Consider the following 57671-nt stretch of genomic DNA (forward strand, 5'->3'; position numbering starts at 1 on the left):
CAAAGCGGCGATTGTTCTAATGCTCATTGCCACGATGATCAGCCTGTTCAGCGGCCTGTTTTTTCTGGTTAAAGACGACAGCACGTCCAACCGAGTAGTGAAGGCGCTGACCGTGCGCGTCTGCCTCGCCGCGGCTACCGTTATCCTGATCGCCTGGGGCTTTTACAGCGGCCAACTGGTGTCCCATGTGAGCTGGTGAAACTCTGTATGAGCCAACGTGTTGGCGAGACTGCGTATCTGCTGCCACACCAGTGAAGCCCATCGCCAACACGTTGGCTCCTACAGACGTGGTTTAAAGCACGTAAACGAAGACAAACAAGCCGATCCACACCACGTCGACGAAGTGCCAATACCAGCTTGCCGCCTCGAATCCGAACTGATGTTCGTTATCAAAGTGCCCGCGCATCACCCGCATCAGCATCACAAACAGAATGATGGTGCCGATGGTGACGTGGGCACCGTGGAAGCCGGTGAGCATGAAGAAGGTTGCGCCGTAGATGCCTGAACCCAAGGTCAAACCCAGCTCGTGATACGCCTCCATGTATTCCGAGGCCTGCAACGTCAAAAAGCTCAAACCCAGTAATACGGTGATCGCCAGCCAAATCTTCAGTGCGCCGCGATGGCCCTTTTTCAGCGCATGGTGAGCGATGGTCACCGTCACACTGGAGCTGACCAACAAAATGGTGTTGATGAGCGGCAGGTGCCACGGGTTGATCACCTCTTTGGGGCCGGGAAAAAGTTTCGGATCAGGCGGGCTTAGCAGCGGCCAGGTGTAGTGGAAGTTCGGCCAGAGCATGTGCGCGACGCCCTTGGAGCCTTCACCGCCGAGCCACGGGCCAGCCCAAGTGCGCACGTAAAACAACGCGCCAAAGAAGGCGATAAAGAACATGACTTCGGAGAAGATAAACCAGCTCATGCCCCAGCGAAACGAACGGTCCATCTGCGCGCTGAACAATCCCGAGCGGCTTTCCTTGATCACCGTTCCAAACCAACCAAACAGCATGTAAGCCAACAGCAAGCCACCGACGAAAAAGATCAGCGGCCCGTGGGATTCGGGGCGCGCCGCCTTCAGGTCGTTGAACCAGGTGCCGAGGCCGAACATCGTGGTGAACATGCCCACCGTGGCAATAATCGGCCACTTGCTTTGCGCGGGAACGTAGTAATGCTCGTGAATTGCCATCTTCTTGTTCTCCTAATCGGGCACCCTGATTGCTAGGTCCTAGTTGCCATTGCTGGCGACCTTGGCAACCGGTGGCGAGCGAGCGGTGATGTCGAACAGCGTGTAAGCCAGCGTCAGTTGTTTCACGTCTTTGGGCAGTTCGCGGTCGAGGATGAAGCGCACTGGCATTTCGATTCGCTCGCCCGGCTGCAAGGTTTGTTGGGTGAAACAAAAGCATTCGGTCTTGTGGAAATACACCGCGACTTCTCCCGGCGAAATGCTCGGAATCGCCTGCGCTTTCATCACATGGTCGGTCGGGTTACGCGCCACGAACAGCATCTCGTTGACCGCGCCGGGGTGGACATCCAACACATCGCCCTTCGGGTAGAAATCCCAGACCATGTCGCTGTTATTGCTCGATAGAAATTGCACCCGCACTTGGCGGCTCTGATCGACCACTTGGGAGCCTTCGTATCTGTCGCCGGTCTTGCCGTTGATGCCGAGGGCTTTGCACATCACGTCGTACAGCGGCACCAGCGCGAAACCGAATGCAAACATCAGCACCACCAACATCAGCAGGCGAATGACCAAGCGTCTGATCGAGCGCTGTTCGTTCATGTCAGTCCACTTCCGGTGGCGTGGTGAAGGTGTGATATGGCGCAGGAGACGGAATGCTCCATTCCAATCCCTCTGCGCCGTCCCAAGGCTTGGCCGGCGCCGGTGGGCCGCCACGAATGGTCTTGATCACGATGAACAGGAAGAAAATCTGCGTCGCACCAAAGGTAAAGGCACCGATGGACGAGACCATGTTGAAGTTGGCGAACTGCAAGTTGTAGTCAGGAATTCGCCGTGGCATGCCGGCAAGCCCGAGAAAGTGCATCGGAAAAAACGCGACGTTCATGCCGATAAAGGACAGCCAGAAATGCAGCTTGCCCAGGGTCTCGTCGTACATGTGCCCGGTCCATTTCGGCAGCCAGTAGTAAGCCGAGGCGAAGATCCCGAAAATCGCGCCCGGCACCAACACGTAGTGGAAGTGCGCTACCACGAAATAAGTGTCCTGATACTGGAAGTCTGCCGGAGCGATGGCCAGCATTAGTCCAGAGAAGCCACCAATGCTGAACAAAATCACGAAGGCGACGGCGAACAGCATCGGCGTTTCGAAGCTCAGCGAGCCTTGCCACATGGTGCTGACCCAGTTGAACACCTTCACCCCGGTGGGTACGGCGATCAGCATGGTGGCGTACATGAAGAACAATTCGCCCACCAACGGAATGCCCACCACGAACATATGGTGCGCCCACACGATGAACGACAGAAACGCGATACTTGCCACCGCGTAGACCATTGAGGTGTAGCCGAACAGCGGTTTACGCGAGAACGTTGGGATGATCGAACTGACCGCGCCGAACGCTGGCAGGATCATGATGTACACCTCGGGATGGCCGAAGAACCAGAACACATGCTGGAACAACACCGGATCACCGCCGCCTGCCGCGCTGAAGAAACTGGTGCCGAAATGGATGTCCATCAACATCATGGTCACGCAGCCCGCCAACACCGGCATCACCGCGATCAGTAGAAACGCAGTGATTAGCCACGTCCAAACGAACAGCGGCATTTTCATCAAGGTCATGCCTGGGGCGCGCAGGTTGAGGATGGTTGCAATGACGTTGATCGCACCCATGATCGAACTGATGCCCATCATGTGGATGGCGAAGATGAAGAAGGTCACGCTTTCTGGCGCGTAGGTGGTGGACAGCGGCGCGTAGAAGGTCCAGCCAAAGTTCGGACCGCCACCGGGCATGAATAAGGTCGACACCAACAATAAAAACGCCGCTGGGAGTAGCCAGAAGCTGAAGTTGTTCATCCTCGGCAGCGCCATATCCGGCGCACCGATCATCAACGGGATCATCCAGTTGGCGAGACCGACAAACGCCGGCATCACCGCTCCGAAGACCATCACCAGACCGTGCATGGTGGTCATCTGGTTGAAGAACGCGGGCTCGACAATTTGCAGGCCGGGTTGAAACAGCTCGGCGCGGATCACCATGGCGAACGAGCCGCCGAGCAAGAACATGCAGAAGCTGAACCAGAGGTACAGCGTGCCAATGTCCTTGTGGTTAGTGGTCAGCACCCAGCGCATCAACCCCTTGGCGGGGCCATGCGCATGGTCATCCACATGACCGATATGGCCATGGTCATCGATCACTGCACTCATGATCTGTCTCCTGCAAAGCAGTCTGCGAAACAAAGGGAACACGCTATGGACGAAGTCATTTGGCGTCCGCCTGTTTCAGAGCCAACACGTCTTTAGGGGTGACCATGTCGCCTTTGTTGTTACCCCAGGCATTACGCTCGTAGGTAACCACTGCCGCGATATCCACCTCTGAAAGCTGTTTACCGAACGCCGCCATCGCCGTACCCGGCCGACCATGGAACACCGTGTTCAAGTGACCTTCTTTAGGTCCGGTGACGGTTTTCGAGCCTTTAAGCGCCGGGAACATCGGCGGCAAGCCTTGACCTTCTGCTTGGTGGCAGGCCACACAGGTGGTGTGATAAACCTTGTCGCCACGAGCCACCAACTCATCCATCGTCCAGTCCTTGCTGGTCAATTCCTTGAGTTTGGCGCTTTCAAGCTTGCGCCCGGCCAACCAGGTATCGAAGTCCGCCTGGCTCTTCGCTTCCACCACAATCGGCATGAAGCCATGGTCTTTGCCGCACAGTTCCGAACACTGGCCGCGGTAGATGCCTGGCTTGTCGACACGGGTCCAGGCTTCGTTGACGAACCCCGGAATGGCGTCACGCTTGACCGCAAACGCGGGGACCCACCACGAGTGAATAACGTCAGCAGCCGTCACCAGGAAACGTATTTTTTTCCCCACCGGAATCACCAGCGGTTCGTCGACCTCCAGCAGGTAGTTTTCTCCCTTCGCTTCTTTGTTGTGAATCTGGTCGGCGGGCGTCGCCAAGTTGCTGAAGAACTCGACGTCTTGCCCTAAATACTTGTAATGCCACTTCCACTGATAGCCGGTGATCTGAATATCGATGTCTGAGGCACCGGTGTCGTACATTTTGATCATGGTGCGGGTGGCTGGAATGACCATCACGATCAGGATCAACAGCGGCACTATCGTCCAAGCAATTTCGACGCGGGTACTCTCGTGAAACTTGGCGGCTACTTGCCCGGTAGAGCGCCGGTGAAGAATCATCGACCAAAACATCGCCCCAAAAACCACGATGCCGATGACCACACATATCCAGAAAATGGTCATGTGCAAATCGAATATCTCGTGACTGACTTCAGTCGCTCCCGGCGCCATATTCGTTGTCCAGGCGGCTTGCGCTTGGCTGAATATCGACCACAACAGGAGGCCCATCCAGACTCGTGGATGTCGCATCATTGCGGGTTCCCCTTATCGTTCTTGTTATCCCGCCGGCTTTCACGTTCACCTGCGGCCAAGGGAGCGACTGTCAAGAATGGTGGCTTGACGGTCGGGCCAAGGCTGCGAATGCAGTCGGGCGTCGCCAACTAATCTTCCTTTCAGACCCGAGTATAGACACCGCCTCGGACCTCGCAATGTGAGGAAGCAAAAACTCGTTAGCTGGCTAAATTGTCGATTCGCGGCTATGACGAGCGCACAATACAGCGGCAAAAGAAGGCCGCTTATATGGCTCACCCACAAATGTGTGAACCTGTTATGACAAATGCGTCTGAGGAAATTTTATAAGCAGGCTACCGTATGGCTTCGTTTTGCTTTTTGCCTTATTTCACTACGTTCAGGAGTTTTCATGAACACCGCCGCTTTGCGCGAGCAGATTCAACATGCGCTCAAACACGAGGCTGATACCGGCCAATTGTCGCGTCAGCTTGAAACTCAATTGCCACACCTGCACCCCGCTATTCATGTCCCGGAATTGGACGCGAAAGGCGTTTTGACACGTTTTGTAGCAGCTTATATCGAACTGGTTCCCGACTTGCTCGATGCAGCCAATGAGGTGGCCATCGAAGCGGGTATCGAAGCTCAGATCAAGCCGGTCTTGAGGATCGCCGAACAGTTTTTCCTCCAGCCGCCTGCAGTCCTGGCCGGCCATGAAGGGCTAGACAGTTTGCTAGACGAAGCCTACCTGGCCCATCGCTTGGTTGAAGAAGTGAATGACCTCTATATCACGCATTTTGGTCAGCCTCTGATTCCATCGAACACCACGGTGGCGAGCGTTATCGCCCACCAGTTGATCGGCGAAGCGTTTGCCAACCAACTGGACGAAGCCGTGCACCACGCGGTGGATGAAATGCTCGACGATGACAGCTTCGCGCTGGAATCGGTTGAAGCGTATCGCGAACGCCTTAAAAGCCCCGCCACCGAAGCTGCATGGAAGCGCTGGCCGAGCCTGTCGCGCCAGTTGGGCGTCGGGCTTGATTTGGACACGTCACACACGCGTTAACTGCAAGACGGCCTCGCGCACGACTAGGGCCGATCCAACGCCCGCTGTCGTGCGCAACCCCTTTCCAAACGCTAGAAACGCGACTTGGGCGTTGCCACCGGAATACGGTGTGCGCCATCAAGCGGAAGGAAACTATCCTGCTCGGCGTCATAGGCCAGAATGTCACTGGTTTCGATGCTGTAAACCCAACCGTGAATAAACAACTGACCGCTGGCCATCTTCGACGCTACTGACGGGTGCGTGCGCAAATGCTGCAACTGGGCGATCACGTTTTCCTGAGTCAGAACGTGCATGCTTTCCTGTTCATTGGCACAGTGACAATTGTCTTCCACCACCGTTTTCGCTACTTCGGCATGCCGCAGCCAGGCTTTGACCGTGGGCATTTTTTCGAGGGTTTGCGGGTTGAGAACGGCCCGCATCGCGCCGCAATCGGAGTGTCCGCAAATAATGATGTGCTGCACACCCAGCGCAACCACGGCGTATTCGATGGCCGTGGATACGCCGCCATTCATCTGCCCATAGGGCGGCACTACGTTGCCTACGTTACGGGTCACGAACAAATCGCCGGGTGAACTTTGGGTGATCAGCTCCGGCACAATCCGCGAGTCGGCGCAGGCAATAAACATCGCCCGCGGACGTTGGACGGTGGCCAAGCTCTTGAACAGCTCTTCCTGTTTCGGGAACACTTCGTGGCGAAAATGCATAAATCCATCAACGATATGCTTAAGCGCGACATCGGCGCTTTCCGCAGCCGGGGGCTGTTTGTCATTGTCACTCATGTTAATCGTCTCCAACGGAACGTGGCCGACTGGCCACTTTGACTGAACGGTAACCACATAAGCTTAATTGAAACTCAAACGCCAGGTCTGTCCGTGCGCAGTTAAGGTGGCTCGGGCGACCCACTAAACCGGTAGGGGCCAACTTGTACAGGGAGATCGCGGCACACTATAACAACGACATCTGCCCACCTGGCGGGCAAAACGCATCGCAATCCAGGCTGAAACTTTCCCGATGATTTAGCCCAAGACGCTTCAACGCGACGCTGTAACGCTGGGCCAGTAGATCGGCGAATGGCCCTTCACCTCGCATGCGCACACCAAAACGACTGTCGTATACCTCGCCACCGCGAACCTGCCTGATCAGGCTCATCACATGCGCTGCCCGTTGCGGGTAGTGAGCGTGCAGCCACTCCTCAAACAACGGCGCCACCTCCAGCGGCAAACGCAACATGACGTAGCTGGCACTTAATGCACCCGCAGCTTTGGCCTCGGTCATCAGATTTTCCAACTCACTGTCATTGATCATCGGGATCATCGGCGCGCACAACACACCGACAGGAATACCCGCTTGACGCATAACCCGAATCGCCCTTAGCCGTGCCTTAGGCGCCGCAGCGCGGGGTTCAAGAATGCGCTTTAGCTCGTCATCAAGGGTCGTCAGACTAATAAACACAGACACCAAACGCTGTTTGGCCAGCTCCGCCAGCAGGTCAAGGTCGCGCAAGATCAACGAACCTTTAGTGATGATCGTCACCGGATGCCGATAACGCAGCAGGACCTCAAGCGTCGCCCGGGTGATTTTGTATTCACGCTCAATGGGCTGATACGGATCCGTGTTGGAACCCAAGGTAATTGGCGCACAACGATAGCTTGCCTTGGACAACTGCTGCTCAAGCACCGCTGCAGCGTTGGTTTTGGCAATCAGTTTGGTTTCAAAATCCAACCCCGGCGACATATCCCAGTAGGCATGGCTAGGTCGTGCATAACAATAAATGCACCCATGCTCACATCCTCGATAGGGATTGATCGAACGGTCGAACGGGATATCCGGTGAAGTGTTGCGGGTGATGATCGTCTTCGCTGTTTCGCTGCGGACCTCAGTGCCTTGGGTCATCGGCACTTCTTGGTACCAACCATCGTCCTCGGCCACGGAACGATTGGGCGCAAAGCGGTTATGGGGGTTGCTGGCGGTGCCGCGACCTCGGAGGGGAAGGGCGTTGGACATGAGGATTTTCTCTGTACTGTTTATACATACAGTACAACCAAATAGGGGCTTTCTCCATCTGTCTGTCAGAAATGGCCTCTGAACCGATAGGCGGCAACCATAGCTTTCAAAGAAAACTGTGCAGTAAGTGTCCGATTAAATCGCATTGTTTGTAATTGATTTTACGTCACACATTGAAACTACCTAATTCCTACAATTATTGTAAATTCAACTATTGTTTTTTTGCGATGTGCAAAAAAACTGCTGTATCGCTGTACTAAAACCACACTATTAATTTTGAAAAGGATTTCAAATTGAATAACATCACCCCATTCAGCGCCCTGCTCGGCGGGTCGCTAATGTCCCTGGCATTAACAGCCCATGCGAATGTTCCGTTTGCGATCAACGACAAATCCTTTGATCAGTATTCTTGGGTAACCACGCATAACTCTTATGAGAAAATCAATCAAAACCTGGCTGAGCTGCCCCGGCAGTTGCGGGACGGCGTACGCGGTTTTATGTTGGACCTTTATGTTAATGACACGAATAAAGCGGCGGAAGTTATTAAAGTTTGCCACAAAACAATCGCCTGTTACGGCGCATGGTCAAATCAGCTTAAAAACGAATTCATCCCGTTCCTCAAGGATAATCCGTCGGAGGTGGTCACCCTCTTTTTGGAGACCTACGTCGAGCGCAAGCACCTGCAGACGGTGTTCGAAACCATTCCAGAGTTGGCACACTATTCCTTCAACCCCGACAATTTTTCCGGCAGCAACTGGCCTACGCTCAGCGAAATGGCGAAAAATAATAACCGGCTTATCCTCCTCACCGACCGGGCTCATGTCAGCGGCGACTACACCGTTAATGGGAAAACCATCACCGTTCTGTATGAAAGTGACTGGGTGGTATCCAACCACTGGTCAACGCTGGGGATGACGACGCTTAGCCATGACTGGTCCTGCCCTGCACGAAACCCTAACCTGCCAATCTCGACCGCGAAGGTCAATCAAGCCACAGGCAAAGGTTCTTGGAATCGCCTGTTCTTGATGAATCAATTTCATGGGGGCACATCGACCATTTTCGACTCGGCGGCCAAGGACAATAACCTGACCTACCTCGCTCGTCGCGTTGAGACCTGTGGAAAAACACCGAATTTTATCGGTATCAACAACTATCAAAACGGTGACACAACGCCGTATGCCAAAGCATTAAGTGAAGGCGGGATCTATTTTTGGGAAGAAAACAATGCGGACCGCAAACAGGATGCCGTGTGTGTCGTTCCTCGCGGCAAAACCACGCTGAGCCTCCCAACTCGGGGCTGCGAAAATGACGAAGCACGCTCGCTGTCGCTGTCGGGCATGGCCAAGGGTACTCGAATCACCGTTTCCGACAGCAAAGATGGCAATCAAAATGATGATTACACCGTCATTAATCTTAAACGTGACATTGGCATTAACGAACGCGTTGTAATTCCAACTTTTGACGCCGATTACAATAACAACACCTATTACGTGGTGAACTATCGCAACAATGGCTTAGACGGTAAGGTGTCCAGGATTGTCGTGGATGAGTCCACTTCCGATTCGCTGCGTCCGATCATGATGATGTATGAAGGCAATAATATTTCGCAGAATCGGGTGTGTACAGTACCTCTGAACGTAAGTGACAGTTTTAACATGAAGACCCATAAACATGGTTGCCGCAATGACGAAGTTCGGTCGCTGAAGCTGTTTAAAGCAACCAAGGGCTCATCACTGGTATTTGCCGGGAACCCTAATGGAAGTCATAACCAGGGCGTTACTGAAATTAGTATTCTGAAGGACATTGATTTCCCCGTTCGCATCAATTCGTTCGATACCTCGTTCACCAATGAATACGTTCGCGTGGTCCACAGGGGCAATAAAATCGACGGGAAAATTTCCCACACGCAGGTCCACTATAAAAACCCGCTGCTCAAATAACACGCTGCCTGCAGGCCGTTAGCTTTTAACATTAAGATGCGGCCCGCTGCTCGGGCCGCATTTTTACGTCAACGTCAGTTGTGTTGCGTCACCTGCCCCAAGTCATCGCTTGACGTCGTTTTCAGGTCATCCTGACGCAGCTTTTCGACATCCCCCGCTTTTACCAACCCAGCCTGATTCCCCCAACTGCTGCGAATAAAATTCACCACGTCCGCCACTTGTTGGTTGGACAATCGCCAGGCAAAAGCGGGCATCGTGAAGGTTGATGGTGCTGTGTGGGTGGCGGCCAAAGTGCCGCCTTTGAGGACGAGGTTAATCAACGACGCCGCGTCTTCTGATTGCAGTACCGGGTTGCCTGCCAATGCCGGAAACACTCGGGTGTAGCCTTGACCATCGGTACGGTGGCACGCCGAGCAATTGTCGACGTACACCGCAGCGCCGACTTTACTGTCGTCACCTTTCCATAGCGCCTTGGCGACGGCTTCGTCAGACGTCTGCGGCTTATCGTCGGCATCATTCGCGGGCAAGGATTTCAAGTAGCGGGCAATCGCCGTCAAATCCTCATCGCTCATGTACTGCATGCTGTGCACCACCACGTCGGTCATGCCGCCGAATACAGCGCTGTGGTCACTACGACCGGTCTTGAGAAACTGCACCAACTGGCCTTCCGACCAACTGCCCAAGCCGTCTTTGTGATCGCCGCGCAGGCTTTTGGCGATCCAGCCTTCCAGCGGTGCGCTGCCAGACAAATACGCTGAACCTTCGCTCGCGCTGAGGGCTTTCTCCTGCATGCTGATGGCGCGCGGGGTGTGACAGGCGCCGCAGTGCCCGAGGCCTTCGACCAAGTAAGCGCCGCGACTGACCACGGCATCCTGTGCGACGGAAGCCTGATAGTCCTCGACCTTCGGCGCGAACATCCAGCGCCAACCGGTCAACGGCCAGCGCATGCTCAACGGCCACGGGATATCCACGTCTTTGTTGTCTTGCACCACCGGTTTGACACCTTTCATGAAGTACGCGTAAAGCGCATGCATGTCGTCTTCTTTCACCCGCGCGTAGGACGGATAGGGCATTGCGGGGTAAAGCGAGGTGCCCGCTTTCGACACCCCTTGGCGTACTGCTTTGTCGAAATCCGCAAAGCTGTACTCACCGATGCCGGTTTTATCCGGGGTGATGTTGGTCGTGTAAATAGTGCCAATGGGCGTCTCCATGGGCAGGCCACCAGCGAACGGCTTGCCACCCTTGGCCGTGTGGCAGGCCACGCAGTCGCCGGCACGCGCCAGGTATTCACCTTGTTTGATCAGCGCTGCATCCGAGTCGTCAGCCGCAAAAACAGGTGCGCCGAAACAGAGCGCCAAGGTCGCGATAAGCAGATTTTTCATGATCATCGCTCCTTAAGCCTGAACCAGCGGGCCAGGGTTCTTCAGGTACTGTTCGCGTATCGCCTTGGCCGACCAATAGGTCAGCGCAGCCACCAGACCTGTGGGGTTGTATCCCAAGCCCTGTGGGAAAGCGGACGCGCCAGGCACAAACACGTTATGCACGTCCCAGCACTGCAAATAGCGATTGATCACGCTGGTTTTCGGGTCGGTGCCCATGATTGCGCCACCGTTGAGGTGGGTCGTCTGGTACGCCGCCGTATTAAAGTGCTCACCGACTTTTTTACCCAGCTGGGCAATGGCTTTAGGGTTCATGGCTTCGGCTACTTTGGTCAGTTTCGAGACCATGAACTGGTTCATCTTGATGTCGTTTTCTTGCCAGTCGAAGGTCATCCGCAACAACGGCTGGCCGTAGGAATCGCGATAGGTTGGATCAAGATCGAGGTAGTTTCCTCGGTACGATTGATGCGCGCCGTGGGCGTCCATCGACACTTGGTGCGAGTAAAAATCGGCAGTCGTACGCTTCCAGGCGCTGCCCCAGGTTGGAGTGCCCGGTGGGTTGGACGTACCGGCAATCGGCCGACTGCCAGCCTGGTTGACCCACATGGGTGAACCCCCGACAAAGCCGTGCGGCCCATGGTCAAAGTTATCGGCGTTAAAGTCGTCTATCGCTACGCCCGCGCCACCGGCACCAATGAAGTTATTGGTGTAGACGTCCTTGTCGAAGAACGCCTTGATGGTCGCCATGTTCTGGTAAGCAAAGTTTTTCCCGACCACACCTTCTCCGGTTATCGGGTCATACGGCTTGCCGATTCCGGATAACAGCAGCATCCGTACGTTGTTGAACTGGAAAGAGCCCAAGATGACCAGGTCCGCGGGTTGCTCCAGCTCTCGGCCTTGGGCGTCGACATAGGTCACGCCAGTGGCTTTGGTCTTGCTGCTGTCGAGGTTGATCCGCAGCACATGGGAGTTAGCGCGAAGTTCGAAAGCCGGCACCTGTTTTAGCGCCGGCAAGATGTTCACGTTGGGCGACGCTTTGGAATACATGTAGCAGACGTAGCCGCTGCAAAATCCGCAAAAATTGCACGGCCCCATCTGCGCGCCATACGGGTTGGTGTAAGGCCCAGACGTATTGGCAGACGGCAAATCGTACGGTTTGTAGCCAACCGCGCCGGCAGCGGTGTGAAACAGCTGCGCGGAGTAGGTTCTTTTCTGTGGCACCAGTGGGAAATGATCGGAGCGATCTGGCGCATAAGGGTTGCCCGGTCCGACATGCTGACCTTTGACCGTGAACGCCTGGCCCGAAGTGCCGAACACCTTTTCAGCGAAATCGAAATAAGGTTCCAGCTCTTCATAGCTGACCCCGAAATCCTGAATGGTCATGTCCTTGGGAATAAAGCTTTTGCCGTAACGCTCTTCGTAATGGCTGCGCATGCGCAACTCAATCGGGTCGACCCGGAAATGCACGCCGGACCAATGCAAGCCTGCGCCACCCACGCCGTTACCCGGAAGAAACGCGCCAAGCTGACGGTTGGGCAGGGCCACGTCATTGACGCTGTGCCGGATGGTCACGGTTTCTTTGGAGATGTCCTGAAACAGCTTTTTGCGCACGCTGTAGGTCAGCTCATCGATCACCTGTGGGTAATTGCCATCTGGGTAGGTGTCCTGCATCGGACCGCGCTCGAGCGCTACGACGTTTAGGCCCGCCTCGGTCAGTTCCTTGGCCATGATGGCGCCGGTCCAGCCGAAACCGATAATGACTGCATCGACCTTCTTCATTATGGTTGCCATGCTCAAGCTCTCTCGCCGCGAATCGAAACTGCCGGGAACGGATAAGGCTCGTTGCGCTCAACCCAGTCCATGAAGTCAGCGCGGGCGCCGGGAAATCCGACCATGGTCCAACCGACCAAGCCCTTATTGCCGCCATGGATGGGGTCGCAGAAAAAGCCTTCTTTAGTGTTTTGCACCAACAGGTTGAAAAACATAATCGGCGGTACGCTATCGAACGCGGCTTTGCCCGCTTCAAGCTGTTTGAGCGTTTCATCCTGAGCCGCCGTGCTCAGCTCAGCGAACGGCTTGCCTTTCTGCTGTTGGCACCAAGCGTCGCAGGCTGCGATGCCCAACCGGTAGATTTCCTTGGGCACCAACTTGCTCTGCCAACCCATTTCGGGCGGAGCGTCAGCCACAAACGGCCCCTGCATGAACCACAACGCACCGCTGGCATAGGGCGTGCTCATCTGGCGGTCGATATATTCCGGAGCGCCGGCTTCGAGGGCACCGGGACCTTGCTCGTCGGCAGGAATCAAACGGGCGACTGCCGCTTTGATGAAGGCCCACTCTTGGGCGGTGAAATACGTGGGTTCGTACACCACATTGCTCGGCGCAGTCGCCGGTGGCGGCGTGGCCGTAGACCCTGCGACGGGCTGCGCCATCACCACGCCGCTGCCTAAGCCAAACCCGGCACTGGCGACGGTCACGACCGGGATCAACGTCAGGGTTTTGCGCAGAAACTCACGCCGGGGGTTGTCTTGTTCAGACATGGGGAGACCTCATCTTGCGAGCACGGTTAAGGGGCCGCTCGGCGACGGCTTGATCTTCTTCTTTTGGGGGCTGTTCCGGTCGCGCAGACGAGGCATTACCGCCTCAGTTACTGATCACGCCAGCAAACATTAGTTACAAAGGTTAGCAGGCTATGATTAAGAAAAAACGATTCATCATCAAATAAGCAGATCTTTTCGACGAATGAAACCGGTATCAGGTCCTATTTCATCGTTTATAGGGTCGAAAAACCGATGCAACTGCACCGCTTAACCTGTAGGAGCTGCCGAAGGCTGCGAAGCCGGTACGGCTCTGGGTTTCATTGGCACGGTTGATAGCAAGCAGCCGTAGAGACGGTGGGAGTAGGCTTGCCTGCGAAGAGGCCCATCGTCACGCCGCTGATGTCGACCTGAACCTGGGTCGCCTGCAATGACGCTTTCGTTGGCAAGCCAACTTCCACAGGGACTTCGGTAGACAGGGATTAGTAGGCACTGAAAATCTGATCGCAGCCTTCGGCTCCAATTACAGAAATCGGTGAATCGTTTCCAAACTCTGATATCGCATCAACCCTTCGCCAACACGTTGGCTCTACAGGGCGATCAGACGGCAGGTGAATTCCCCCACAGATTCAGAAACATCTGTGGGGGGATTCATTCGCGGGAGGCGTGACGCGGAGGTTTTGACTAGCTCGGATCAACCGGCTTTTTCAGCTTTGGATTAGGGAAAAACTGCACGCCCTGCACCTTTGGATCAGCCACTTTAATCGGCGCCGTATTGACCCGCGTGCCCAGCTCCTTGGGCACCGACAAGCCTTGCTCGTTGAGTGTGTCGCAGTAGCCGCAGCTCACGCATTCGCGGTGAGGAACGTCGTTCTCGCTCCACATCATCAACTTGTCCGGCTCGCTGCACGCCGGGCAAACTGCCCCGGCGATGAAGCGTCTTTTGGTAATGGTAACGGGTGTATCAGTCATGCTGCCGCTTCCTCACTCAAGCCTGAATGGCGCAACAGTGCGTCGATCGACGGTTCACGTCCGCGGAAGTCGACAAACAGCACCATCGGCGCCTGTGAACCGCCACGCGCCAGGATGGCGTTACGGAACGCGCGGCCGGTTTCGGCGTTGAACACACCGTCTTCTTCGAACTTGGAAAAGGCATCGGCCGACAGCACTTCCGCCCATTTGTAGCTGTAATAACCCGCCGCATAACCGCCGGCGAAGATGTGCGCGAAGCTATTAGGGAAGCGGTTGTAAGCAGGCGGACGCATCACTGACACTTCGTCGCGAATGTTTTCCAATACCTGCGCCACGGTGCGGCCATCGCCGTGAGTTGCATGCAGTTCGAAGTCGAACAGCGAGAATTCCAGCTGACGAACCATCATCAGCCCGGACTGGAAGTTTTTCGCGGCGAGCATTTTTTCCAGCAAATCCTGGGGCAGTGCTTCGCCGGTCTGGTAATGCGCGGAAATCAGCGCCAAGCCTTCAGGCTCCCAGCACCAGTTCTCCATAAACTGGCTAGGCAACTCCACCGCATCCCACGCCACACCGTTAATACCGGACACGCCGGCGTGTTCAACGCGGGTCAGCAAATGGTGCAGGCCATGGCCAAATTCGTGGAACAGGGTGGTCACTTCATCGTGGGTCAACAACGCAGGCTTACCGCCGACGGCTGGGGTGAAGTTGCACACCAGATTCGCCACCGGGCTTTGCAGCCGGCCTTCGGCGGTGCGACGACGATCACGGGCGCCGTCCATCCAGGCGCCACCACGCTTGTTGGCACGTGCGTAGAGGTCGAAGAAGAACCGCCCGACGTGCTGGCCATTCTCTTTGATTTCGAACAGGCGAACATCTGGGTGCCAGGTGTCGAACCCTTTCTGTTCGGTGATTTCGATCCCGTACAGACGCTGCACAATCGCAAACAGGCCGCTCAGCACGTTGTCGATGGGGAAGTAGGCGCGCAGGGTTTCCTGGGAAACGCTGTAGCGCTGCTCACGGAGTTTTTCCCCGTAGAACCCGCTGTCCCAGCTTTGCAGGTCGTCGCAACCTTGCTCCGCCGCATAAGCCTTGAGCTGCTGCAGGTCCTGAATGGCAAACGGCTTGCTGCGTTTGGCCAGATCACGCAAGAAGCTCAGCACCTGATCGCTGGACTCGGCCATCTTGGTCGCCAGGCTCAGCTCGGAGAAACTGGCGAAACCCAACAGCTGAGCCAATTCACGACGCAGGTCGAGGATCTGTTCCATGACCGGACCGTTGTCGTTCTGACCGGCATTCGGGCCTTGGTCCGACGCACGGGTGCAGTACGCCGCGTAAAGCTCTTCGCGCAGGGCCCGGTCTTCGGCGTAGGTCATCACCGCGAAGTAGCTCGGGAATTCCAGAGTAATCAGGTAACCGTCGAGGTCTTTGGCGTTGGCTGCTGCAGCCATTTGCGCTTTGGCCGAGTCGGTCAAGCCGGCGAGGGCTGCTTCGTCGGTGACGTGTTTGGTCCAGGCCTGAGTCGCGTCGAGCAATTGGTTCGAAAAATGGCTGCCCAACTCGGACAACTTGGCCTGCACCTCGGCATACCGCAGCTGCTGTTCTGGCGGCAAATCGATACCCGACAAACGGAAATCGCGCAGCGAATGCTCAAGGATGGTCTTCTGCGCGACATCAAAGCCCGCCGCTTCAGGACCATTGGCCAACGACTCAAAGGCCTGAAACAATTCGCGGTTCTGGCCCATCTCGGTGGAATAGGCGCTCAATGCGGGCAGGCAAGACTCGTAAGCCTCGCGCAATTGGGCGCTGTTGCACACGGCATTGAGGTGGCTGACCGGGCTCCAGGCGGCGCCCAGACGGTCGTTGAGTTCGTCCATCGCCAGAATCAGCCCAGCCCAGGTCGGCTGTTTAGCTTGGGTGACGAGGAGCTCGGCAATCGCACTACGGTTGTCGGCAAGAATCTGATCAATCGCCGGTTTGACGTGCTCGGCACGAATCGCGGAGAACGGTGGCAGGTCATACGGTTGCAAAAGAGGGTTGTTCGCGCTCACGGTTAAGCACCTTGGCTTGAGGAAACATGGGCCCATCTTAATTACAATCGACGCCGACCGCAGCACTCAGACCCATCTATCACTCCTAAAGAAGGAAGCTATCGTGACTATTCGACCGTTTCAGGGCCACGCGCCGGCGCTTGCCGAACGTGCATTTGTCGACCGATCCGCCGTCGTGATAGGTGATGTCGAGATTGGCGCTGACAGCTCGGTCTGGCCGCTGACGGTGATTCGCGGTGACATGCACCGCATCCGCATCGGGGCGCGCACCAGTGTTCAAGACGGCTGCGTGCTGCACATTACCCACGCAGGTCCCTTCAACCCGGACGGCTTTCCATTGCTGATTGGCGACGAAGTGACCATCGCCCACAAGGTCATGCTGCACGGCTGCACAGTCGGTAATCGCATTTTGATTGGTATGGGCAGCATCGTGATGGACGGCGCGGTGGTTGAGGACGACGTGATCATCGGCGCAGGCAGCCTGGTGCCGCCGGGCAAGCGATTGGCCAGTGGTTTTTTGTACGTTGGCAGTCCGGTCAAACAGGTTCGCGCACTGACCGAAAAAGAACGTGCGTTCTTTAGTTACAGCGCTGGCAACTACGTGAAGCTCAAGGATCAACACTTGGCCGAAGGCTATGACCAGCCGAGTTAACATTCCGTACAGGCTACTTTTAGGATTTCCATGCACTACCAAACTATTTTGTTCGACCTCGACGGCACCTTGACCGACCCACGCTTGGGTATTACCCGCTCGATCCAGTTTGCTTTGGGCCGCCTGGGCATAGACGAACCTGACCTGAGCAAGCTTGAGCACTTCATCGGACCGCCGTTGTTGCAAGCGTTCATGCAGTTTTACGGGTTCGATGAGGCAAAGGCCTGGGAGGCGGTGGGGTTTTATCGCGAGCGGTTCAGGGTCACCGGGCTGTATGAGAATCGGGTGTTTGATGGCGTGGTGGAGCTGCTGGAAACCCTCGCCAGTCAAGATCGGCAGCTGTACATAGCGACCTCAAAACCGTCGGAGTTTGCCAGGGAAATCGCCCGGCATTTTGACTTCGCCAAACACTTCAAGGTGATTTACGGCAGCGAGTTCGACGGTACGCGTACTGACAAGGTTGAACTGATCGGTTATTTGATGAGCGAAGAACGGCTCGATCCCAAACAGACGTTGATGATTGGTGACCGTAAACACGATTTGATCGGCGGTAAACGTAATGGTTTGGATGTGGCGGCGGTGGGGTATGGGTTTGGCAGTCATGAAGAATTGACTGCGGAGCTACCGACGTACCACTTTGCGACGTTAGCGGAGTTGCACCGGGCATTTCTGTAGGAGCCTACTGGTTGGCAAGACTGAAATTGCCTCGCCAACAAGTTGGCTACAGAGGATTGCGAAAGCGTTCATGAGCGACCCATCAATTTCCGCAACGCCGCTTTACGCTGTTCTATCGGTAAACCCCCTAGCCTTTCGACCTCGCGGTAAAACGCTGGCCAATCACCGTTGACCTGCTTGTACAGCGCGGCAAAGGCGGGTACCCACTGGTCATACAATCCAAAGGGCAGCAGTTTGGCGTTGTTCATGGGCGCGTTGATCCAAGGGTCATAGCGGTGATCGCCGGCCCATTGACTGTCGCGCATCTGCCGATAGTCACTGCGCAGCCGTTCGAACTCCGCCGCTTTACGCTCGCGCATCACCTCGGCCAGCAACGGCTGGGCGTAGAGCTTTTTCAAGCGTTCCCGTGCGCCTAGAACCAGTTGGGTAAATTGCTCACGTTGCTCCGAGTCCGACTGTTTTTCCGGAGGCAGACCACGCGCCACGCGCCATTGGCGGCCACCTTCCTGCTCGACGAAGTTAGCGTAAGACTCGTTAAATTCAGAATCGTCCTTCACGTAAAACAGCTGATGCGCCAGCTCATGAAAGATCAGAGCTGCCAGTCGCTCATCACCCCAATGCAACATCGAACTGATGATCGGGTCGTCGAACCAGCCCAGCGTCGAGTAGGTTTCAACGCCGCTCATATAGACGTCTTTCCCTGCCAGCCGCTGCACCGCCGCCTCGCCCCGAGCGTCGTCAGGATTGTAATAGCCTCGATACGCCACGCAGCCCGCAATGGGGAAACACTGGCTCACCGCCTCCAGGGAAAACTCATCGGTGGCGAACACGTTCCACACCACGTAAGGCCGCCCGATATCCACATACAGCCGATAACTGCGGTTATCCGGTAGATGCAGCTGACGGCTGGCAAACACCCGCGCCTGTTGCGATTTGATCAAATGTTCGCGTAGCGTCGGGTCGCTGTGAGGATCGGCAATAATCGTCGCCACCGGTTCCCGCTCATGGAGCAAACGCAGCTGCCCGCTGGCCAGTTGACCGTAGTAATCAAGACTCACGCAGCCGCCGAGGAGCAACACAGCGAGCAGCGCAATGCCACGGCAAAGAAACAGCGGGACGTGTCGAATCATGCCTGGGCCTTAATGTCTTAATTGAACCAGCGTTATGCCGGACAGCGCACCCCGGACGCAACTATCATCGACACCTGTTCGATACGGAGCCTCTCATGCGTCAGCCATTATTGATTACTCTGTTGTTAGCCCTCTCTGGCTGCGCAATTCCGCCCGTGCCACCGGTCGATGCGCAACAGGCGTGGGTCGAGATGTTCACCTACACCGGCAATCTGGTGATGGCTGACAAGCTCGACGGCAAGCGTTGGGGGGATGGTCGTTACTTTCAGGTGCAGCCTGGCAGTCATGAATTGCAGGTGCGATTTGATTATGAAGCCAGCGGCGTTGGGTTCAGCGGTTTTGACGACGTAGCGGACCGCACCTGTTACATCGTCTTGCACTACGACCACTTTGCGCCAGGGCAACGTTATCGCTTCGAGGCACGTAATGCAGGCATCACCGTCAGTGGCCGTCTGTATGACGCGCAACACCAAACCGTGGCCCAAGATCGCGAAGTGACTTGTCTTTGATTACTTGTCGTTGCGCTGATAAATAATTTTTCGGCTACCGTTTTCGCAGGTGCCGACAACCATGTTTTGGTCGTGGACTTCCTCATTGGAGACAATTTCCAGCGTGTAGGAAGTTATGTTTTTGGCTTGAATCTGAGCTTCAATTTCATCCTTGAGTTCGTCGCACGGCTTGGGTGCCGCCATGGCAGTTGCGGCAGATGACGTGCAGATAATAGCTAAAACGATGCGTTTCATAGTCGACTCCTTCGATTTAACGCCCAGAGTACTGCGTTATCGCCCCATGGAAAGCGTGAAGTCGAATCAAGACCCCGCGCAGACGGCTGCGCGAGGTCGGGCATCCATCGGTTAGCTAACCAACGTTGCATCCAGCGTAATAGTCGCATTCAACACTTTGGAGACCGGGCAGCCTTCTTTGGCTTTCTTGGTCAGCTCGTCGAACTGCGCTTGAGTGGCGTTGGGGATTTTCGCCTTCAGGGTCAGGTGTATCGCGGTGATATCAAAGCCGCCTGCGGATTGCTCCAGGGTCACCGCAGCTTCGGTGTCGATGCTGTCGGCTTTCAGGCCAGCGCCTTCCAGAATCATCGACAGCGCCATAGAGAAGCAGCCGGCATGCGCCGCGCCAATCAGTTCTTCGGGGTTGGTGCCCTTGCCGCCTTCAAATCGGGCTTTGAAGCCGTAAGGTGCTTTGTTCAGTACGTTTGTTTCGGTGGAGATGCTGCCAATACCGCTTTTCAGATCGCCTTCCCAGTGGGCCGATGCTTTTTTAACGATGCTCATGGTTTCTCCTCATGAATGTCATGAACGCGTGCGAGACGGTTCGCACAGTGACTAGAGTTCTGAGGAGTGTAGGCTTTACAAAGTTCAACTGAAGGACAAGTCCTACTGTTTTAGTAGGATATCTATACGCCAGCTATTGAAACAAAAAAATACGCCCATATTTTCATACAGGTTATGGTGGGCTCTGATCGCCCTTGGACGTCATGGGCCAAACCTGCACGGCACACTCCAGAGGCTATTAGGGCTTATGAAACGTTTAGCAGATGTCAAAATCTCTACCCTCGACTTGGTGCCAGTGCGCCAGGACGCTGGCCCAGCGCAGTCGCTGCGCAATTCACTGGATTTGGCACAGCATGTCGAGAAGCTCGGCTATAACCGTTTTTGGGTAGCTGAGCACCACAACATGGACGGCATCGCCAGCTCCGCGACCTCAGTACTCATCGGCTATTTGGCCGGCGGCACTTCGACCATCCGCGTCGGCGCTGGGGGCGTCATGTTGCCCAATCACGCACCGCTGGTGATCGCAGAACAATTCGGCACCCTTGCCAGCTTGTATCCCGGTCGTATCGATTTAGGACTGGGCCGCGCGCCAGGTTCGGATCAAATGACCGCTCGCGCCTTGCGCCGCGAACGCTCTGGCAGCGCAGACGACTTCCCGGAAGACGTGACTGAATTGCTGCGTTATCTCGGTCCGCGTACACCGGATCAACGGGTCATCGCGGTGCCGGGTACTGGCACCAACGTGCCAGTCTGGTTGTTGGGTTCGAGCTTGTTCAGCGCACAACTGGCCGGCGAGCGCGGTTTGCCTTACGCCTTTGCATCGCATTTCGCACCGCGCTATATGCACGAAGCGATTCGGGTCTACCGCGCCCATTTCAAGCCGTCGATCTACTTGGACGAACCCTACGTGATGCTGGGCGTACCGTTGGTGGCCGCTGATACTGACGAGCACGCTGACTACTTGGCGACCTCGCTGTATCAGCGGATTCTTTCGCTGATGCGCGGCCAAAGCCTGGTTCAAAAAGCACCGGTGAAAAGTATGGAAGGCCTGTGGTTGCCCCACGAACGTGAAGCCGTGGCGGATTTTCTCGGGTTGGCGATGGTCGGCAGCGCATTGAAAATCCGCGCCAAGCTTGAAGTGTTGGTCGAACAGACCCAGGCCGATGAACTGATCTTTACCTGCGACATGTACGAACACGCCGATCGATTGCGTTCGTACGAGATTTTGGCGCAGACGGTACTTGGCTAACCGCTGCAAACCCCGTGGGACCGAATTCATTCGCGAATGCCGTAACGCGGTGTATCTGAAAAAAACCGCGCCGCCTGCTTCCCGAATGAATTCGGTCCCACAGATGTCCTTGTTTGTACATTTGGAGGAGCTGCCGAAGTCGCTGTGGGAGTTCGCTTGCCAACGAAAGCGTCAATGCAGGCAATCCAGGTTTCAAGTCGATATCAGCGGCGTGACTACGGGCCTCTTCGCAGGCAAGCCTACTCCCACAGTATCGGCTTCGCAGCTTCTACAGCTACACGGTGTTTGCTGCGACAACGCGTTGACGGACCACCTCAGGGCATGAATAAATTCGGTCCAACAGCCTGCACAGACCCATGAAAGTCCAAAAATATGTATAAAAAAACCGACGCCCTGGGCGTCGGTTTTTGTTAAGCCTTAAACATCAGCCGCGCTTGTACACAATTTCCTTGCTGCCCGCGTCACAGGTGCCCACGACTTTCGCATCCGTCGAGCTGCCTTTCGCAACGACATCCAGGCTGTAGGCAGAGGCGCCTTTAGCTTTGATTTTCGTGTCGATTTCCGACTTCAAATCATCGCAAGACTTACCAGCGGCCATCGCGGTGCCCGCAATGCTCAACAACGCTATCGCCAATACAAACTTCTTCATCGGTCACACTCCCTCGTTAGGTTAACCAGGTTGGAACGCAACCCAATTCATTAACCACGCCAACGATTTCGCGACAGCGGGTTCACTGTTTGTAGCGGAAATTATGGCAATCGGCCAGTGCAAAAGTTCAGTGCGATCAGCTATTGGCGATCCGGAAGCCTACATTGAGGGTGACTTGGTAGTGCGCGACCTTGCCACTTTCAATGTGGCCGCGAGTCTCCAAGACTTCGAACCACTCCAGGTGCTTGATGCTCTTGGCAGCTTCCGCGATGGCGTTGTCGATCGCGTCTTCGATGGTGGTGGACGACGAGCCAACCAGCTCTACTTTTTTGTACGTGTGGTGATCACTCATGGCAGTTCTCCCAAAGATGTCGTTAAGAGCGTAGCAGCGAATTCGCTCCTCACTCTGTGGGCAAAAACTTTTGAAAAGTTCAGGCGCCACCGCACTTTCCTGCAACCTCGGAGTCGGAAACAACACACGCCACTCATCACTGCAGGAGAGCCACCATGGCTAACACTTCTCTACGTAAAGCCTCGTTGCAAAGCATGGAAGCCGAGATCGAAAGCCTTCTCAAATCCCTTGAGAACCTTAAATCCGACGCCTCGGACGAGTCGCGCAAAACCCTGAAAAACCTCAAAGCCAACGCTGAAAGTGCGCTGAGTCACTCACGCAGCTTGCTCAGCGATGTGTACGCCGAGGTCAAAGACAAAACCCGCGAAACCAGCCTTGCGACTCGGGATTACGCGCAAGAACACCCATGGACAACTGCGGGCGTGGCGGTGGGTGCAATCGGCCTGCTGGCCGCCTACCTGTTGTTCAGACGCGACTGATTCAGCCTCTGACTCCTCGCTCAAGCTCGGCTTTTAGCCACTGCGCCAATTGCTGAGCGCGCCCATCGGCGGCGCGTTTCGGAACCCACAACGCCAGTCGCGCCGGTGTTTCACTGAAACCCCAGGGTGCGGCCAGGCGTCCGGCACGCAAGTCATCCGCCACCAGTGGTTCCGGCGCAATCGCGATACCTAACCCCGCGACGGCCGCCTCCAGCAAATAATACAAATGCTCGAAACCCTGACCGTAGTGCAGCGCGTCCGGCTCGATACCGTTTTGCTGCGCCCACATCGGCCAGGCTTGTAGCCGTGAAGTGGTTTGCAGTAGCGCTTGGTGTGTCAATGCGTGCGCCGGCGCATGACGCAGCTGTTCGAAATGGGCGAAACGTGGACTCATCACCGGGCCAATCCGCTCACTGGCCAGCTCGTACACCTGCATGTCCGACGGCCATGGCGGCTCGGCAAAAATCAGCAACGCATCCAGGCCGGGACGACGAGGATCAAGATCACCTTCACCCGCCGACAGATGCAGACGTAAATCTGGTAGCTCTGCGTTCAGCCGCCCAAGACGCGGGATAAACCAGCGCGCCAGCAGACTTCCTGAACAGCCCAGAACAAACGGTGCGTCGGCGCTGCTCTGGGTTAATTCAGCACAGACCGTGCGCAAGCGCTCGAAGGCGTCAGCGCTGGCATCGCGTAGTCGAATACCTGCATCTGTGAGTTTAAGGCCGCGTCCGTCTTTTACAAACAGCGCAAGGCCCAAGTGTTCTTCCAGCACTTTAAGCTGCCGACTGACGGCGCCGTGGGTTACGTGCAACTGCTCGGCGGCCTGACTGACGCTGTTCAAGCGGGCAGCCGCTTCAAAGGCACGTAAGGCATTGAGAGGAGGGAGGTCGTGGCTCATGGTATCTGTGAGTTTTCCTGACAGGTTGCGTCGATCTTATCGGTTTTCATCGGGGATGGCGCTGGTTAAAGTAGCGGCATTGCCTCAACGGCTAATCCTTTTCGATACATCACCTGGAGGTCCCATGACCCAGACCAATTTCCGCAAAGGCGCAGATGCCAACGGCCTGTTCGGCTCATTTGGTGGCCGCTACGTGGCTGAAACCCTGATGCCGCTGGTGCTCGACCTGGACCGCGAATACGAAGCGGCCAAGGTCGATCCTGAGTTTCTTGAGCAACTTGCCTATTTCCAGCGTGACTACGTGGGCCGTCCAAACCCGCTATATTTCGCCGAACGCCTGACCGAATACTGCGGCGGCGCGAAGATCTACTTCAAGCGCGAAGAGCTGAATCACACCGGCGCGCACAAGATTAACAACTGCATTGGCCAGGTGTTGCTGGCCAAGCGCATGGGTAAAAAACGCATAATCGCTGAAACTGGCGCGGGCATGCACGGTGTGGCCACTGCCACCGTCGCCGCCCGCTTCGGCTTGCCTTGCGTGATCTACATGGGCGCTACTGACATCGAACGCCAACAGGCCAACGTATTCCGTATGCGGCTGCTGGGCGCTGAAATCGTGCCGGTCATTTCCGGTACCGGCACGCTGAAAGATGCGATGAACGAAGCGTTGCGCGACTGGGTCACCAACGTCGACGACACCTTCTACATGATCGGTACCGTGGCTGGCCCACACCCGTATCCGTCCATGGTCCGCGACTTCCAATCGATCATCGGCAAAGAAACCAAAGAACAGCTGCAAGAAAAAGAAGGTCGTCTGCCGGACAGCCTGATTGCTTGCGTCGGTGGCGGCTCCAACGCCATGGGCCTGTTCCACCCGTTCCTCGATGACGCCAGCGTCGAAATCATCGGCGTTGAAGCCGGTGGTCACGGTGTTCATACCGACAAGCACGCCGCCAGCCTGAACGGCGGTGTTCCAGGTGTCCTGCACGGCAACCGTACCTACCTGCTGCAAGATGCCGACGGCCAGATCACTGACGCCCACTCGATTTCTGCTGGCCTCGACTACCCAGGCATTGGCCCGGAACACGCTTACCTGCACGAAATGAAGCGCGTCGAGTACGTCAGCATCACCGATGAAGAAGCCCTCGAAGCCTTCCACCATTGCTGCCTGCTGGAAGGCATCATCCCGGCGCTGGAAACCGCTCACGCCTTGGCTGAAGCCATGAAACGCGCCACCAACTTGCGCGATGACCACTTGATGGTGGTTTGCCTTTCCGGCCGTGGCGACAAAGACATGCAAACCGTGATGAGCCACATGGCCGCCGCCGACAAGACTCAGGAGCAACTGGTATGAGCCGTCTCGAACAACGTTTCGCCGAGCTGAAAACCGAAGGCCGCGCGGCACTGGTGACCTTCATCACCGCTGGCGATCCGGGCTATGACACCTCCCTGGCGATCCTCAAGGGCTTGCCGGCGGCCGGTGCTGACGTAATCGAGCTGGGCATGCCGTTCACTGATCCCATGGCCGACGGCGTGGCGATTCAGTTGGCAACGCTGCGCGCCTTGGACGCCGGACAAACCCTGGCAAAAACCTTGAACATGGTTCGCGAGTTTCGGGTCGACAACCAAAGCACGCCGATTGTGTTGATGGGTTACTACAACCCGATTCATCGCTTTGGCGTCGATGCGTTCGTTGCTGAAGCTAAGTCGGTTGGCGTGGACGGTTTGATCATCGTTGACCTGCCGCCAGAACATGACGCTGAACTGGCAACACCTGCCCAAGCTGCCGGTATCGACTTCATCCGCTTGACCACGCCAACCACCGACGACGGGCGCTTGCCAACGGTCCTGGAGCGCAGTTCGGGCTTCGTTTATTACGTGTCGGTTGCCGGTGTGACCGGTGCTGGCTCAGCGACTTCAGATCAGGTCAAAAACGCCATCGAGCGCTTGCGTCGTCACACCGACCTGCCAATCAGCGTTGGTTTTGGCATTCGTACTCCAGAGCAAGCAGCGGCAATTGCCAGGCTGGCAGATGGCGTCGTGGTGGGTTCGGCGCTGGTGGATAAGATCGCCACTGCCCACTCGCCAAGCCAAGCCATCGACGATGTGCTGAGCCTCTGTTCAGCGTTGGCCGACGGCGTTCGCAACGCCCGTGTCAGTAAAGGGTAAAGATTGCTTTAGCGAGGAATTTAAACCTCAGCAGATACACTAAGTTACAAGCAAAAGGGGTTCTTGGCCGACGGCTTAGAGCCCCTTTTTTGCTGACCGAATTCCGAGGATTAAGAAATGAAACTGCCAACCCGTTTAGTTGCAGGCTTGGGGATCATGATGATCATTAGTGCCAGTCCGTTGTTGCACGCCGATGACCGTGACCAGGGCCATGGCGGCGAATATCACCAAGGCGACGATCATGGTCATAACGATAATCATGACAATCATGACAATCACGATAACCGCGGTCCAGGGGGGCGCCCGCCGCAGAACTTCGACCATGAGCGCCAGACCTTCCATGATCGCCACGAGTACTTCACCCGTGGCCGTGACTTACCGCCTAACTATCACCTCGAACGTGGCCGCCCACTGCCACGCGGCTACGGCGACCGGATGGACCCTCGCGCACTTGAACAACTGCCGCGTTATGACGGCTACGAATGGCGCCGTGTAGGACCGGACGTGGTCCTGGTCGCAATTACTACAGGTGTTATCTACACCATTTTGGATAACGTGCTGAACTGATACCGGTCCTGCAGACACACTGTGGGAGCGAATTTATTCGCCAATGGCTTGATGCGATGTGCCTGATACACCGCATTGCGAATTAATTCGGTCCCACAGGTTCCGGCGTTACATGTCTTAACGCTTAAAAATCGACACATCCAATTCCCGCACGGCCCCCATCCAGATCGCATGCGCCGTGTGATCCGCCAAATCATTGCCCGTCAGCGGGTGCATCAGCACCACCAAGCCTTTACGATTCAGCGCCAGCCAGAGCGTCACGTCTGCCAACTGGGCATGCTCGAACGCCAGTTGACAACTCCACTCCGGGTGCGGGCCAACCGGTTTTTCATGTACCCGTCCCATTTTCAGCCCGAAACGCTCGGTGGCTTCCTCGCATAACGCGCGTGCCTGGCTGAGGGTGTCTGCGTTGAAATAAACGTGGGCGTGATAGCCCTGAATTTCCTGCATTGCTTGTCTCTCCAAAATGGTTCAAACCACTGTAGGAGCTAACTTGTTCGCGAGGCGCTAGATTTGATTCACGCGATTCACCGCTCGCCAACACGTTAGCTCCTACAGAGAGAATTGTGTTCACACCGCTATCGACGGCAGCGGTCTACCCACCAATAAATCCCCGCTTTGCGACTGTTCGGTGGCGAGCCAATCGACAAACTGCTGAACCAGTTGCACCCGGCGCTTGCGTTGCGGGAGAACCACGTAATAACCACAGGAAGAAATCGCGGTAGCGGCGATGGGCCGGCAGAGGAGGTTTTGCTCCAGCAGCGCATCGACCAGATGCCGCCAGCCGATGGCAACCCCCTGACCGGCAATCGCGGCCTGAATCAGCAGCGTGTAGTTATCGAAGCGCAGTTGGCCCGGCGCCGGAGCTTGTCGGAGATCGAGTGCCCGAAATACGCCGCTCCAGTCGAACCAGTTGCTGCTGCCCTCACCGCGCAGGTGCAGCAACGGAAGATCCAGCAGGACGTTGGTCGGCAGCGGTAAAGTCTTGCCTGCCAACAGTTGCGGGCTGCACACGGGGAACACCTCTTCGCTGAACAACCAGCGGCTCTCACCCTGTTTGAAACGCCCATCTCCAAACAGTACCGCGACATCGACATCAGCCCGCAGCATGTTATGGCTGCGCTCACTGGTAACCAAACTGACGTCCACGTCTGGGTTGGCTTTGTGGAAACGGTGCAAGCGCGGCATCAGCCAGTACGCGGCAAACGCAAAGTCGGTGGCCACCTGTAACACCTCGTGCTGACGTTGCGCCGTTACCGCATTCAATCCGCCGTCAATAGACTGCAAACCCGACTGCACATAGCTGAACAACACCTCGCCTGCTTCTGTCAGCTCGATGCCCCGGTAAATGCGGTCAAACAGTCGCGTCGCCAATTGCTCTTCAAGGCGCTTGATCTGCTGGCTTACTGCAGGCTGTGTCGTGCCAAGCTCCACCGCCGCAGCGGTAAAGCTGCGATGTCTGGCGGCGGCTTCAAACGCCCGCATCAAATCCAATGACAAACCGCCAAGGGCTTCATACATAAGCTGAACTTATCCTAGGTATTGTCTGGCATGGGCTTTACCGCTAAACCCATGGGTCGCATTCTCAGGCACAGCACTCTCGCATAAATCTTCACAATGGAATGCCGCGAATACATGAAGCGCAAGAACATTCTTTTTATCATGGCCGATCAAATGGCCGCGCCGATGTTGCCGTTTTACGCCTCATCTCCAGTCAAAATGCCCAATTTGAGCCGCCTCGCCGCTGAAGGCGTGGTGTTCGATGCCGCCTACTGCAACAGCCCGCTGTGCGCCCCATCGCGTTTTACCTTGGTCAGTGGTCAACTGCCGAGCAAGATCGGCGCCTACGACAACGCGGCTGATTTCCCCGCTGACATACCGACCTACGCCCACTACTTGCGGCGCCTGGGCTACAAAACCGCACTGTCCGGCAAGATGCACTTTTGCGGCCCGGACCAGTTGCACGGCTACGAAGAACGCCTCACCAGTGACATCTACCCTGCCGACTACGGTTGGGCGGTCAATTGGGATGAGCCGGATGTTCGACCAAGCTGGTACCACAACATGGCGTCCGTGTTGCAAGCCGGGCCGTGTGTGCGCACCAATCAGTTGGATTTCGACGAAGAAGTGGTGTTCAAGGCCCAACAGTATTTGTTCGATTACATTCGTGAAGACGGTGATGCACCGTTTTGCCTGACGGTGTCCATGACTCACCCGCACGACCCGTACACCATCCCGAAACCGTTCTGGGATTTGTACACCAACGAAGAAATCCCGATGCCACCCGCCCACGCCGACCAGGCCGCGCTGGACCCGCATTCGCAACGATTGCTCAAGGTTTATGACCTGTGGGACAAGCCGATGCCTGTGGATAAGATTCGCGATGCCCGCCGTGCGTACTTCGGCGCGTGCAGTTACATCGACAGCAATGTTGGCAAGCTGCTGCAAACCCTCGAAGACGCCGGGCTGGCCGACGACACGATCATCGTGTTCTCGGGTGATCACGGCGACATGCTGGGCGAACGCGGCCTCTGGTACAAAATGCATTGGTTCGAGATGGCCGCACGTGTGCCGTTGCTGGTCTACGCTCCAGGCCAATTCAAGGCCGGGCGCGTTGGCGCAGCCGTGTCCACCGCCGACCTGCTGCCAACCTTCGTGGCCTTGGCCGGCGGCGAGTTAGACCCCGGTTTACCGCTTGATGGTCGTTCGCTTTTACCGCATTTGAACGGCGAAGCCGGGCACGACGAGGTCTTCGGCGAATACATGGCAGAAGGTACGACCAGCCCGCTGATGATGATTCGGCGCGGCGCGTTTAAATTCATCTATTCAGAGCAAGACCCGTGCATGTTGTTCGATGTGCATAACGATCCGAAGGAACTGGAAGAACTGAGTCAATCGGCCGTTCATCAACAGCTGTTCTCTGCGTTTCTGGCCGAGGCACGGGCTAAGTGGAATATACCGGCGATACACCACCAGGTGCTCGCCAGCCAACGTCGCCGGCGTTTTGTCGCCGAATCGTTGGCAATCGGCAAGCTGAAGAGTTGGGATCACCAGCCGCTGGTAGACGCCAGTCAGCAATACATGCGCAACCATATCGACCTTGACGATTTGGAGCGCAAGGCACGTTATCCACAACCTTAACCCTGCCAAAATCAAAAAAACCAAAAAGGGGCACAACCGTATGAAGTTATCCACAACACTGGCAGTCGGTTTTATTGCGTTGACCAGCGTTTCGGCTTTCGCCGCCGATCAGAACTGCAGCACGGTTAAAATGGCCGATCCAGGCTGGAGCGACATTGCTGCGACCAACGCGATTACGGGCTTTTTGCTGGATGGCATGGGTTACAAAGCCAAGGTCGACACATTGGCCGTTCCGATCGCCTACGGTGGCCTCAAGGACGGGCAAGTGGATGTTTTCTTGGGTAACTGGATGCCGGCCCAGCAGGGTTTTTACGACAAATTCGTCGCCACGGGCGATGTAACGCAACTGGCCAAGAACCTTGATGGCACCGAGTTCACCCTCGCCGTGCCGGATTACGTCTGGGACGCGGGCGTGCATAACTTTGCCGACCTAAATAAATACGCCGATAAATTCGGCAAGAAGATCTACGGCATCGGCTCCGGCGCACCGGCGAATATTTCGCTGGCGACCATCATCAAGAAAAACGAATTCGACCTGGGTCAGTGGAAACTGGTTGAGTCCAGCGAACAGGCGATGCTGGCCGAAGTCGCTCGCAACGTGAAGAAAAACACCTTCGTGGTGTTCCTTGGCTGGACTCCGCACCCAATGAACGTGCAGATGAAAATGCACTACCTAAAAGGCGGTGAGGCGTACTTCGGCGACACCGGCAGTGTGTTCACCCTCACGCGCAAAGGCTACACCGACGCATGCCCGAACGTGGGCAAGCTGCTGACCAACCTGAGCTTCACCCAGGAAATGGAAAACAGCATCATGTCTGAGGTGGTGAACAAGAAAATCACCAACGCAGAAGCGGCTAAAGCCTGGATCAAGGCCAACCCGGCAGTCTTGGACAAATGGCTCGACGGCGTGAAAACCATCGATCAGAAAGACGCGTTGACTGCGGTAAAAGCAACGTTGTAATGGCAAAGCTTCGCAGGCAAGCCTGCTCCCACAGGTAGGGCGGTGTGCCCCCTATCAGGCAGGAGCGCGCTTGCCCGCGATTGACTGCGAAGCAGTCACCAACACACCGTAACCTTGCATCGTAACGGCTTAAACCCCACCCTCACACTTTTGCAAAACCACTGAGAGATTCATGGGTTGGTTCAACCGCCACACACTTTTTCCATTTCTAGATTGGCTCCCTCGACAAACCCGCGCCAGCGTTGGTAACGACGCGCTCGTGGGTTTGAGTGGGGCCATTCTGGCGCTGCCGCAATCCATCGCGTATGCCTTGATCGCAGGATTACCGCCTGAGTACGGCTTGTACGCGGCCATTGTTCCCGTGTTGATCGCCTGTTTGTGGGGCTCATCGTTCCATCTGATTTGCGGGCCCACGGCCGCGATTTCTATCGTGCTCTACGCGAGCATCAGCCCGTTGGCGGTGCCCGGCAGTAACGATTACGTCACCCTGATTCTGCTGCTGACGTTCATCGGCGGGCTGTTTCAATGGCTACTGGGGTTACTCCGTTTTGGGGCGCTAGTGAACTTCGTTTCCCACTCGGTGATTCTGGGATTTACCCTGGGCGCCGCCGTGGTAATCGCCTTGGGCCAGTTGCCAAGTTTCCTTGGGCTGGAGGTGAGTAGCCAATCCACCGCGCTGAAAAGCATCTCTGCCTTGCTTGAGCACCGGGGGGAGGTTGACTCGTCATCACTGATCCTTGGCGCCTTGACCCTGGTCGTCGGCGCAACCTTGAAATACTTTCTGCCACGCTGGCCGACCCTGTTGATAACTTTGCTAGGCGCAGGTTCGCTGGTCTGGCTATGGCCGGAGAAGTTCGGTCACGTGCAACTGGTTCGCGCGTTCGTCGGGCATCTGCCGCCGTTCAGTGCGCTGCCGCTGGACCCTGAATTAATTCTGAAACTGCTACCCAGCGCAGTCGCCGTGGGCATGCTCGGGCTGGTGACCAGCCTGTCGATTGCCCGCTCGTTGTCGGCGCGTTCGCAACAATTGCTCGATGCCAATCAGGAAGTCCGCGCCCAAGGCCTGTCGAATATGATTGGCTCGCTGTTTTCCGGCTATCTGTCCGCAGGCTCGTTCACCCGCGCGGCGTTGAGTTATGACGCCGGGGCCCGCTCGCCATTGGCCGGGGTGTTTTCTGCGCTATGGGTGGCATTGTTCGCGGTGTGTGGCGCGTCGCTGATCGCCCACATCCCGATTCCGAGCATGGCCGCGTCGATCCTGTTGATCTGCTGGGGCTTGGTGGACCGTCGCGGTATTCGAGCACTGTTTCGTGTGAGCCGAGCGGAGTTTGTGGTGATGGCGCTGACGTGTCTGGCGACGCTGCTACTGGAGCTACAGACCGCGATTTATGCCGGTGTGCTGGTCTCGCTGTTTTTCTATCTCAAGCGCACGTCGCAGCCGCGAGTCCAGCAATGGCGCGACGGCGACGACGATATTTTTCGGGTAGGCGGTTCGATTTTCTTTGGCGCCAGCCACTATTTGCAGGTCCGTTTGCAAAGCAGCGAAGGCCTGCACGTGGTGATCGAAGCGCAGCAGATCAACTTCATCGATTACTCGGGCGTTGAAATGCTTCATCAGGAGGCCCGGCGTTTAAGGGGCCTGAACCGTAGCTTGACGCTGAAAAACGCCCGGCCGCAGGTGATCGAAGAGCTACGCAGGCTGGAAGGGGCCGATAAGTGCCCCATTCTGTTCGTCGATTAACGTCTTCGGCAGATCAAGCGTTGGCCAACTGGCGACGCAATTCAGCCAATACTGGCGCGGTATCTGGACGCACGCCGCGCCACAAATAGAATGCTTCGCCAGCCTGTTCGGCGAGCATGCCCAAACCGTCTAACACGTGCGTCGCACCCTGTTCCGTGGCCCAGCGGCAGAATGGCGTAGGTTCTTTGCCGTACATCATGTCGTAGCAAACCGTATGGCCCGGCTGGATCAAGCTCGCGGCAATCGGTGGAACCTCGCCGGCAAGGCTGGCGGAGGTGGCGTTGATAATCACGTCAAACGACTCCTCCAGCCAATCAAAACCACTGGCAAACACCGGCCCTAAATCGGTGAACTCATGGGCAAGCTGCTCGGCCTTTTCAACGGTGCGGTTGGCGATCACCAGCACCGCTGGCTTCTCGGCCAACAGCGGCTCTAGCGCGCCCCGCACCGCACCGCCGGCACCGAGCAGCAGAATGCGTTTGCCGTTCAAGACCACGCCGGCATTCACGGTCAAATCCCGCACCAGCCCGGCACCATCAGTGTTATCGCCCAACAAACGACCGTCGGCACCTTTGCGTAACGTGTTCACGGCACCTGCGCGTTGGGCGCGTTCGGTCAAGCTGTCGGCGAAGCGAAAGGCCTGTTCCTTGAAGGGTACGGTGACGTTGGCGCCGCGTCCGTGTTCAAAGAATGTTTCCGCGAAACCAACGAAGTCGTCCAGCGGCGCCAGCAGGGTGCTGTAGTCCAGTTGCTCGCCGGTCTGCTCGGCAAACAAACGATGAATCAGCGGCGACTTGCTATGGCCGATGGGGTTACCGAAAACGACGTAATGGTCCATGGGACGGTTCCTGGTTCAATCGTGACAGATGACACCTATCTGGAGGAGCCAACTTGTTGGCGAGACGGCATCGCTGACAGACCGGTTAAACTTCGCCAACAAGTTTGGCTCCTACGGGGAGTGCGATCTTCTCACGCGATCTGTCAGGCCTGCGCCAACCAATCTCGGTCCTGCAAGAAATATTCAGTCAAGCGCGCTTCTGCGGTGCCTGGTTCAGCCTTCCAGTCGTAGCTCCAGCGAACTTGTGGCGGCAGCGACATAAGGATCGATTCGGTACGCCCCCCTGATTGCAAACCGAACAGCGTGCCCCGGTCGTAGACCAAGTTGAACTCCACATAACGCCCACGGCGGAATTCCTGAAACTCACGCTGTTTCTCTGTGTAGGCCATGTCTTTACGACGCTGAATGATAGGCAGATACGCGTCGATGTACGCATCGCCAATAGCGCGTATGAAAGCGAAGCTGGTGTCGAAGTCCCACTCGTTCAAGTCATCGAAAAACAGGCCGCCAATGCCGCGCGGCTCGTTCCGGTGCTTGATATGGAAATACGTGTCGCACCAGGCTTTGTAGCGCGGATAAACGTCGGACCCGAACGGTGCGCAGGCTTGTTCGGCAATGCGGTGCCAATGCACGCAGTCTTCTTCTACGGCGTAATACGGCGTCAGATCGAAGCCGCCACCAAACCACCAGACCGGTTCTTCGCCTTCTTTTTCAGCGATGAAAAATCGCACGTTAGCGTGGGACGTCGGTACATGGGGGTTGTGCGGGTGAATCACCAGCGACACGCCCAGCGCCTCAAACCCACGCCCAGCCAACTCAGGCCGATGGGCGCTGGCGGAGGGCGGTAAGCCAGTGCCAAAGACATGAGAAAAATTGACCCCACCTTTCTCGATTACGTCACCGTTTCCGATGACGCGAGTACGTCCACCTCCGCCTGCTGGCCGCTCCCAAGCGTCTTCGGCAAAGCGCGCGCTGCCATCTTCGCTTTCCAGCGCAGTGCAGATTCGGTCTTGCAGGTCGAACAGGTAAGCTTTTACAGCGTCGGTGCGGGTTGTCATCGGATCACCTTGAAACGTCGCTGGGCCATGAGGGTCAGCGGGGCTGGCAAATTGGCGCGTAGCATACCATTGGCCATACGGCTGACGCTGTTGACTGGGATCAAGGGATCGGGTCCGATAGCTACCTGCATTTCTTGTTTCAATTCATCACCGGAGAGAACAGATGGCAAAGCGTATCCAGTTCAGCACCATTGGCGGCCCCGAAGTGCTTGAGTACGTGGATTTCGAACCCGCCGAACCGGGTCCCCAGCAGGTCCGTGTGCGTACCAAGGCGATTGGCCTGAATTTCATCGACACGTATTTTCGCAGCGGTCTGTATCCAGCACCTTCGATGCCATCTGGTCTGGGCACTGAAGGTGCGGGCGTAGTGGAAGCGGTGGGCAGCGACGTCAACCAGTTCAAGGTTGGCGACCGTGTGGCTTACGGAAGTGGGCCCTTGGGCGCTTACAGCGAAGTGCATGTGCTTGCGGCCGCGAACCTGGTGAAACTGCCGGACTCGATCAGCTTCGAGCAAGCCGCAGCGGTGATGCTCAAGGGCCTCACCGTGCAGTATCTGTTTCACCAGACGTATGCACTCAAGAGCGGCGAAACCATTCTGTTTCATGCAGCCGCTGGCGGCGTAGGTTCGCTGGCGTGTCAGTGGGCCAAGGCCTTGGGCGTGAAGCTGATTGGTACGGTCAGTTCCGCTGAGAAAGCGGCGCATGCCAAAGCGTTGGGTGCCTGGGAAACCATCGATTACAGCAAAGAAGACGTGGTCAAGCGGGTTCTCGATTTGACTGACGGCAAGAAATGCCCGGTGGTGTACGACGGCGTCGGCCAGGATACCTGGCTGACGTCGTTGGACAGCCTGGCGCCGCGTGGCCTGTTGGTCAGTTTCGGTAATGCGTCCGGGCCAGTGGCGGGGGTCAATCTGGGGATTCTTGCGCAAAAAGGATCGCTGTACGTCACGCGCCCGACGCTGACGACCTATGCCAACAATGCGGAAAACCTGCAAACCATGGCCAATGACGTGTTCGCCCTACTGGCCGACGGCAAGCTCAAGGTAGATGACATTCAACGTTACGCATTGAAAGATGCCGCCAAGGCGCACATCGAACTGAGCGCCCGGCGCACCACCGGATCGACCATTTTGATTCCTTGATCGTACGACCTAGCCCGGGCGAACGATTTCGCCCGTCACCAGGTCACGAATCAGGCTCGGGTGCTTGCGACCGCCTAGTAGGCCGCCAAGCACCAGATCGATGTCACCGCGAAAATATTGCTCTACACGAAGGCGCGTCCGGGCAGCCGGTCGCCCAGCTGGATTGGCGGAAGTCGAAATCAATGGTCCGACCAACGCGCACAATTCGCGCACCTGCGGATGATCACTGACGCGCAATGCTACGGTGTCATGGAGGCCTGTGACCCATTCGGGAAGCAGGTCTTGATGCGGCACCAGCCACGTATTGGGGCCGGGCCAGGTCGCCGACATGCGGTCGAGCCACGTTTCCGGAAAGTCTTCGAGCAGAAAATCGAACTGGCGGATGTTGTCGGCCACCAGAATCAGGCCCTTTTCCACCGGCCGCGATTTGATCGCTAACAACCTATACACCGCGTCTTCATTCCACGGATCACAGCCCAAACCCCATACCGCTTCGGTCGGATAGGCGATTACCGCTCCAGCTCGAATTTCTCGTGCGGCTTGCTGCACACGCCAACTGCTGACCATTTGCGCTATCTCCGGTAACCACTGCGCGCAGTTTAACCTTAGCAGGCACGCGCAAACCATCGTCCCGCCTCAGCACTAATACGCCCTTCAAGCTCTAACTCGGTCAATGCAGCCAATACCTTCGGTAATGGCCAGCCAATCGAGAGCGCCAACGCCTCGCTGGTATGGGGTGCGGCATGCAGCAAGTCGAGCAAAGGATGACTGACGCGTTCGGGAGAAACGGCGGTGGGTGCGGGGAGGCAACGGCTAATGGTTTGCCAACCGCGCAGGGCTTCAAGGATGTGCTCGACGGTTTCCACCAACACTGCGCCGTCACGAATCAGTTGATGGCAACCGCGAGCGCCGGGGTGATGAATCGAGCCCGGAATGGCATACACCTCGCGCCCTTGCTCGGCGGCTAAACGCGCGGTTATCAACGATCCGCTGCGCACACTGGCCTCGACCACCAGCACCCCGACCGACAAACCGCTGATAATTCGATTGCGTCTCGGAAAGTTGCCGGGTTGCGGCCCAGCGTCCAGGGGAAACTCGGAAACCACCGCGCTGCCTTGCGCACACATGGTGGCGGCAAGCTGCCGATGGCGCTGTGGATAAAAATTTTCGATGCCCGTACCGAGCACGCCAATCGTTTGTCCACCAACGTCCAACGCGCCTTGGTGGGCGGCGCCGTCAATGCCCAGCGCCAAGCCGCTGGTAATGACAAAACCAGCTCCGGCCAAACTCCGCGCGAACGCGGTGGCGGTGTCCAGGCCCGGCTTGGAAGCACGCCGACTGCCCACCATACCCAGTTGCGGCCGTTCAAGAATTCGGGGGTCACCGGCCACGAACAGCAGCGGCGGCGCATCGGGAATTTCAGCCAGCAAAGCGGGGTAGTGAGGGTCGTCCCACATCAACAAATGCTGGGCGGGACGCTCAAGCCAAGCCATTGCAGCGCTGGCGCCATCTCGTACATTGGGACAACGGCGGGCTTCGGCGCAGGCGCTGGGGAAACCCAAAGCACGCCACGCACTGGCCGGCGCACTGATCGCCGCAGAGGCCGACCCAAAGGCGCTCATCAGGCGATGAAAGCGTTTGGGTCCGACCTCAGGCAGCCGGTGGATGCGCAGGCGCGCTTCGAGTTCAGCGGGTGGCACAGCAGCGGTATCGAACAACGGCATAGATCTTCCTTGATCTGTTGCGCTTCATTTTTGGAACGGACAACCTGTGGATAACTCTGTTAGTAACTATTTGATAAGTTCATGCTCTGTGGAAAAAACATGTCCTGATTCTGAAACATAGCTCTACGGGTTTCGCACCTTGTCCATGACCGTCAACGAGCGCGTGGCGTGGAGTACCAAACCATAGCTCAGCTTTTCATAAGTGCGAAAAACCATGAGTAACCCCGAGCGTTCGTCCGGGATTTTTATCCGTTCGCCGGACACGTCATCGCGCACTTGCTCGCCCGTTTTGTAGATCGCCAGCACGTTCCCTTCGACCAAACCATCGCGTCTACCTTTGTTTAACGTCACCACGTCGAACACACCAATCTGGGTCACCCCGCGTGGGACGTCAATGATCAAGCCGTCAATCTGGGTGTCTGGCGCACTTGGGAAGAAAGTTGAGTTGATCGGGCGTTCTTCGCTGGTGAACAGGCGGTCGGCCAGCCTTACTTCCTGAGTCGAACGCCGCAGTATCAGGGTTGCGACATCACCCTCATGGGCGACGACTTCACCGCTGCCAATGTTATCGGCGTTGATCCCGAGGACGGTCCCGGTAACAGGGTCGGTGTAGGTTTTACCTTGGCGGAAGATCCCATAGACCGTCTGCGCCGGGTCGAACTTGCCGCGGGCATAAACCCGATCGCCTACGCCGCTGAGGACGCTTTCTGCGTTACCGGCAACGATGTAAGGGGCGTTCTTAAAGGTAGCCGGATCGTCGACGATTCGGTTGCTCAACAAATAGCTGTTGATGGCGCCCAGAGGAATGCTCGGAATCGCTTCGGCCATCGGCGTTGTGCGCACGCGCGGCGACAGCTTGATGGTTGCGTGCGACTCACCGCGATTGACCACCAGACGCGGCTGGCCGCCGACGTAAATTAACGTCAACCTGTCGCCGGGGTAGATCAAATCAGGGTTGGCAATCTGTGGGTTTTGCTTCCAGATTTCCTTCCACTTCCAAGGCTCGCTAAGAAACTTCCCGGAAATGTCCCAAAGTGTGTCGCCTTTGGAGACCGTGTAATTCTCAGGGTGACCGTCCCGCAATTGCACTTGCGCCTGACAAAGGCCAGCGGAGGCCAACAGCAACAGGGCGAGTAGTGATTTCCTCATGCGGTGAATCCCTTTATCATGTGGCTTCCCGTGAAACAGTCAGAGTCCCAGAGGCTTGGGTTTTGCGAGATTGCCAGTTTCGACCTTTCGTCCGATGTCTGGCCGCCGACTTTCGACTTTACCCTACAAGTGCAGCTCTAACGTATATGGCTATTCTAAACATCCTCGAATTTCCCGATTCGCGCCTGCGCACCATCGCCAAACCCGTGGCTGAGGTCGACGACGGCATTCGCCAGTTGGTCGATGACATGTTCGAAACCATGTACGAAGCGCCCGGCATCGGATTGGCAGCGACTCAAGTCAACGTCCACAAACGCATCGTGGTCATGGACCTTAGCGAAGACCGCAGCGAACCACGGGTTTTTATTAATCCGCAGTTCGAAACCCTGACCGACGAGATGGAGCAGTATCAAGAAGGCTGCCTCTCGGTGCCAGGATTCTATGAAAACGTCGACCGTCCGAACAAGGTAAAAGTTACCGCCCTCGACCGCGACGGCAAGCCTTTCGAGCTAGTTGCCGAAGGTCTGCTGGCTGTGTGCGTTCAACACGAGTGCGATCACCTTAACGGCAAATTATTCGTCGATTACCTGTCAAACCTCAAGCGCGATCGAATCAAAAAGAAGTTGGAAAAACTGCACAAGCAGGCTTGATCCAACTTAACCCTATAGGGTCCGCATTTATTTAAGAGAAAACCATGACCGAGCCACTGCGCATCGTCTTCGCCGGCACTCCGGAATTTGCCGCCGAGCACCTCCAGGCTTTGCTCGACAGCCCCCATCAGGTAATCGCGGTTTATACCCAGCCTGATCGCCCGGCTGGCCGTGGTCAGAAACTGATGCCGAGCCCGGTCAAACAGCTCGCGGAGCAACACGGCATCGTCGTTCTGCAACCGCCGACGCTGCGCAATGCCCAGGCTCAGGCCGAAATGGCGGCACTCACACCTGATCTACTGGTGGTGGTCGCTTACGGACTGATCCTGCCGCAAACCGTGCTGGATATCCCGCGCCTGGGTTGCATCAACAGTCATGCGTCGCTACTGCCGCGTTGGCGTGGTGCTGCGCCGATTCAGCGCGCGGTCGAAGCCGGCGATGCCGAAAGCGGCGTGACGGTGATGCGTATGGAAGCGGGCCTGGATACCGGGCCGATGCTGCTAAAAGTCACCACCCCGATCACGACTGAAGACACTGGCGGCAGTCTGCATGACCGTCTTGCCACACTCGGCCCTCCGGCAGTGCTTCAAGCCATTACCGGTCTGGCCAATGGGACGTTGCTCGGCGAGGTTCAAGACGACGCGCTGGCGACTTACGCCCATAAGCTGAACAAAGACGAAGCGCGCATCGACTGGAGTCGTCCGGCCATCGAGCTTGAACGTCTGATTCGTGCCTTTAATCCATGGCCGGTCAGCCATAGCACCCTTAATGGCGAAGCACTGAAAGTGCTGGCCGCCAGCCTAGACGAAGGGCAGGGCATACCGGGGGAAATTCTGTCGACGAGTAAAGACGGTTTGATTGTGGCCTGTGGGCAAAACGCTTTGCGCCTGACGCGTTTGCAACTGCCGGGGGGTAAAGCGCTGAATTTCGCCGACCTGTTCAACAGCCGTCGTGAGAAATTCGCCGAAGGCATCGTCCTTGGCGCTGCGGTGGCCGCTCAATGAACCCGCGTCTCGCCGCCGCAAAAGCACTGGCTGTGGTCCTCAGCGGCAAAGCTTCACTGAACAGCTCGCTGCCGAAACAACTGGATAACGTTGAAGCCCGTGACCGTGGGTTAACCCAGGATCTGGCCTTCGGCACGGCGCGTTGGCAACCAAGGCTGTCTGCGTTGGCGGCAAAATTGCTGCAAAAACCGTTCAAAAGCGTCGATGCCGATGTGGAAGCGCTGCTGCTGGTGGGGCTCTATCAATTGCTCTACACGCGTATTCCACCCCATGCAGCCATTGGTGAAACCGTTGGCTGCGCCGACAAGCTGAAAAAGCCTTGGGCCAAAGCGCTTATTAACGCCGTACTGCGCCGCGCCCAACGGGAAAGCGAAGCGCTGTTCGTCGAACTGGAACACGACCCAGTGGTTCGCACCGCACACCCACGCTGGTTGCAAAAAGCGCTGAAGGCGTATTGGCCAGAACAGTGGGAAGCCATTTGCGCGGCCAACAATGCTCATCCGCCGATGATTCTGCGGGTCAACCGCCGTCACCACGGCCGTGACGCGTATCTGCAATTGTTGGGGGACGCGAGCATTGAAGCTCATGCCTGCGCGTTCAGCCAAGATGGCATCGTGCTAAGCGAGCCGTGCGATGTGCGTAACTTGCCGGGCTTTGCTGACGGCTGGATCAGCGTTCAGGACGAAGCGGCGCAGTTGGCGGCCGATCTGCTTGAGTTAGCCCCTGGCCAGCGGGTACTTGATGCTTGCTGCGCACCGGGCGGCAAGACCTGCCACCTGCTTGAAGTCCAGCCGCAATTGGCCGGCGTGGTCGCGGTGGACCTTGAAGCCAAGCGTCTGATACGGGTGAAGGAAAATCTTGAGCGTCTAGGCCTAAGCGCCGAATTGATTGCCGCAGATGCCCGCGAGACTCAGCAGTGGTGGGATGGCAAACCGTTCCAACGCATCCTGCTTGATGCGCCATGTTCTGCCACGGGAGTGATTCGTCGCCACCCCGATATCAAGCTCGCCCGTCAAGCTGATGACATCCCGGCACTCGCCACGCTACAAGGTGAGCTGCTCGATGCGTTGTGGCCGACCCTCGACGTCGGTGGCATTCTGCTCTACGCCACCTGTTCAACGTTGCCAATGGAAAACACTGAAGTGGTCGACGCGTTTCTTGCCCGGACATCGAGTGCACGGGAGTTGGACATCGCTGGGCAGCTCGGCCAACAACCACCCGGCTTGAAGCAGCCGCATGGTCGTCAGTTACTGCCACAAGAGGGTGGCCACGACGGGTTTTACTACGCCAAGTTGATCAAGATCGCAGCGGTTTAAATAATCCTTCTGTTGATCCACGGCCCGGCGGTTACCTTGTCTTTCAATACCAACGCTCTTCCCCTGCCGGACGCCTTCTGAAGCGCTTCATGGTCCACATGTACTGGCTCGGATAAGCTCGCACGTATTTCTCAACGACCTTGCTCATGGCCGCCACTGAGGTTGCCGTGTCAGTGCTGTACATCGCTTCCGGTGCGGCTTCCAAGACGACTTTGTAGCCGGAACCATCGGGCAGGCGCATGGCGTGCAGGAACACACCGACCGCTTTACCGCCGGCCAACATGTTCGGCACAAACTTGCTGGTTAACGCCTGAACCGCAAAAAACGGCACAAAGATCCCCGCAGACTCAGCCGGCTCCGGGTCAGCCGGAATACCCACCGAGCCGCCTTTGCGCACCTCTTTGATGACGCTCAGAATTCCTTCCTTGGTCGACGCCGCGACGCGGTTGCCCAGTTGCACGCGCTGTTTTCGAAGCAGGTCATCCACCGCCTTGAGCTTCGGCGGACGATAAAAAATGATCGGTTTGCACTGGTTGCAGTAGAAGTGGTTCAACACCTCCCAGTTGCCCAAGTGGCTGGTGATGCCGACCACACCTTTACCGGACGCCAGGGCCGCTTCCAACACCTCGAGCCCTTCGACTTCACGCACCAAATCAATCGACTTCTGAGCAGGCCAAATCCAGGCGCAGGCGCTTTCAGTCAATGTCTTACCGATGTCCATCAGGCTGCGGCCAACCAGTTGCTCACGTTCCACCGCATCCATTTCCGGAAAGCATTTGGAAAGATTAATGCGGACGATTTCACGCGAGCGATTAGGCGTTTTCCACATCAGCCAGCCAATAGCCCCGCCAACCCACTGCACAACATTCCATGGCAACAAGGCAAACAGCCGCAAAAGCCCAACCAGAAGGGCACCTTTAAACTTATCCACAAATCACTCCTGAATTCGCAAGGCCGCCATTGTAACCATCAGCGGCTGAGGACGGCGTATCGATCACAGTCCAAGGTGTGATCCATGACCATGCCCGAGGATTGCATGAAGGCGTAACAAATGGTCGGACCCACAAAAGTGAAGCCCGCCTTCTTCATTGCTTTGCTCATCACCTCAGCCTCGGGGGTAATCGCCGGGACTTCGTTGCGGTCCTTAAAATGGTTGGTCTTGGACTCGCCGCCAACAAAAGACCACAGCCACTTCACTGGGTCATCTTGCGCCAACCAGGCACGCGCATTACGCCGCGCTGCATTGAGCTTCAGACGATTGCGAATAATGCCCGGGTCGAGCATCAATGTTTCCAGGTATTCATCGCTCATCTGCGCAATCTTGTGCACGTCAAAGCCGAACATGACTTCGCGATAACGGGCGCGTTTCTTCAAAATCGTGATCCATGAGAGCCCCGCCTGGAACCCTTCTAGCAATAACAACTCGAAGAGCTTCTGCGCATCGCGCAGCGGCACGCCCCACTCTTGATCGTGATAATCGATATACAGCGGGTCTTCGTTGCACCAAAAGCAGCGTGGCATAGGCCTCCAAGGGTCGAGGCGCGGCCGAATCGGGTATACTCCCGCTCTTTAAATCGCAGCCCCAGTACAGGTGAATTTCGTGAGCCAGCCTACGCCAGCCGTGCGTACCTTCCAAGACTTGATCCTCGCCCTCCAACAATACTGGGCCGAGCAAGGTTGCGTGGTACTTCAGCCCTACGATATGGAAGTCGGCGCCGGCACATTCCATACCGCCACCTTTCTGCGCGCCATCGGCCCGGAAACCTGGAACGCTGCTTATGTGCAGCCCAGCCGTCGTCCTACGGACGGTCGTTATGGCGAAAACCCGAACCGCTTGCAGCACTATTATCAATTCCAGGTGGTATTGAAGCCCAACCCGGACAATTTCCAGGAGCTGTACCTCGGCTCCCTGAAGCACGTCGGCCTCGATCCATTGGTGCATGACATTCGTTTCGTCGAAGACAACTGGGAGTCGCCAACACTGGGCGCCTGGGGTCTGGGATGGGAAGTTTGGCTCAACGGCATGGAAGTCACGCAATTCACCTATTTCCAGCAAGCCGGCGGCATTGAGTGCTACCCGGTCACCGGCGAAATCACCTACGGCCTAGAGCGCCTGGCGATGTACCTGCAAGGCGTCGATTCGGTCTACGACTTGGTGTGGACCGACGGTCCGTTCGGCAAAGTGACCTATGGCGATGTGTTCCACCAGAACGAAGTGGAGCAGTCGACCTATAACTTCGAACACGCCAACGTCGAAAAACTGTTTGAGCTGTTCGACTTCTATGAAAGCGAAGCCGCGCGCCTGATCGAGCTTGAGCTGCCATTGCCAAGCTATGAAATGGTGCTCAAGGCATCGCACACGTTCAACTTGCTGGATGCGCGCCGGGCAATCTCGGTCACGGCACGTCAGCAATACATTTTGCGCGTCCGCACGCTGGCTCGTTCCGTTGCCCAGGCTTACTTGCTGGCCCGCGCCAAACTGGGCTTTCCGATGGCGCCGCCCGGTATACGTGACGAAGTGTTGGCTAAGCTGGAGGCTGCACAATGAGTGCTCAAGATTTCCTGGTTGAATTGGGCACCGAAGAACTGCCTCCAAAAGCCCTGAGCATTCTGGGTGACGCGTTCTTGGCCGGTATCGAAAAAGGCTTGCAAGCTGCTGGCCTGAGCTTCACCGCCACGCATGTTTACGCTGCACCGCGTCGTCTGGCCGTGTTGATCACGCAACTGACGACCCAGCAGGAAGACCGTAGCGTTAACCTGGACGGTCCGCCGCGGCAGGCTGCTTTCGACGCCGACGGCAATCCAACCCAGGCCGCGCTGGGCTTCGCCAAGAAGTGCGGCGTCGAGCTGAGCGAAATCGATCAGAGCGGCCCGAAGCTGCGCTTTAGCCAGAACATCGTTGGCAAACCAACGATCAGCCTGTTGCCAACCATCGTTGAAGACTCGCTGAATGATCTGCCGATTCCAAAACGCATGCGTTGGGGTGCGCGCAAAGAAGAGTTCGTTCGTCCAACCCAATGGCTGGTGATGTTGTTCGGCGATCACGTGATCGACTGCACGATCCTCGCTCAAAAATCCGGACGAGATTCCCGTGGTCACCGTTTCCATCACCCGGAAAACGTGCGCATCACCTCGCCGGCCAATTACTTGCAAGACCTGCGTGCCGCCTATGTATTGGCTGACTTCACTGAGCGCCGTGAGCTGATCAGCAAGCGCGTTGCTGAACTGGCCACCCAGCACGAAGGCACTGCCATCGTGCCGCCAAGCCTACTCGACGAAGTCACCGGGCTTGTCGAATGGCCGGTGCCGCTGGTGTGTTCGTTCGAAGAGCGCTTTCTTGAAGTGCCGCAAGAAGCCTTGATCATCACCATGCAGGACAACCAGAAGTATTTCTGCCTGCTGGATTCCGAGGGCAAGTTGCTGCCGCGTTTCATTACCGTGGCCAACATCGAAAGCAAAGACCCGGCGCAAATCGTGTCGGGTAACGAGAAAGTGGTTCGCCCACGCCTCACCGATGCCGAGTTCTTCTTCAAACAAGACAAAAAGCAGAAGCTGGAGACCTTCAACCAGCGCCTGCAAAACGTCGTATTCCAGGCACAGCTGGGCAGCGTGTTCGATAAAGCCGAACGTGTGTCGAAGCTGGCGGCTTTCATTGCTTCGCGTATCGGCGGTGATGCACTGCGCGCTGGCCGTGCAGGTCTGCTCTCGAAGTGTGATTTGGCGACTGAGATGGTCGGCGAATTCCCGGAGATGCAAGGCGTTGCCGGTTATTACTACGCAATGGCAGACGGCGAGCCTGAAGACGTTGCGCTGGCTTTGAACGAGCAGTACATGCCGCGCGGTGCTGGCGCTGAATTGCCAACCACCCTGACCGGTGCAGCCGTGGCAATTGCCGACAAACTCGACACCTTGGTCGGCATTTTCGGTATTGGCATGCTGCCTACCGGTAGCAAAGACCCGTACGCACTGCGTCGCGCTGCATTGGGCGTACTGCGAATTCTGATCGACAAGAAACTGGACCTTGATCTGGTGCAGACCGTTGCTTTTGCTGTCGGCCAATTCGGCACCAAGATCAAACCGGCTGGCTTGGCCGATCAAGTGCTGGAATTCATCTTCGACCGCCTGCGTGCGCGCTATGAAGATGAAGGGGTTGAGGTTGCGGTCTACCTGTCGGTACGCGCACTGAAACCAGCGTCAGCCCTTGATTTCGATCAGCGGGTTCAAGCCGTTCAAGCGTTCCGCACATTGCCTGAAGCCGCAGCGCTCGCTGCCGTGAACAAACGTGTGTCGAACCTGCTGAGCAAAGCCCAAGGCGGAATCTCCAGCGCTGTTGAACCTAAGTACTTCGATAACGCCAACGAGTTCTCGCTGTACTCGGCCATCCAGCAGGCTGACCAGGCCGTGCAACCGATGGCGGCTTCCCGTCAGTACACCGAAGCCTTGGGGCGTCTGGCGGCACTGCGTGAACCGGTTGATGCGTTCTTCGAAGCGGTGATGGTCAACGCAGAAGACGCCAGCGTTCGCGCGAACCGTTATGCGTTACTGGCTCGCTTGCGCGGTTTGTTCCTCGGCGTTGCCGATATATCGCTGCTGGGCTAACGGAAGGGGCAAAGCGTGAAGCTGCTGATTCTCGATCGGGACGGGGTGATCAACTATGACTCCGACGCTTACATCAAATCGGTGGAGCAATGGCTGCCCATTCCCGGCTCGATCGAGGCTATCGCGCAACTGAGTAAAGCCGGCTGGACCGTGGCCGTCGCCACCAACCAGTCGGGAATAGCCCGCGGGTTTTACGACATCGCTACCCTTGATGCCATGCACGTGCGGTTGCGTGAATTGGTGGCGGAGCAGGGCGGCGAAGTGGGTTTGATCGTGTATTGCCCACATGGGCCGGACGACGGCTGCGATTGCCGTAAGCCAAAACCGGGCATGCTCAATACGATCGCCAAGCATTATTCGGCTAATCTGGCGGGTGTGTGGTTTGTTGGCGACACCAAGGGTGACCTGGCTGCGGCAATAGCCGCCGATTGTCAGCCCGTATTGGTGAAGACCGGTAAAGGTTCGAGAACGATGAATTCTCCTCTGCCTACCGGCACATTGATTTTTGACGATCTTGCGGCAGTTGCCGCAGGTCTTATTCAACAGCATTAATAGACGGGCGATGCCCGCAACGGTAAAAGCACTTATGTCGATCATGCAGGCAATCAGAACCTTCTTCTTTTACCTGCTGCTGGGCACCAGTTCACTGATGTGGTGCACGCTGAGTTTCTTCATCGCCCCGTTTTTACCGTTCCGCATGCGTTATCGGTTTATCAACGTGTACTGGTGCCGCTGCGCGTTATGGCTAACCCGGGTATTTCTCAATATCCATGTGGAAGTGAAGGGCCAGGAAAATGTCCCGCAGCAGCCGTGCGTAATTCTTTCCAATCACCAGAGCACGTGGGAAACATTCTTCCTCTCTGCGCATTTCGAACCGCTTAGCCAAGTGCTCAAGCGTGAGTTGCTGTATGTCCCTTTCTTTGGTTGGGCCATGGCCATGTTGCGGCCCATCGCGATCAACCGTGACAACCCAAAAGCGGCGCTCAAGCACGTCGCCAAACGCGGGGACGAGCTGCTTAAGGATGGAGTCTGGGTACTGATCTTTCCGGAAGGGACCCGAGTCCCGTTTGGCCAAGTGGGTAAATTCTCACGGGGCGGTACCGCACTGGCGGTAAACGCAAACCTTCCCGTGCTACCTATTGCCCACAACGCGGGTAAATATTGGCCGAAGGAAGGTTGGGCTAAAAAGGCCGGTACCATCGAAGTTGTCATTGGCGAACCGATGTATGCAGAGGGCACTGGTCCTCGAGCCATTGCAGCGCTCAACGACCGCGTTCAGGCCTGGAACGAAGCCACTCAACGCGCCTTGGGCTCCGTGGTTGCACCCGCGGTGAGCGGAGAAAATGCAGTTGTCTGATTTGTGGATAACCTGTGCACCAATTTTATGATTTTATTGAAAGGGTGCTCTAAGCCACTAATTTATCTGCTTATTTCTAAAGTTCATTAGCGAGCCAAAAACGTGCATAAGTTTTTCTAGCCACGCTTGTTGACTACTTTCGTTACCGGCTATTTTTGCAGCAGCAATGCCACCAATGCGCTCCAGCCGGTTTGATGAGAGGCACCGAGGCCACGCCCAGTTTCGCCGTTGAAGTACTCGTGAAACAACACCAGATCCTTGCTTACCGGATCAGCCTGCAGCTGTGGATAAGCTGCCATGCTCGGGCGTCTTCCATTTTCATCGAGTAAAAAAAGACGCGTCAGACGCTGGCTTAGGCCGTCAGTGACTTCGTCCAATGATGAGAGAAATCCCGAACCCGTCGGGAATTCGACCAGGAAGTTGTCATCGTAATAACGATGAAACTCTCGCAGGGATTCGATCAGCATGTAGTTCACTGGCATCCACACCGGCCCCCGCCAGTTAGAATTTCCGCCGTACAGCCGCGAGTTTGACTCCGCCGGCTGATAATCAGCGCACAGGGTATTGCCGTTGATCTGCATGCCGAATGGCTTTTCCGCGTAAGCCTTCGATAGCGAACGAATGCCGAACTCAGACAAGAACTCGCTTTCGTCGAGCATCCGTGACAGCAGATCTTTAGTCCGCTGACCACGCAGCAGCGCCAGTAGAAGCCGGTTGCCTTTACCTGGCTCCGTCCAACGGGAGATTAATCGAGCAAGGTCCGGGCGATGCCGAAGAAAGCCGAGCATCCGTTCACGCAAACCCGGCAAGCCTTCATGCTCGCGCTGCTCCAACACTTGAACCGCAAACAGTGGCATCAACCCTACGAGTGAGCGCAGCCGCACGGGCTCGATGCTGCCATCAGGACGGTGCAGTACGTCATAGAAAAACTTGTCCTGTTCATCCCAAAGACCTCCTGAGCTGTCATCACCCCGATTGATCGCGCCGGCAATGTACAAAAAATGCTCAAAGAATTTAACCGCGATATCGACATACACGGAATTACGTTTGGCTAACTCCAAAGCGATGCGCATCAGGTCGACGGCATACGCCGCGACCCAAGCGGTGCCGTCGGCCTGATCCAATTCGTATCCTGGCGCCATGGCTGCGGATCTGTCGAACAGCGCGATGTTATCCAGTCCCAAGAAGCCACCTTGAAACACGTTGCGACCTTCGGCGTCTTTACGGTTGACCCACCAGGAAAAATTCAGCAAAAGCTTATGGAATATTCGCTCAAGGAAATCCAGATCGCCAACGCCTGTCAGCTCCTTTTCCTTTTGATAAACCCGCCATGACGCCCAAGCGTGGACGGGTGGGTTGGCATCATCGAAGCGCCATTCGTACGCCGGCAATTGTCCGTTCGGGTGCATAAACCGGTCTTTCACCAGCAGCAACAATTGCTCCTTGGCGAACACCGGATCGATCAATGCAAACGCGACAGCCTGAAAGGCCAAATCCCAGGAGGCATACCAGGGGTATTCCCACTTATCGGGCATGGAAACGATGTCAAAATTGGAAAGATGGCGCCAGTGAGTATTACGAATACTGGCCCGCTCGGGTGGAGGTGGCGGCTGTGTCGAATCACCGTCCAGCCAGCGATTGACGTCGAAATAATACAACTGCTTCGACCACAGTAAACCGGCCAAAGCTTGGCGCTGAACGTTACGGGCATCGGCGTCATTTTGGTTGTGCTGCAGCGCGGCGTAATAATCGTCGGCTTGCTTGCGGCATAGATCCACGAGCTTCCTGCCGTTAACGGCCTCGGCACCTGGGGGAGCAAAGCGCAGGTAAATAACCTCTGTTTCGCGGCCTTTGAGTTCGAGCACGAAATGCGCCGCAGCGCGGGTCCCATTGTCGCGATGTACAGCGTTGGCGTTTGCGCCGGCTACGCAGTCATTGATCCCATCCTTGAACGGTCCACTCGCCCATTGACCGCTTAAGCGGGGAGTATTGGTATCGTTTTCACAGAACAGCCATTCACAGGTTTGGGGACCCCACGCGGTAGCAACTCTGTCAGGCTGCTGGGGATAACTTGCGAGGACTTGCTGGTCTTGCAGAACCAAGGCGGGGCGTTCGGCTGAATCACCCCAACTCCAGGTATTACGCGCCCAGACATGCGGCAGAACATGCAAGCGGGCGGATTTCTCCGAACGATTTTCCACCGTAATACGCATGAAAATATCGTCGGGCGTGTGCTTGGCGTATTCGATGGTTACGTCGAAATAATTGTTGTCGTCGAATACGCCGGTATCCAGCACCTCGTACTCCGAATCGTTTAGGCCGCGCCGGCCGTTTTCTTGAACCAAATCATCGTAGGGAAACGCCGCGTGCGGGTATTTGTAGAGCATGCGCATATAGGCGTGGCTGGGAATTCCATCAACGTGGAAATACAGCTCTTTGACGTCCTCACCGTGATTACCTTCCGAGTTATTCAGACCGAACAACCGCTCCTTTATAATCGGATCACGCTCGTTCCACAGCCCAAGCCCCAGGCACCAGCGTTGCGCTTTGTCAGAAAACCCCGCGAGCCCATCCTCCCCCCATCGATACGCACGACTGCGTGCATGGTCATGGGGGAAATAACGCCAGGCATCCCCATCAGCACTGTAGTCCTCACGCACCGTACCCCACTGACGGTCACTGAGATATGGTCCCCACTCACGCCAACGATCAGCATCATCACCCGACAGGCGCTGGCTTTCGACGGTTTTAAGAAGTGGGTTTGGATGGGTCTCAGCAGTCATCGATACGTCCAGGGAGGTTGGATGTTCCCCAGTGTAAAGCGCTGGGGACTGTTGAGGCAGCGTTCGGTGGGAATCGTTCAGGTGGGATTCAGCGATGTTCTAAAGCAGCTCCATTGAGCCGATTCCGTCTAAAACTCGATATCCCATTGCCTTGTAACCTACTTGGCGTTTCTCCCACATCCTCAGTAGAGCTGCATGACCAAGATCTACATAGTCGATTACTTGTACGTCAGTTTTATCCGCATGCTCTCGATGCAACCGACCTGCATATTGCTGGAGAATCCCCTTCCAAGAAATTGGCATTGCCAGCACCAATGTGTCCAGCGGGGGGTGATCGAAGCCTTCGCCTACCAATTTTCCAGTAGCCAGCAATACACGAGGGGCATCAGGAGGAAGTGCTTCAAGTTCACTCAACCGCGTAATTCGCTGTTTTTTCGGAACACGTCCGTGGAGGGTAAACACGTTATCTATACGCCCACGCAGTTCTGCCTCAAGAATATCCACGTGATCCGTTCTTTCGGTTAGCACCAAGACTTTCCTACCTTGGTTAAACGCCAATTCAATGTCCGCAACTATCTTGGAAGTTCGCTCTGCATCGCTGGATAAATGTCGGAACACGTCCTGAATGCCTGACCCCTCGGCCACTGATATCGGCTTGGACAGTAATCGAGGCATTACAGACAGATCGCGCGGAGCGCTTTGTGGTCTGGCCGCTGTATGCCGGATAGGTCCGCACTGCATAAATATGATCGGCTGTTGACCGTCCCGGCGAACCGGCGTGGCCGTTAGACCCACCACATACTTAGCGCTGGCATTTTTTAGTAAGGTTTCGAAGGAAATGGCGGAAAGGTGATGACATTCGTCGACGATGATTTGGCCATAGTCTTTTATTTTTTCACTGATCACACCTTTTCTCGATAACGACTGCATCACGGCAACATCAATAATGCCGGTAGGTTTAGCTTTTCCGCCTCCGATTGTTCCGATTACACCTTTGCCTACATCCAGAAATGCCTGGAGGCGCTCTTGCCACTGACGCAATAAATCGGTTCGATGCACGAGTATCAACGTGTTTACCCCACGCTTCGCTATCAATGCCGCAGCACTTACGGTTTTCCCGAACGCAGTTGGCGCGCTCAGAATTCCTGCATCATGCTTAAGCATCGCAGCCACCGCGACTTCCTGATCACCTCGTAACGTACCGGAAAAACTTACATCAATTGACTTACCTACGAAGCGCTCATCGTTGAAAACAGGGGTAATCCCATTCTCACCAAAAAGCTCTAACACTGAGTCAAGGCACCCGCGTGGCAACGCAATATGGCTCGGAAAGTTTTCCGCGCAGCCAATAATCCTTGGCTTATTCCATACCGACATCCGCATGGCCTGAGCCTTATAAAATTCGAGATTTTGAAACGCGGCCAGTCTGATTAATTTATTGGCTAACGGCTGCGGCAGCTCTGACTTCTCGAAATAGATAAGATTAGCGAGCGTAATTCTCAGGGTTTCGGGCAGTGGGCAAGCCAACTTTCGAGATTCAGACTCCCGACCCTTCCACGGCGCCACATAGTTTTCATCGTCAACATAGGTGACGTCCAACGGATCACGATGACCAGTAGCCCGCACAATAGTCGGCTCTACATCCGTCGGGAGCATTCGCTGAATAGTAGCGAGGAACGCCCACTGATCTGATTGGGGCTCCAAGAAATCATCAACAAACACACTATTGTTGTTGGCTCTGGCTCGCTTTTGTAAAGGGAGTGCAATCAGATTTCCAAAGCCACCTTTCGGCATGGTGTCCTGATTTGGAAACAGTCGATCATATGAGGAAAGCGCCAATTGGCGGGTACGCTCACATGCATGACTGATGATCGCCGCACCGAGACGGCGAGCGTCGTAGGCAGGGATATTTCGCTCAAAAAAGATCCATCCGTGCGCACCATTCCCTGATCTCGATACTTCCAGTGCTACGGGAATATCCAGCTCGCGACAGGACTGGACAAAGGCCCGGGCGTCATTACGCCATTCGGCCTCATCAAAGTCGACTGCGAGAAAATAGCAGGTGTCGTCAGGTAGTAAGGGGTAGATACCGACGACCACGTCACCGGCCAGATGGCGGTAAATCACTTCATTGGTAAGCGGTAGTAACTGACGGTTGCTGCAATCGCCGCATTTGGTTCGCGGTTTATCACAAACACCTGCTCGCCATTCGTTGGCGCAGGCCGGGGAGTATCCAGACTTTCCGGTTTTGCTCTCCCATCGAATGGGGTAGACATCGGTGCGTCCACGGAATAACCGTCTGAAAAGATCAATTTTTTCGTTGGTGCTGAGGGTTAAAGAGTGTTCGATAGGGATGACGACAATTTTTATTGAGTCCTTTGCAGGACGCCAATCGATAGAGTGAGCGTCAAGCAGAGCAATCAACCGAGTGTTCTCAGCTTGCAGTTTCGCCAACATGTCGGCGTCCGTCACAGCGTGCTTCCTCTACCATTCAAAATTTGCTAGCTGTCAAATTCAAATGGTTCGCTGGCAAGCGGCGCTTGAAGCTATCCACTCTAATCCAGCTGGGGTTGTTTTATATGCTTGATTTGGGTGATTTATAACCTCAGGGTGTAAATATGTCAAAAGACCAAGTTCACGCATTACTCTTAAATGATTGGTCTTTAACGTGTCTTCATTTCGAGACAAATACCCAGCTAATTGCTCAGCGGTACAGATAGCACCGGAACACAACTCCAGAATAATTGGCCATAACTTATCTTTTCTTGCCTTAGCAGTGAGGCCTAAAATCTTCACCTTAATAGCTTCGGATACCACGCAACCGCCAACCGTCTGATCTCCGCTTGAGCCGAGGTCACTAGCATTTGATTGTAGGTCACTAGCATTTGCTTGTAGGTCACTAGCATTTGCTTGCAAGTCACTAGCATTCACGGCGAAGTCAGCAGATACCTGGGTAAAGCTGCACACATCCTCATCGTCGACGGCTTCCTGACCAACGGCTAACTCCATCTGGAAGGACTGACGCGCTGGTTCATTTCCTAAAAGAAGAATGGGAGAGGGCACATAATAAGAAGACCGTCCGCTGCCACCTTTCTCAATTAAACCTAGGTGCTGCCAAAGCTTACGCAACAAATGACTGGCTTGTAAGGTATCCAGCCCCGTTATAGCCCTCAACGCTGAATTATCGATTGCCCCTATTTCTTTAACCAATATCAGGGCCTTAGCCTCGTTATCCGTCAGGCCATAATGCTGAAAATGCTGAAAATGCTTAAGCCATTGCAATTGATCCTCGCCAAGAAGCTGGTGAAGAAGATAGGTTGCGCCAAATTGATTTGACTCCCGGTTAGATGAAAATACAGGAGCCGTTAGGCCCGCCGCATCCAGCAGTTTTTTCATCGTGCGAATCCCGGAACCCTTTGTCTCAGCAAAATTCAATTCGTACAAAACTGCAGCTATCACAGGGTTGCGTTGACGAGAACCCATTTCTCCCAGTTCAACATCAGGCTTTAGCGAATAGCCTGGATTGCGAATTTCAAGACGATTACTGTAACGAACGACTAACACAGGTTGATTAATTTGATAGTCGCGGTGCATTACAGCATTCACTACGGCCTCACGTACCACGTTATGCGGCAAAAGAGGCTGATCGGCTCTCTGAGTTTGGCTTTCACTTAATCGAAAGTGACTTGGCATGTCGTCCAAAATCGTCGCTTCTAATCGTGGTATTAATCGTAACAGAGACTCTCGGAGATCCAATGTAGTAGAGAAACGCTGTTCGGCGTCTGCCACCCATTCGTTTCCTTGAACTCGGACATAGTCCACCCTCATAGCGGGCAAAAGACGTCGTAAAGCAATAGCCTTCCCTAAAAGCAAAAGCCCAGCTAGGTTTGGTCTATAAATCCCATTACTTTTATTAACCAGATTTAATGCACGAAGCATTTCCTCATCACCCTCCTGCAACTCGGGTGCGTGAGACCTAACCTTGCTACGAAGATCTCTATAGAGCTGTATTGCTGAAGGATCTAAATCAGTCCATTCCGCATCGAGGGGTAATGTTTGCTCGAAGCCTATTCCTGATTTGGCCAACAAAATTGGCTCAAGCTCCGCTTCCGTACATTCATAATCACCATTCGCACCACGCCGCCAGACGCCTGTCTTTTTTTTATTTTTCTTATCGAGCTTGCCAGAAAACCGGCATGGTTTAGCTGCTAGCTCTAACTCAGGAACGTGAACAGCAACCACCAATTTTCCGTCAATCAGCGCGTGCTTGCTTTGGATCTGAACTGATTGCTCAAATTGATTACGGCAATTTGTTTGTAGATCGCCAAGCAATTTATCAACATTCTGAATTCCGTTTACCCAGTAACTAGCGTGAAATTCATCGGGCTCCGACACGCCTAGCAATAACCATCCACCACCTAACCCTGGCTCATTCGCAAAAGCGCAAACCGTTTGCATGATAGAAGAACCAATCTCTTCGGCTTTTTTTGCTTCTATCCGAGAGTGCTCATCCAGTTCAAGCAGTTCCTGGTAAAGCTGGTCAACGCCCCAAGTCATCATATTCACTTCAGTAATATATTAAAAATCTACTCATCAATGATCAGGGCATTGCCGGCACGCGCGAAACGACCTTTTAAAAATCCAGGTTAGAAACCGCCAACGCATTGCTTTCAATGAAGTCACGGCGAGGTTCCACCGCGTCACCCATCAAGGTGTTGAAGATCTGGTCTGCACCAACAGCATCTTCAATCGTGACCTTAAGCATGCGACGTACAGCCGGGTCCATGGTGGTTTCCCAGAGTTGATCCGGGTTCATTTCGCCCAGACCTTTGTAGCGCTGGATGGTGTGACGCTTGGTGCTTTCTGCCATCAACCAAGCAAGGGCTTCCTTGAACTCGGTCACTAGCTTCTTGCGTTCACCGCGTTGCACGTAAGCGCCTTCTTCCAGCAAGGTGCTAATTTTTTCGCCGAGGGTCGTTACGGTTTTATAGTCGTTGCTGCCAAAGAAGTCGCGGTTGAATGTGACGTAGTTGGACAGGCCATGTGAAATCAGCTCGACCTCTGGCAGCCAGACATTACGTTCGCGGTCTTCACGCAGGCTCGCTTTGTAGACCAGACCTGACTTCTCGCCAACGCGCAGGCGCGCATCAAACAAAGCCAGCCAAGCCTGCATGCCATCGTGGTCCGACAGTTGCTCAAGCGAAATCGACGGCAGGTAAATGAAATGCTCGGTCAGTTCCTGAGGGTACAAACGCGACAGGCGCTTGAGGGTCTTCATGACCATGCGGAACTCGTGAACCAGACGCTCTAACGCCTCACCCGAAATACCCGGCGCCGATTCGTTGAGGTGCAAGCTCGCATCTTCAAGGGCTGACTGGGTCATGTATTCTTCCATGGCTTCGTCGTCTTTGATGTACTGCTCTTGCTTGCCCTTTTTCACTTTGTACAACGGTGGCTGAGCGATGTAGATGTAGCCACGTTCGATCAGCTCAGGCAGCTGACGGAAGAAGAAGGTCAACAACAGGGTCCGGATGTGCGAACCGTCAACGTCAGCATCGGTCATGATGATGATGTTGTGATAACGCAGTTTGGCGATATTGTATTCGTCACGACCAATACCGCAGCCCAACGCAGTAATCAGCGTACCTACTTCTTGGGATGAAATCATCTTGTCGAAGCGTGCTTTTTCGACGTTCAGGATTTTACCTTTGAGCGGCAAAATGGCCTGGGTTTTACGGTTACGCCCCTGCTTGGCGGATCCGCCAGCAGAGTCACCTTCCACCAAATACAGCTCGGAAAGGGCAGGGTCTTTTTCCTGGCAGTCCGCAAGTTTGCCTGGCAGACCGGCAATATCCAACGCGCCTTTACGGCGTGTCATCTCGCGAGCTTTACGCGCTGCTTCACGGGCACGAGCAGCGTCGATCATTTTGCCAACGACAGCTCTGGCTTCAGTCGGATTTTCCAGCAGGAAGTCGGAGAAGTGTTTACCCATCTCTTGTTCTACTGCGGTCTTAACTTCCGATGAGACCAGCTTGTCTTTGGTCTGCGAGCTAAATTTAGGATCCGGCACTTTGACCGAAATAATTGCCGTCAGGCCTTCACGAGCGTCATCACCGGTAGTGGCAACTTTGTGTTTTTTGGCCAGACCTTCTTGCTCGATGTAGGTGTTCAGGTTTCGCGTCAATGCAGAACGGAAACCGACCAGGTGGGTACCACCATCGCGCTGAGGAATGTTGTTGGTGAAGCACAACAGGTTCTCGTTAAAACTGTCATTCCACTGCAACGCGATCTCAACGCCGATACCGTCTTCGCGCTGAATGTTGAAGTGAAACACTTGGTTAACCGGCGTCTTGTTGGTATTCAGGTATTCAACGAATGCGCGTAAACCGCCTTCATATTTGAACAGCTCTTCTTTACCACTGCGCTCGTCCCGTAAAACAATTCCTACACCGGAGTTAAGGAACGACAGTTCACGAATACGCTTAGCCAGAATGTCCCAGCTGAAATGAATATTTTTGAAAGTAAGGTCCGACGGTTTGAAATGAATTTCAGTACCCGTGGAATCACTCTCGCCGACAATACGCATGGGCTCCTGAGGAACACCGTGGACATAAGTCTGTTCCCAAACTTTGCCACTACGACGCACAGTCAGCAGCAACAATTCAGACAGGGCATTTACTACTGAAACGCCCACGCCGTGAAGGCCGCCAGAAACCTTGTAAGAGTTGTCATCGAACTTACCGCCAGCATGCAGCACGGTCATGATGACCTCAGCTGCCGAAATGCCTTCTTCTTTGTGAACGTCTACCGGAATACCGCGACCGTTGTCGCGCACGGTGATCGATTCATCCGTGTGGATAACAATGCTAATTTCATCGCAATGGCCAGCCAAAGCTTCGTCGATCGAGTTATCGACCACCTCGAATACCATGTGGTGTAAACCGCTGCCATCGTCGGTGTCGCCGATATACATACCGGGACGCTTGCGTACGGCATCTAGCCCTTTCAGCACTTTAATGCTGGAGGAGTCGTACGTTTGGTTTTCGCTCATGCATTCACTCCCGGTGGTCGTGGGTCTGGGTAATACGGCCATGTTCCACGTGGAACAAAGCGACTGGCGTTTCCGTCTGCCAGCCTTCCCTCAATAATTCGTGATCTACACAGGTGATAAACACCTGGCAGCGTAAGTCTTCCAGTAAGCGGCAAAGCGCGCGGCGGTGATGCTCATCCAGTTCGGATGGCAAATCATCCACCAGATAAATACATTGGCCTCGCCGAGCTTGGCTGACCAAATGTCCTTGAGCAATGCGCAAGGCGCAGACCACTAGCTTCTGCTGACCGCGGGACAAAATATCCGAAGCGTTATGTGCGCCCAATCTCAGGCGCAAATCAGCGCGTTGCGGTCCAGCCTGCGTATGGCCCATCTGTTGATCGCGATGCAGGGATGAGGCGAGCACCGTGCTCAGCTCTTTTTCTTTATCCCAACCGCGGTAATAACTTAAGGTCAAACCGTCGAGTTCAACCAGTTCGCTCAGAGTCTGCTCAAATACCGGTTTAAGGGCTTTAATATAAGCCCGACGGTAGTCGTCGATTTCATCGCTGGCGAGGCACAATTCTC

The 57671-nt window shown here is 55.7% G+C and carries 53 protein-coding genes (2 of these 53 only partly in view); 22 read left to right on the plus strand and 31 right to left on the minus strand.

Features of this window, described 5'->3' with window-relative positions; all coding sequences use genetic code 11:
- Positions 1-199, plus strand: partial view of a twin transmembrane helix small protein gene (locus RHM65_RS05845; RefSeq protein WP_322166882.1) — the 3' portion only. The gene continues 5 nt to the left of window position 1, outside the view; only the last 199 of its 204 coding nucleotides appear in the window; its start codon lies beyond the left edge, outside the window; it ends in the stop codon at positions 197-199.
- A gap of 93 nt (positions 200-292) precedes the next feature.
- On the opposite strand, the gene RHM65_RS05850 is transcribed toward RHM65_RS05845, so the two are convergent.
- The 4 genes from RHM65_RS05850 to coxB are packed head-to-tail and all read right to left on the minus strand — an operon-like array spanning position 293 to position 4560.
- The gene (locus RHM65_RS05850) at positions 293-1180 is read right to left on the minus strand and encodes a cytochrome c oxidase subunit 3 (RefSeq protein WP_322166881.1); all 888 of its coding nucleotides are present in this window, start codon (positions 1178-1180) and stop codon (positions 293-295) included.
- A gap of 39 nt (positions 1181-1219) precedes the next feature.
- Positions 1220-1777, minus strand: coding sequence for a cytochrome c oxidase assembly protein (locus tag RHM65_RS05855; RefSeq protein WP_322166880.1), 558 nt, complete (start codon positions 1775-1777; stop codon positions 1220-1222).
- A gap of 1 nt (position 1778) precedes the next feature.
- Complete coding sequence (ctaD, locus tag RHM65_RS05860; protein ID WP_322166879.1) at positions 1779-3377, minus strand: cytochrome c oxidase subunit I; 1599 nt, start codon at positions 3375-3377, stop codon at positions 1779-1781.
- Positions 3378-3432: 55 nt separating this feature from the next.
- Positions 3433-4560, minus strand: a complete 1128-nt coding sequence (gene coxB / locus RHM65_RS05865; RefSeq protein WP_322166878.1) for a cytochrome c oxidase subunit II — start codon at positions 4558-4560, stop codon at positions 3433-3435.
- A 388-nt stretch (positions 4561-4948) separates the two neighbouring features.
- Between coxB and RHM65_RS05870 the strand changes: the two genes are divergently transcribed.
- A complete protein-coding gene (locus RHM65_RS05870; RefSeq protein WP_322166877.1) occupies positions 4949-5602 on the plus strand; it encodes a hypothetical protein in 654 nt (217 codons plus the stop codon).
- Positions 5603-5673: 71 nt separating this feature from the next.
- Here the strand turns inward: RHM65_RS05870 and RHM65_RS05875 are convergent, their stop codons facing one another.
- Complete coding sequence (locus RHM65_RS05875; protein ID WP_322166876.1) at positions 5674-6381, minus strand: carbonic anhydrase; 708 nt, start codon at positions 6379-6381, stop codon at positions 5674-5676.
- 166 nt (positions 6382-6547) lie between these two features.
- The gene (locus RHM65_RS05880; protein WP_322166875.1) at positions 6548-7606 is read right to left on the minus strand and encodes a PA0069 family radical SAM protein; all 1059 of its coding nucleotides are present in this window, start codon (positions 7604-7606) and stop codon (positions 6548-6550) included.
- Positions 7607-7899: 293 nt separating this feature from the next.
- On the opposite strand from RHM65_RS05880, the gene RHM65_RS05885 reads away from it, so the two are divergent.
- A complete protein-coding gene (locus tag RHM65_RS05885; RefSeq protein WP_322184468.1) occupies positions 7900-9546 on the plus strand; it encodes a hypothetical protein in 1647 nt (548 codons plus the stop codon).
- Between the two features lie 74 nt (positions 9547-9620).
- On the opposite strand, the gene RHM65_RS05890 is transcribed toward RHM65_RS05885, so the two are convergent.
- The 5 genes from RHM65_RS05890 to prlC all read right to left on the minus strand — a co-directional run bounded on the left by RHM65_RS05890 (position 9621) and on the right by prlC (position 16482).
- Positions 9621-10928: a cytochrome c gene (locus RHM65_RS05890; protein WP_322184469.1), complete on the minus strand. Its 1308-nt coding sequence runs from the start codon at positions 10926-10928 to the stop codon at positions 9621-9623.
- 12 nt (positions 10929-10940) lie between these two features.
- Positions 10941-12716 (minus strand): GMC family oxidoreductase, encoded by a 1776-nt coding sequence (locus tag RHM65_RS05895; RefSeq protein ID WP_322166872.1) that lies wholly within the window; start codon positions 12714-12716, stop codon positions 10941-10943.
- Between the two features lie 2 nt (positions 12717-12718).
- Complete coding sequence (locus tag RHM65_RS05900) at positions 12719-13465, minus strand: gluconate 2-dehydrogenase subunit 3 family protein (RefSeq protein ID WP_322184470.1); 747 nt, start codon at positions 13463-13465, stop codon at positions 12719-12721.
- Between the two features lie 681 nt (positions 13466-14146).
- On the minus strand, positions 14147-14434 hold the full coding sequence (locus RHM65_RS05905) for a YheV family putative zinc ribbon protein (RefSeq protein ID WP_322166870.1): 288 nt from the start codon (positions 14432-14434) through the stop codon (positions 14147-14149).
- Positions 14431-16482, minus strand: a complete 2052-nt coding sequence (gene prlC, locus RHM65_RS05910; RefSeq protein ID WP_322184471.1) for an oligopeptidase A — start codon at positions 16480-16482, stop codon at positions 14431-14433. Before prlC ends, RHM65_RS05905 begins: the two co-directional genes overlap by 4 nt.
- Before the next feature lie 103 nt (positions 16483-16585).
- Here prlC and RHM65_RS05915 point away from each other — a divergent pair, with 103 nt between their 5' ends.
- Positions 16586-17134: a gamma carbonic anhydrase family protein gene (locus RHM65_RS05915; protein WP_322166868.1), complete on the plus strand. Its 549-nt coding sequence runs from the start codon at positions 16586-16588 to the stop codon at positions 17132-17134.
- Between the two features lie 30 nt (positions 17135-17164).
- Positions 17165-17809: an HAD family hydrolase gene (locus tag RHM65_RS05920; protein WP_322166867.1), complete on the plus strand. Its 645-nt coding sequence runs from the start codon at positions 17165-17167 to the stop codon at positions 17807-17809.
- A 68-nt stretch (positions 17810-17877) separates the two neighbouring features.
- Here RHM65_RS05920 and RHM65_RS05925 read toward each other — a convergent pair whose 3' ends face one another.
- On the minus strand, positions 17878-18939 hold the full coding sequence (locus tag RHM65_RS05925) for an aminopeptidase (protein ID WP_322184472.1): 1062 nt from the start codon (positions 18937-18939) through the stop codon (positions 17878-17880).
- A 95-nt stretch (positions 18940-19034) separates the two neighbouring features.
- On the opposite strand from RHM65_RS05925, the gene RHM65_RS05930 reads away from it, so the two are divergent.
- Positions 19035-19448, plus strand: coding sequence for a hypothetical protein (locus RHM65_RS05930; RefSeq protein WP_322166865.1), 414 nt, complete (start codon positions 19035-19037; stop codon positions 19446-19448).
- On the opposite strand, the gene RHM65_RS05935 is transcribed toward RHM65_RS05930, so the two are convergent.
- Positions 19449-19682, minus strand: coding sequence for a DUF1161 domain-containing protein (locus RHM65_RS05935; RefSeq protein ID WP_322166864.1), 234 nt, complete (start codon positions 19680-19682; stop codon positions 19449-19451).
- A gap of 111 nt (positions 19683-19793) precedes the next feature.
- The gene (locus RHM65_RS05940; RefSeq protein WP_322166863.1) at positions 19794-20225 is read right to left on the minus strand and encodes an OsmC family protein; all 432 of its coding nucleotides are present in this window, start codon (positions 20223-20225) and stop codon (positions 19794-19796) included.
- A 247-nt stretch (positions 20226-20472) separates the two neighbouring features.
- On the opposite strand from RHM65_RS05940, the gene RHM65_RS05945 reads away from it, so the two are divergent.
- Positions 20473-21474: an LLM class flavin-dependent oxidoreductase gene (locus RHM65_RS05945; RefSeq protein ID WP_322184473.1), complete on the plus strand. Its 1002-nt coding sequence runs from the start codon at positions 20473-20475 to the stop codon at positions 21472-21474.
- A gap of 424 nt (positions 21475-21898) precedes the next feature.
- Here RHM65_RS05945 and RHM65_RS05950 read toward each other — a convergent pair whose 3' ends face one another.
- On the minus strand, positions 21899-22123 hold the full coding sequence (locus RHM65_RS05950) for a DUF1161 domain-containing protein (RefSeq protein WP_322184474.1): 225 nt from the start codon (positions 22121-22123) through the stop codon (positions 21899-21901).
- Between the two features lie 136 nt (positions 22124-22259).
- The gene (locus tag RHM65_RS05955; RefSeq protein WP_322166860.1) at positions 22260-22475 is read right to left on the minus strand and encodes a dodecin; all 216 of its coding nucleotides are present in this window, start codon (positions 22473-22475) and stop codon (positions 22260-22262) included.
- Positions 22476-22630: 155 nt separating this feature from the next.
- Here RHM65_RS05955 and RHM65_RS05960 point away from each other — a divergent pair, with 155 nt between their 5' ends.
- Entirely contained in the window at positions 22631-22954 is a 324-nt protein-coding gene (locus tag RHM65_RS05960) for a DUF883 family protein (protein WP_322166859.1), read from the plus strand.
- Position 22955: 1 nt separating this feature from the next.
- On the opposite strand, the gene RHM65_RS05965 is transcribed toward RHM65_RS05960, so the two are convergent.
- Positions 22956-23855: a LysR family transcriptional regulator gene (locus RHM65_RS05965; protein ID WP_322166858.1), complete on the minus strand. Its 900-nt coding sequence runs from the start codon at positions 23853-23855 to the stop codon at positions 22956-22958.
- 124 nt (positions 23856-23979) lie between these two features.
- On the opposite strand from RHM65_RS05965, the gene trpB reads away from it, so the two are divergent.
- The 3 genes from trpB (at position 23980) to RHM65_RS05980 (ending at position 26591) form a co-directional block, all read left to right on the plus strand.
- Entirely contained in the window at positions 23980-25209 is a 1230-nt protein-coding gene (gene trpB, locus RHM65_RS05970; protein ID WP_322166857.1) for a tryptophan synthase subunit beta, read from the plus strand.
- On the plus strand, positions 25206-26024 hold the full coding sequence (trpA, locus tag RHM65_RS05975) for a tryptophan synthase subunit alpha (RefSeq protein WP_322166856.1): 819 nt from the start codon (positions 25206-25208) through the stop codon (positions 26022-26024). Before trpB ends, trpA begins: the two co-directional genes overlap by 4 nt.
- A gap of 117 nt (positions 26025-26141) precedes the next feature.
- Positions 26142-26591: an anti-virulence regulator CigR family protein gene (locus RHM65_RS05980; RefSeq protein WP_322184475.1), complete on the plus strand. Its 450-nt coding sequence runs from the start codon at positions 26142-26144 to the stop codon at positions 26589-26591.
- 117 nt (positions 26592-26708) lie between these two features.
- On the opposite strand, the gene RHM65_RS05985 is transcribed toward RHM65_RS05980, so the two are convergent.
- Both RHM65_RS05985 and RHM65_RS05990 read right to left on the minus strand, forming a co-directional pair.
- Positions 26709-27041: a DOPA 4,5-dioxygenase family protein gene (locus RHM65_RS05985; RefSeq protein ID WP_322166854.1), complete on the minus strand. Its 333-nt coding sequence runs from the start codon at positions 27039-27041 to the stop codon at positions 26709-26711.
- A 120-nt stretch (positions 27042-27161) separates the two neighbouring features.
- A complete protein-coding gene (locus RHM65_RS05990) occupies positions 27162-28112 on the minus strand; it encodes a choline sulfate utilization transcriptional regulator (protein ID WP_322166853.1) in 951 nt (316 codons plus the stop codon).
- 114 nt (positions 28113-28226) lie between these two features.
- Between RHM65_RS05990 and betC the strand changes: the two genes are divergently transcribed.
- The 3 genes from betC (at position 28227) to RHM65_RS06005 (ending at position 32434) form a co-directional block, all read left to right on the plus strand.
- Entirely contained in the window at positions 28227-29732 is a 1506-nt protein-coding gene (betC, locus tag RHM65_RS05995; RefSeq protein ID WP_322184476.1) for a choline-sulfatase, read from the plus strand.
- A gap of 40 nt (positions 29733-29772) precedes the next feature.
- Entirely contained in the window at positions 29773-30693 is a 921-nt protein-coding gene (choX, locus tag RHM65_RS06000) for a choline ABC transporter substrate-binding protein (RefSeq protein ID WP_322166851.1), read from the plus strand.
- Positions 30694-30865: 172 nt separating this feature from the next.
- Complete coding sequence (locus tag RHM65_RS06005; protein ID WP_322184477.1) at positions 30866-32434, plus strand: SulP family inorganic anion transporter; 1569 nt, start codon at positions 30866-30868, stop codon at positions 32432-32434.
- A gap of 13 nt (positions 32435-32447) precedes the next feature.
- Here the strand turns inward: RHM65_RS06005 and aroE are convergent, their stop codons facing one another.
- Complete coding sequence (aroE, locus tag RHM65_RS06010) at positions 32448-33272, minus strand: shikimate dehydrogenase (protein ID WP_322184478.1); 825 nt, start codon at positions 33270-33272, stop codon at positions 32448-32450.
- A gap of 143 nt (positions 33273-33415) precedes the next feature.
- Positions 33416-34330 carry an oxygen-dependent coproporphyrinogen oxidase gene (gene hemF, locus RHM65_RS06015; RefSeq protein ID WP_322184479.1) on the minus strand — a complete coding sequence of 305 codons (915 nt, stop codon included), beginning with the start codon at positions 34328-34330 and terminating at the stop codon, positions 33416-33418.
- A gap of 163 nt (positions 34331-34493) precedes the next feature.
- On the opposite strand from hemF, the gene RHM65_RS06020 reads away from it, so the two are divergent.
- Complete coding sequence (locus tag RHM65_RS06020) at positions 34494-35471, plus strand: NADPH:quinone reductase (protein ID WP_322166847.1); 978 nt, start codon at positions 34494-34496, stop codon at positions 35469-35471.
- A 9-nt stretch (positions 35472-35480) separates the two neighbouring features.
- Here the strand turns inward: RHM65_RS06020 and RHM65_RS06025 are convergent, their stop codons facing one another.
- The 3 genes from RHM65_RS06025 to RHM65_RS06035 form a co-directional block, all read right to left on the minus strand.
- Complete coding sequence (locus tag RHM65_RS06025) at positions 35481-36038, minus strand: L-threonylcarbamoyladenylate synthase (protein ID WP_322166846.1); 558 nt, start codon at positions 36036-36038, stop codon at positions 35481-35483.
- A 38-nt stretch (positions 36039-36076) separates the two neighbouring features.
- On the minus strand, positions 36077-37195 hold the full coding sequence (gene dprA, locus RHM65_RS06030; RefSeq protein ID WP_322166845.1) for a DNA-processing protein DprA: 1119 nt from the start codon (positions 37193-37195) through the stop codon (positions 36077-36079).
- Between the two features lie 123 nt (positions 37196-37318).
- A complete protein-coding gene (locus tag RHM65_RS06035; protein WP_322166844.1) occupies positions 37319-38344 on the minus strand; it encodes a LysM peptidoglycan-binding domain-containing protein in 1026 nt (341 codons plus the stop codon).
- 146 nt (positions 38345-38490) lie between these two features.
- Between RHM65_RS06035 and def the strand changes: the two genes are divergently transcribed.
- From def to rsmB, 3 genes are read left to right on the plus strand one after another with little or no spacing between them, the layout of a single operon-like run.
- Positions 38491-38994, plus strand: a complete 504-nt coding sequence (gene def / locus RHM65_RS06040) for a peptide deformylase (protein WP_322166843.1) — start codon at positions 38491-38493, stop codon at positions 38992-38994.
- 44 nt (positions 38995-39038) lie between these two features.
- Positions 39039-39998, plus strand: coding sequence for a methionyl-tRNA formyltransferase (gene fmt, locus RHM65_RS06045; RefSeq protein ID WP_322184480.1), 960 nt, complete (start codon positions 39039-39041; stop codon positions 39996-39998).
- A complete protein-coding gene (gene rsmB / locus RHM65_RS06050) occupies positions 39995-41314 on the plus strand; it encodes a 16S rRNA (cytosine(967)-C(5))-methyltransferase RsmB (protein WP_322184481.1) in 1320 nt (439 codons plus the stop codon). Before fmt ends, rsmB begins: the two co-directional genes overlap by 4 nt.
- Before the next feature lie 43 nt (positions 41315-41357).
- Here rsmB and RHM65_RS06055 read toward each other — a convergent pair whose 3' ends face one another.
- Positions 41358-42245, minus strand: coding sequence for a lysophospholipid acyltransferase (locus RHM65_RS06055; RefSeq protein ID WP_322166839.1), 888 nt, complete (start codon positions 42243-42245; stop codon positions 41358-41360).
- A 38-nt stretch (positions 42246-42283) separates the two neighbouring features.
- Entirely contained in the window at positions 42284-42835 is a 552-nt protein-coding gene (locus RHM65_RS06060; RefSeq protein ID WP_322166838.1) for a DNA-3-methyladenine glycosylase I, read from the minus strand.
- 79 nt (positions 42836-42914) lie between these two features.
- Here RHM65_RS06060 and glyQ point away from each other — a divergent pair, with 79 nt between their 5' ends.
- The 4 genes from glyQ to RHM65_RS06080 are packed head-to-tail and all read left to right on the plus strand — an operon-like array spanning position 42915 to position 47270.
- Positions 42915-43862: a glycine--tRNA ligase subunit alpha gene (gene glyQ, locus RHM65_RS06065; protein ID WP_299828526.1), complete on the plus strand. Its 948-nt coding sequence runs from the start codon at positions 42915-42917 to the stop codon at positions 43860-43862.
- Positions 43859-45913 (plus strand): glycine--tRNA ligase subunit beta, encoded by a 2055-nt coding sequence (gene glyS / locus RHM65_RS06070; RefSeq protein ID WP_322166837.1) that lies wholly within the window; start codon positions 43859-43861, stop codon positions 45911-45913. The genes glyQ and glyS overlap by 4 nt, the downstream gene beginning before the upstream one ends.
- Positions 45914-45928: 15 nt before the next feature.
- Positions 45929-46465, plus strand: a complete 537-nt coding sequence (gmhB, locus tag RHM65_RS06075; RefSeq protein WP_322166836.1) for a D-glycero-beta-D-manno-heptose 1,7-bisphosphate 7-phosphatase — start codon at positions 45929-45931, stop codon at positions 46463-46465.
- 34 nt (positions 46466-46499) lie between these two features.
- On the plus strand, positions 46500-47270 hold the full coding sequence (locus tag RHM65_RS06080) for a lysophospholipid acyltransferase family protein (protein ID WP_322171301.1): 771 nt from the start codon (positions 46500-46502) through the stop codon (positions 47268-47270).
- A 149-nt stretch (positions 47271-47419) separates the two neighbouring features.
- Here RHM65_RS06080 and RHM65_RS06085 read toward each other — a convergent pair whose 3' ends face one another.
- The 5 genes from RHM65_RS06085 to recF all read right to left on the minus strand — a co-directional run.
- A complete protein-coding gene (locus RHM65_RS06085) occupies positions 47420-50053 on the minus strand; it encodes an MGH1-like glycoside hydrolase domain-containing protein (RefSeq protein ID WP_322184482.1) in 2634 nt (877 codons plus the stop codon).
- Between the two features lie 99 nt (positions 50054-50152).
- Positions 50153-52510, minus strand: a complete 2358-nt coding sequence (locus tag RHM65_RS06090; RefSeq protein ID WP_416195120.1) for a TOTE conflict system archaeo-eukaryotic primase domain-containing protein — start codon at positions 52508-52510, stop codon at positions 50153-50155.
- A 57-nt stretch (positions 52511-52567) separates the two neighbouring features.
- Positions 52568-54613, minus strand: coding sequence for an ATP-binding protein (locus tag RHM65_RS06095; RefSeq protein ID WP_322184484.1), 2046 nt, complete (start codon positions 54611-54613; stop codon positions 52568-52570).
- A 73-nt stretch (positions 54614-54686) separates the two neighbouring features.
- Positions 54687-57104, minus strand: a complete 2418-nt coding sequence (gene gyrB, locus RHM65_RS06100; RefSeq protein ID WP_322184485.1) for a DNA topoisomerase (ATP-hydrolyzing) subunit B — start codon at positions 57102-57104, stop codon at positions 54687-54689.
- A gap of 4 nt (positions 57105-57108) precedes the next feature.
- Positions 57109-57671, minus strand: partial view of a DNA replication/repair protein RecF gene (gene recF / locus RHM65_RS06105; RefSeq protein ID WP_322166830.1) — the 3' portion only. It continues 541 nt past the right edge of the window; only the last 563 of its 1104 coding nucleotides appear in the window; its start codon lies beyond the right edge, outside the window; the stop codon is at positions 57109-57111.

Source organism: Pseudomonas sp. CCI4.2 (assembly GCF_034350045.1).
Lineage (GTDB): Bacteria > Pseudomonadota > Gammaproteobacteria > Pseudomonadales > Pseudomonadaceae > Aquipseudomonas.

Bases quoted from the DNA above. Each gene is read 5' to 3' on its own strand.
- RHM65_RS05850 (WP_322166881.1), bottom strand. From the start codon at position 1,180: ATGGCAATTCACGAGCATTACTACGTTCCCGCGCAAAGCAAGTGGCCG.
- RHM65_RS05855 (WP_322166880.1), bottom strand. From the start codon at position 1,777: ATGAACGAACAGCGCTCGATCAGACGCTTGGTCATTCGCCTGCTGATG.
- ctaD (WP_322166879.1), bottom strand. From the start codon at position 3,377: ATGAGTGCAGTGATCGATGACCATGGCCATATCGGTCATGTGGATGAC.
- coxB (WP_322166878.1), bottom strand. From the start codon at position 4,560: ATGATGCGACATCCACGAGTCTGGATGGGCCTCCTGTTGTGGTCGATA.
- RHM65_RS05870 (WP_322166877.1), top strand. From the start codon at position 4,949: ATGAACACCGCCGCTTTGCGCGAGCAGATTCAACATGCGCTCAAACAC.
- RHM65_RS05875 (WP_322166876.1), bottom strand. From the start codon at position 6,381: ATGAGTGACAATGACAAACAGCCCCCGGCTGCGGAAAGCGCCGATGTC.
- RHM65_RS05880 (WP_322166875.1), bottom strand. From the start codon at position 7,606: ATGTCCAACGCCCTTCCCCTCCGAGGTCGCGGCACCGCCAGCAACCCC.
- RHM65_RS05890 (WP_322184469.1), bottom strand. From the start codon at position 10,928: ATGAAAAATCTGCTTATCGCGACCTTGGCGCTCTGTTTCGGCGCACCT.
- RHM65_RS05895 (WP_322166872.1), bottom strand. From the start codon at position 12,716: ATGGCAACCATAATGAAGAAGGTCGATGCAGTCATTATCGGTTTCGGC.
- RHM65_RS05900 (WP_322184470.1), bottom strand. From the start codon at position 13,465: ATGTCTGAACAAGACAACCCCCGGCGTGAGTTTCTGCGCAAAACCCTG.
- RHM65_RS05905 (WP_322166870.1), bottom strand. From the start codon at position 14,434: ATGACTGATACACCCGTTACCATTACCAAAAGACGCTTCATCGCCGGG.
- RHM65_RS05920 (WP_322166867.1), top strand. From the start codon at position 17,165: ATGCACTACCAAACTATTTTGTTCGACCTCGACGGCACCTTGACCGAC.
- RHM65_RS05925 (WP_322184472.1), bottom strand. From the start codon at position 18,939: ATGATTCGACACGTCCCGCTGTTTCTTTGCCGTGGCATTGCGCTGCTC.
- RHM65_RS05930 (WP_322166865.1), top strand. From the start codon at position 19,035: ATGCGTCAGCCATTATTGATTACTCTGTTGTTAGCCCTCTCTGGCTGC.
- RHM65_RS05935 (WP_322166864.1), bottom strand. From the start codon at position 19,682: ATGAAACGCATCGTTTTAGCTATTATCTGCACGTCATCTGCCGCAACT.
- RHM65_RS05940 (WP_322166863.1), bottom strand. From the start codon at position 20,225: ATGAGCATCGTTAAAAAAGCATCGGCCCACTGGGAAGGCGATCTGAAA.
- RHM65_RS05945 (WP_322184473.1), top strand. From the start codon at position 20,473: ATGAAACGTTTAGCAGATGTCAAAATCTCTACCCTCGACTTGGTGCCA.
- RHM65_RS05950 (WP_322184474.1), bottom strand. From the start codon at position 22,123: ATGAAGAAGTTTGTATTGGCGATAGCGTTGTTGAGCATTGCGGGCACC.
- RHM65_RS05955 (WP_322166860.1), bottom strand. From the start codon at position 22,475: ATGAGTGATCACCACACGTACAAAAAAGTAGAGCTGGTTGGCTCGTCG.
- RHM65_RS05960 (WP_322166859.1), top strand. From the start codon at position 22,631: ATGGCTAACACTTCTCTACGTAAAGCCTCGTTGCAAAGCATGGAAGCC.
- RHM65_RS05965 (WP_322166858.1), bottom strand. From the start codon at position 23,855: ATGAGCCACGACCTCCCTCCTCTCAATGCCTTACGTGCCTTTGAAGCG.
- trpB (WP_322166857.1), top strand. From the start codon at position 23,980: ATGACCCAGACCAATTTCCGCAAAGGCGCAGATGCCAACGGCCTGTTC.
- trpA (WP_322166856.1), top strand. From the start codon at position 25,206: ATGAGCCGTCTCGAACAACGTTTCGCCGAGCTGAAAACCGAAGGCCGC.
- RHM65_RS05980 (WP_322184475.1), top strand. From the start codon at position 26,142: ATGAAACTGCCAACCCGTTTAGTTGCAGGCTTGGGGATCATGATGATC.
- RHM65_RS05985 (WP_322166854.1), bottom strand. From the start codon at position 27,041: ATGCAGGAAATTCAGGGCTATCACGCCCACGTTTATTTCAACGCAGAC.
- RHM65_RS05990 (WP_322166853.1), bottom strand. From the start codon at position 28,112: ATGTATGAAGCCCTTGGCGGTTTGTCATTGGATTTGATGCGGGCGTTT.
- betC (WP_322184476.1), top strand. From the start codon at position 28,227: ATGAAGCGCAAGAACATTCTTTTTATCATGGCCGATCAAATGGCCGCG.
- choX (WP_322166851.1), top strand. From the start codon at position 29,773: ATGAAGTTATCCACAACACTGGCAGTCGGTTTTATTGCGTTGACCAGC.
- RHM65_RS06005 (WP_322184477.1), top strand. From the start codon at position 30,866: ATGGGTTGGTTCAACCGCCACACACTTTTTCCATTTCTAGATTGGCTC.
- aroE (WP_322184478.1), bottom strand. From the start codon at position 33,272: ATGGACCATTACGTCGTTTTCGGTAACCCCATCGGCCATAGCAAGTCG.
- hemF (WP_322184479.1), bottom strand. From the start codon at position 34,330: ATGACAACCCGCACCGACGCTGTAAAAGCTTACCTGTTCGACCTGCAA.
- RHM65_RS06020 (WP_322166847.1), top strand. From the start codon at position 34,494: ATGGCAAAGCGTATCCAGTTCAGCACCATTGGCGGCCCCGAAGTGCTT.
- RHM65_RS06025 (WP_322166846.1), bottom strand. From the start codon at position 36,038: ATGGTCAGCAGTTGGCGTGTGCAGCAAGCCGCACGAGAAATTCGAGCT.
- dprA (WP_322166845.1), bottom strand. From the start codon at position 37,195: ATGCCGTTGTTCGATACCGCTGCTGTGCCACCCGCTGAACTCGAAGCG.
- RHM65_RS06035 (WP_322166844.1), bottom strand. From the start codon at position 38,344: ATGAGGAAATCACTACTCGCCCTGTTGCTGTTGGCCTCCGCTGGCCTT.
- def (WP_322166843.1), top strand. From the start codon at position 38,491: ATGGCTATTCTAAACATCCTCGAATTTCCCGATTCGCGCCTGCGCACC.
- fmt (WP_322184480.1), top strand. From the start codon at position 39,039: ATGACCGAGCCACTGCGCATCGTCTTCGCCGGCACTCCGGAATTTGCC.
- rsmB (WP_322184481.1), top strand. From the start codon at position 39,995: ATGAACCCGCGTCTCGCCGCCGCAAAAGCACTGGCTGTGGTCCTCAGC.
- RHM65_RS06060 (WP_322166838.1), bottom strand. From the start codon at position 42,835: ATGCCACGCTGCTTTTGGTGCAACGAAGACCCGCTGTATATCGATTAT.
- glyS (WP_322166837.1), top strand. From the start codon at position 43,859: ATGAGTGCTCAAGATTTCCTGGTTGAATTGGGCACCGAAGAACTGCCT.
- RHM65_RS06080 (WP_322171301.1), top strand. From the start codon at position 46,500: ATGTCGATCATGCAGGCAATCAGAACCTTCTTCTTTTACCTGCTGCTG.
- RHM65_RS06085 (WP_322184482.1), bottom strand. From the start codon at position 50,053: ATGACTGCTGAGACCCATCCAAACCCACTTCTTAAAACCGTCGAAAGC.
- RHM65_RS06090 (WP_416195120.1), bottom strand. From the start codon at position 52,510: ATGTTGGCGAAACTGCAAGCTGAGAACACTCGGTTGATTGCTCTGCTT.
- RHM65_RS06095 (WP_322184484.1), bottom strand. From the start codon at position 54,613: ATGATGACTTGGGGCGTTGACCAGCTTTACCAGGAACTGCTTGAACTG.
- gyrB (WP_322184485.1), bottom strand. From the start codon at position 57,104: ATGAGCGAAAACCAAACGTACGACTCCTCCAGCATTAAAGTGCTGAAA.